At 66.0% G+C, this 54,993-nt stretch carries 54 protein-coding genes and 1 riboswitch (1 of these 55 cut by a window edge); of the genes, 33 read left to right on the forward strand and 21 right to left on the reverse strand.

The window, feature by feature from the left end; genetic code table 11:
* From G4D77_RS00200 to G4D77_RS00225, 6 genes are all read left to right on the forward strand, one after another.
* Positions 1–1,266, forward strand: partial view of an HlyD family secretion protein gene (locus G4D77_RS00200; protein WP_016453440.1) — the 3' portion only. 90 nt of this gene lie to the left of the window's left edge; the window shows 1,266 of its 1,356 coding nt (coding positions 91–1,356); the start codon falls outside the window, past its left edge; the stop codon is at positions 1,264–1,266.
* 45 nt (positions 1,267–1,311) lie between these two features.
* Complete coding sequence (locus G4D77_RS00205; RefSeq protein WP_016453441.1) at positions 1,312–2,922, forward strand: DHA2 family efflux MFS transporter permease subunit; 1,611 nt, start codon at positions 1,312–1,314, stop codon at positions 2,920–2,922.
* Between the two features lie 169 nt (positions 2,923–3,091).
* Positions 3,092–4,183, forward strand: a complete 1,092-nt coding sequence (locus tag G4D77_RS00210) for an MBL fold metallo-hydrolase (protein ID WP_047470039.1) — start codon at positions 3,092–3,094, stop codon at positions 4,181–4,183.
* Between the two features lie 123 nt (positions 4,184–4,306).
* On the forward strand, positions 4,307–4,717 hold the full coding sequence (locus tag G4D77_RS00215; protein ID WP_016453442.1) for a polyhydroxyalkanoate granule-associated phasin: 411 nt from the start codon (positions 4,307–4,309) through the stop codon (positions 4,715–4,717).
* Between the two features lie 216 nt (positions 4,718–4,933).
* Complete coding sequence (cycA, locus tag G4D77_RS00220; RefSeq protein WP_154834335.1) at positions 4,934–6,394, forward strand: D-serine/D-alanine/glycine transporter; 1,461 nt, start codon at positions 4,934–4,936, stop codon at positions 6,392–6,394.
* 311 nt (positions 6,395–6,705) lie between these two features.
* Positions 6,706–8,700, forward strand: coding sequence for a TonB-dependent receptor domain-containing protein (locus G4D77_RS00225; RefSeq protein ID WP_154834336.1), 1,995 nt, complete (start codon positions 6,706–6,708; stop codon positions 8,698–8,700).
* A gap of 95 nt (positions 8,701–8,795) precedes the next feature.
* Here the strand turns inward: G4D77_RS00225 and G4D77_RS00230 are convergent, their stop codons facing one another.
* Positions 8,796–9,287, reverse strand: coding sequence for a rod shape-determining protein (locus G4D77_RS00230; RefSeq protein WP_227741015.1), 492 nt, complete (start codon positions 9,285–9,287; stop codon positions 8,796–8,798).
* A 3-nt stretch (positions 9,288–9,290) separates the two neighbouring features.
* Positions 9,291–9,740 carry a winged helix-turn-helix transcriptional regulator gene (locus tag G4D77_RS00235; protein WP_154834337.1) on the reverse strand — a complete coding sequence of 150 codons (450 nt, stop codon included), beginning with the start codon at positions 9,738–9,740 and terminating at the stop codon, positions 9,291–9,293.
* A 76-nt stretch (positions 9,741–9,816) separates the two neighbouring features.
* Between G4D77_RS00235 and G4D77_RS00240 the strand changes: the two genes are divergently transcribed.
* A complete protein-coding gene (locus G4D77_RS00240; protein ID WP_151020440.1) occupies positions 9,817–11,028 on the forward strand; it encodes an MFS transporter in 1,212 nt (403 codons plus the stop codon).
* On the opposite strand, the gene G4D77_RS00245 is transcribed toward G4D77_RS00240, so the two are convergent.
* Positions 11,025–11,792: an AraC family transcriptional regulator gene (locus tag G4D77_RS00245; protein ID WP_017406627.1), complete on the reverse strand. Its 768-nt coding sequence runs from the start codon at positions 11,790–11,792 to the stop codon at positions 11,025–11,027. The genes G4D77_RS00240 and G4D77_RS00245 overlap by 4 nt on opposite strands.
* Before the next feature lie 128 nt (positions 11,793–11,920).
* Between G4D77_RS00245 and G4D77_RS00250 the strand changes: the two genes are divergently transcribed.
* Positions 11,921–12,727, forward strand: coding sequence for a sulfite exporter TauE/SafE family protein (locus G4D77_RS00250; RefSeq protein WP_133073343.1), 807 nt, complete (start codon positions 11,921–11,923; stop codon positions 12,725–12,727).
* 9 nt (positions 12,728–12,736) lie between these two features.
* Here G4D77_RS00250 and G4D77_RS00255 read toward each other — a convergent pair whose 3' ends face one another.
* The gene (locus G4D77_RS00255) at positions 12,737–12,928 is read right to left on the reverse strand and encodes a helix-turn-helix transcriptional regulator (protein ID WP_016453450.1); all 192 of its coding nucleotides are present in this window, start codon (positions 12,926–12,928) and stop codon (positions 12,737–12,739) included.
* A 25-nt stretch (positions 12,929–12,953) separates the two neighbouring features.
* Positions 12,954–13,343 (reverse strand): hypothetical protein, encoded by a 390-nt coding sequence (locus G4D77_RS00260; protein WP_012205557.1) that lies wholly within the window; start codon positions 13,341–13,343, stop codon positions 12,954–12,956.
* A gap of 96 nt (positions 13,344–13,439) precedes the next feature.
* Positions 13,440–13,665, forward strand: a riboswitch (cobalamin riboswitch).
* Between the two features lie 70 nt (positions 13,666–13,735).
* On the opposite strand from G4D77_RS00260, the gene G4D77_RS00265 reads away from it, so the two are divergent.
* On the forward strand, positions 13,736–15,649 hold the full coding sequence (locus G4D77_RS00265) for a TonB-dependent receptor domain-containing protein (RefSeq protein WP_154834338.1): 1,914 nt from the start codon (positions 13,736–13,738) through the stop codon (positions 15,647–15,649).
* Between the two features lie 5 nt (positions 15,650–15,654).
* Positions 15,655–16,587 (forward strand): ABC transporter substrate-binding protein, encoded by a 933-nt coding sequence (locus G4D77_RS00270; RefSeq protein ID WP_154834339.1) that lies wholly within the window; start codon positions 15,655–15,657, stop codon positions 16,585–16,587.
* A gap of 49 nt (positions 16,588–16,636) precedes the next feature.
* Here G4D77_RS00270 and G4D77_RS00275 read toward each other — a convergent pair whose 3' ends face one another.
* Positions 16,637–16,957: a heavy metal-binding domain-containing protein gene (locus G4D77_RS00275; protein WP_012205554.1), complete on the reverse strand. Its 321-nt coding sequence runs from the start codon at positions 16,955–16,957 to the stop codon at positions 16,637–16,639.
* A 155-nt stretch (positions 16,958–17,112) separates the two neighbouring features.
* Positions 17,113–17,571, reverse strand: coding sequence for a hypothetical protein (locus tag G4D77_RS00280; RefSeq protein WP_154834340.1), 459 nt, complete (start codon positions 17,569–17,571; stop codon positions 17,113–17,115).
* Positions 17,572–17,729: 158 nt separating this feature from the next.
* Between G4D77_RS00280 and G4D77_RS00285 the strand changes: the two genes are divergently transcribed.
* Complete coding sequence (locus tag G4D77_RS00285) at positions 17,730–17,993, forward strand: hypothetical protein (RefSeq protein WP_034367556.1); 264 nt, start codon at positions 17,730–17,732, stop codon at positions 17,991–17,993.
* A gap of 253 nt (positions 17,994–18,246) precedes the next feature.
* On the forward strand, positions 18,247–18,588 hold the full coding sequence (locus tag G4D77_RS00290) for an H-NS histone family protein (protein ID WP_016446025.1): 342 nt from the start codon (positions 18,247–18,249) through the stop codon (positions 18,586–18,588).
* A 212-nt stretch (positions 18,589–18,800) separates the two neighbouring features.
* On the opposite strand, the gene G4D77_RS00295 is transcribed toward G4D77_RS00290, so the two are convergent.
* The 4 genes from G4D77_RS00295 to G4D77_RS00310 all read right to left on the reverse strand — a co-directional run bounded on the left by G4D77_RS00295 (position 18,801) and on the right by G4D77_RS00310 (position 22,058).
* Positions 18,801–19,169 (reverse strand): antibiotic biosynthesis monooxygenase family protein, encoded by a 369-nt coding sequence (locus G4D77_RS00295; protein ID WP_016453456.1) that lies wholly within the window; start codon positions 19,167–19,169, stop codon positions 18,801–18,803.
* A 94-nt stretch (positions 19,170–19,263) separates the two neighbouring features.
* Positions 19,264–19,968: a glutamine amidotransferase gene (locus G4D77_RS00300; protein ID WP_034367554.1), complete on the reverse strand. Its 705-nt coding sequence runs from the start codon at positions 19,966–19,968 to the stop codon at positions 19,264–19,266.
* Positions 19,969–20,019: 51 nt separating this feature from the next.
* The gene (locus tag G4D77_RS00305; RefSeq protein ID WP_154834341.1) at positions 20,020–21,099 is read right to left on the reverse strand and encodes a 2Fe-2S iron-sulfur cluster-binding protein; all 1,080 of its coding nucleotides are present in this window, start codon (positions 21,097–21,099) and stop codon (positions 20,020–20,022) included.
* Positions 21,096–22,058 (reverse strand): AurF N-oxygenase family protein, encoded by a 963-nt coding sequence (locus G4D77_RS00310; RefSeq protein WP_012205541.1) that lies wholly within the window; start codon positions 22,056–22,058, stop codon positions 21,096–21,098. Before G4D77_RS00310 ends, G4D77_RS00305 begins: the two co-directional genes overlap by 4 nt.
* A gap of 366 nt (positions 22,059–22,424) precedes the next feature.
* On the opposite strand from G4D77_RS00310, the gene G4D77_RS00315 reads away from it, so the two are divergent.
* Complete coding sequence (locus tag G4D77_RS00315; protein WP_154834342.1) at positions 22,425–23,834, forward strand: serine hydroxymethyltransferase; 1,410 nt, start codon at positions 22,425–22,427, stop codon at positions 23,832–23,834.
* Between the two features lie 30 nt (positions 23,835–23,864).
* Here G4D77_RS00315 and pdxR read toward each other — a convergent pair whose 3' ends face one another.
* Complete coding sequence (gene pdxR / locus G4D77_RS00320) at positions 23,865–25,397, reverse strand: MocR-like pyridoxine biosynthesis transcription factor PdxR (protein ID WP_154834343.1); 1,533 nt, start codon at positions 25,395–25,397, stop codon at positions 23,865–23,867.
* Between the two features lie 191 nt (positions 25,398–25,588).
* On the opposite strand from pdxR, the gene G4D77_RS00325 reads away from it, so the two are divergent.
* The 4 genes from G4D77_RS00325 to glyA are packed head-to-tail and all read left to right on the forward strand — an operon-like array spanning position 25,589 to position 30,319.
* On the forward strand, positions 25,589–26,845 hold the full coding sequence (locus tag G4D77_RS00325; RefSeq protein ID WP_046238945.1) for a benzoate/H(+) symporter BenE family transporter: 1,257 nt from the start codon (positions 25,589–25,591) through the stop codon (positions 26,843–26,845).
* 4 nt (positions 26,846–26,849) lie between these two features.
* Positions 26,850–27,701, forward strand: coding sequence for a YggS family pyridoxal phosphate-dependent enzyme (locus G4D77_RS00330; protein ID WP_133073335.1), 852 nt, complete (start codon positions 26,850–26,852; stop codon positions 27,699–27,701).
* Positions 27,702–27,759: 58 nt separating this feature from the next.
* Entirely contained in the window at positions 27,760–28,998 is a 1,239-nt protein-coding gene (locus tag G4D77_RS00335; RefSeq protein ID WP_080945312.1) for an aspartate aminotransferase family protein, read from the forward strand.
* A 46-nt stretch (positions 28,999–29,044) separates the two neighbouring features.
* Complete coding sequence (gene glyA, locus G4D77_RS00340) at positions 29,045–30,319, forward strand: serine hydroxymethyltransferase (protein WP_154834345.1); 1,275 nt, start codon at positions 29,045–29,047, stop codon at positions 30,317–30,319.
* A gap of 21 nt (positions 30,320–30,340) precedes the next feature.
* Here glyA and G4D77_RS00345 read toward each other — a convergent pair whose 3' ends face one another.
* From G4D77_RS00345 to G4D77_RS00355, 3 genes are all read right to left on the reverse strand, one after another.
* Positions 30,341–31,399 (reverse strand): patatin-like phospholipase family protein, encoded by a 1,059-nt coding sequence (locus tag G4D77_RS00345; protein WP_154834346.1) that lies wholly within the window; start codon positions 31,397–31,399, stop codon positions 30,341–30,343.
* Between the two features lie 75 nt (positions 31,400–31,474).
* Positions 31,475–32,377 (reverse strand): LysR family transcriptional regulator, encoded by a 903-nt coding sequence (locus G4D77_RS00350; RefSeq protein ID WP_016453465.1) that lies wholly within the window; start codon positions 32,375–32,377, stop codon positions 31,475–31,477.
* A gap of 14 nt (positions 32,378–32,391) precedes the next feature.
* Positions 32,392–32,928 carry a MarR family winged helix-turn-helix transcriptional regulator gene (locus G4D77_RS00355; protein WP_034367535.1) on the reverse strand — a complete coding sequence of 179 codons (537 nt, stop codon included), beginning with the start codon at positions 32,926–32,928 and terminating at the stop codon, positions 32,392–32,394.
* A gap of 204 nt (positions 32,929–33,132) precedes the next feature.
* Here G4D77_RS00355 and G4D77_RS00360 point away from each other — a divergent pair, with 204 nt between their 5' ends.
* From G4D77_RS00360 to G4D77_RS00380, 5 genes are all read left to right on the forward strand, one after another.
* A complete protein-coding gene (locus G4D77_RS00360) occupies positions 33,133–34,341 on the forward strand; it encodes a 3-hydroxybenzoate 6-monooxygenase (protein ID WP_074922187.1) in 1,209 nt (402 codons plus the stop codon).
* Positions 34,342–34,357: 16 nt separating this feature from the next.
* Positions 34,358–35,395: a cupin domain-containing protein gene (locus G4D77_RS00365; protein ID WP_154834347.1), complete on the forward strand. Its 1,038-nt coding sequence runs from the start codon at positions 34,358–34,360 to the stop codon at positions 35,393–35,395.
* Between the two features lie 38 nt (positions 35,396–35,433).
* Positions 35,434–36,141, forward strand: coding sequence for a fumarylacetoacetate hydrolase family protein (locus G4D77_RS00370; protein WP_043783520.1), 708 nt, complete (start codon positions 35,434–35,436; stop codon positions 36,139–36,141).
* Between the two features lie 19 nt (positions 36,142–36,160).
* Positions 36,161–36,802, forward strand: a complete 642-nt coding sequence (gene maiA / locus G4D77_RS00375; protein ID WP_154834348.1) for a maleylacetoacetate isomerase — start codon at positions 36,161–36,163, stop codon at positions 36,800–36,802.
* Positions 36,803–36,918: 116 nt separating this feature from the next.
* Complete coding sequence (locus G4D77_RS00380; RefSeq protein WP_213757838.1) at positions 36,919–37,956, forward strand: Bug family tripartite tricarboxylate transporter substrate binding protein; 1,038 nt, start codon at positions 36,919–36,921, stop codon at positions 37,954–37,956.
* A gap of 413 nt (positions 37,957–38,369) precedes the next feature.
* On the opposite strand, the gene G4D77_RS00385 is transcribed toward G4D77_RS00380, so the two are convergent.
* Positions 38,370–39,608, reverse strand: coding sequence for a flavin-dependent oxidoreductase (locus G4D77_RS00385; protein ID WP_043791955.1), 1,239 nt, complete (start codon positions 39,606–39,608; stop codon positions 38,370–38,372).
* A 50-nt stretch (positions 39,609–39,658) separates the two neighbouring features.
* The gene (locus tag G4D77_RS00390; protein WP_016446007.1) at positions 39,659–40,639 is read right to left on the reverse strand and encodes a tripartite tricarboxylate transporter substrate binding protein; all 981 of its coding nucleotides are present in this window, start codon (positions 40,637–40,639) and stop codon (positions 39,659–39,661) included.
* Between the two features lie 113 nt (positions 40,640–40,752).
* Between G4D77_RS00390 and G4D77_RS00395 the strand changes: the two genes are divergently transcribed.
* The 7 genes from G4D77_RS00395 to mmsB all read left to right on the forward strand — a co-directional run bounded on the left by G4D77_RS00395 (position 40,753) and on the right by mmsB (position 46,663).
* Positions 40,753–41,301 (forward strand): MarR family winged helix-turn-helix transcriptional regulator, encoded by a 549-nt coding sequence (locus tag G4D77_RS00395; protein ID WP_016453474.1) that lies wholly within the window; start codon positions 40,753–40,755, stop codon positions 41,299–41,301.
* Between the two features lie 202 nt (positions 41,302–41,503).
* Entirely contained in the window at positions 41,504–43,027 is a 1,524-nt protein-coding gene (locus G4D77_RS00400; protein WP_012205523.1) for a CoA-acylating methylmalonate-semialdehyde dehydrogenase, read from the forward strand.
* 61 nt (positions 43,028–43,088) lie between these two features.
* Positions 43,089–43,490, forward strand: coding sequence for a lysozyme inhibitor LprI family protein (locus G4D77_RS00405; RefSeq protein WP_154834350.1), 402 nt, complete (start codon positions 43,089–43,091; stop codon positions 43,488–43,490).
* Positions 43,491–43,572: 82 nt separating this feature from the next.
* Positions 43,573–44,739, forward strand: coding sequence for an acyl-CoA dehydrogenase family protein (locus G4D77_RS00410; RefSeq protein ID WP_154834351.1), 1,167 nt, complete (start codon positions 43,573–43,575; stop codon positions 44,737–44,739).
* Positions 44,740–44,762: 23 nt separating this feature from the next.
* On the forward strand, positions 44,763–45,227 hold the full coding sequence (locus G4D77_RS00415) for a TfoX/Sxy family protein (RefSeq protein ID WP_034393410.1): 465 nt from the start codon (positions 44,763–44,765) through the stop codon (positions 45,225–45,227).
* Positions 45,228–45,249: 22 nt separating this feature from the next.
* Positions 45,250–45,729, forward strand: coding sequence for a DUF488 domain-containing protein (locus tag G4D77_RS00420; protein WP_154834352.1), 480 nt, complete (start codon positions 45,250–45,252; stop codon positions 45,727–45,729).
* Between the two features lie 37 nt (positions 45,730–45,766).
* The gene (mmsB, locus tag G4D77_RS00425; protein WP_047219002.1) at positions 45,767–46,663 is read left to right on the forward strand and encodes a 3-hydroxyisobutyrate dehydrogenase; all 897 of its coding nucleotides are present in this window, start codon (positions 45,767–45,769) and stop codon (positions 46,661–46,663) included.
* 262 nt (positions 46,664–46,925) lie between these two features.
* Here the strand turns inward: mmsB and G4D77_RS00430 are convergent, their stop codons facing one another.
* A complete protein-coding gene (locus G4D77_RS00430) occupies positions 46,926–48,113 on the reverse strand; it encodes an IS481 family transposase (RefSeq protein ID WP_154835021.1) in 1,188 nt (395 codons plus the stop codon).
* A 307-nt stretch (positions 48,114–48,420) separates the two neighbouring features.
* On the opposite strand from G4D77_RS00430, the gene trpB reads away from it, so the two are divergent.
* Both trpB and G4D77_RS00440 read left to right on the forward strand, forming a co-directional pair.
* Entirely contained in the window at positions 48,421–49,632 is a 1,212-nt protein-coding gene (trpB, locus tag G4D77_RS00435; protein WP_154834353.1) for a tryptophan synthase subunit beta, read from the forward strand.
* 142 nt (positions 49,633–49,774) lie between these two features.
* Positions 49,775–50,320: a PepSY domain-containing protein gene (locus G4D77_RS00440; RefSeq protein ID WP_154834354.1), complete on the forward strand. Its 546-nt coding sequence runs from the start codon at positions 49,775–49,777 to the stop codon at positions 50,318–50,320.
* A 109-nt stretch (positions 50,321–50,429) separates the two neighbouring features.
* On the opposite strand, the gene G4D77_RS00445 is transcribed toward G4D77_RS00440, so the two are convergent.
* Entirely contained in the window at positions 50,430–50,807 is a 378-nt protein-coding gene (locus tag G4D77_RS00445) for a hypothetical protein (RefSeq protein ID WP_154834355.1), read from the reverse strand.
* 296 nt (positions 50,808–51,103) lie between these two features.
* Positions 51,104–52,264: an IS30 family transposase gene (locus G4D77_RS00450; protein WP_016448150.1), complete on the reverse strand. Its 1,161-nt coding sequence runs from the start codon at positions 52,262–52,264 to the stop codon at positions 51,104–51,106.
* A gap of 135 nt (positions 52,265–52,399) precedes the next feature.
* On the opposite strand from G4D77_RS00450, the gene G4D77_RS00455 reads away from it, so the two are divergent.
* Positions 52,400–53,086 (forward strand): M15 family metallopeptidase, encoded by a 687-nt coding sequence (locus tag G4D77_RS00455; RefSeq protein WP_213757839.1) that lies wholly within the window; start codon positions 52,400–52,402, stop codon positions 53,084–53,086.
* A gap of 45 nt (positions 53,087–53,131) precedes the next feature.
* Entirely contained in the window at positions 53,132–53,824 is a 693-nt protein-coding gene (locus G4D77_RS00460; RefSeq protein ID WP_154834357.1) for a pentapeptide repeat-containing protein, read from the forward strand.
* A 668-nt stretch (positions 53,825–54,492) separates the two neighbouring features.
* On the opposite strand, the gene G4D77_RS00465 is transcribed toward G4D77_RS00460, so the two are convergent.
* The gene (locus tag G4D77_RS00465; protein ID WP_154834358.1) at positions 54,493–54,837 is read right to left on the reverse strand and encodes a hypothetical protein; all 345 of its coding nucleotides are present in this window, start codon (positions 54,835–54,837) and stop codon (positions 54,493–54,495) included.
* Positions 54,838–54,993 lie beyond the last annotated feature (156 nt).

The raw sequence follows: 54,993 nt of genomic DNA on the forward strand, positions 1-54,993 counted from the left end.
ATCGTGGCCGCCGCCGTCGCGGTGGCCGCCGTCGCCTGGGGCGGCTGGCACTGGATGGTGGCCCGCAACTACCAGACCACGGACAACGCCTATGTGGCGGGCAACGTGGTGCAGATCACGCCGCAGGTCGGCGGCACGGTGATCAGCATCGGCGCCGACGACACCGACTACGTCAAGCCCGGCCAGCTGCTGGTGCAGCTGGACTCGGCCGATGCCCTGGTCGCCCTGTCCCAGGCCGAGTCGCAGCTGGCCCAGACCGTGCGCCAGGTGCGCACGCTGTACGCCAACAATGCCCCCCTGGTCGCCCAGGTGGCCCAGCGCGAGGCCGATCTGGCCCGCCTGCAGGCCGATGCCGCCCGCGCCCGCGAGGATGTGGAGCGCCGCCGCCCGCTGCTGGCCACGGGCGCCGTGGGCAAGGAAGAGTTCGACCACGCCCAGTCCCTGGCCCGCACGGCCGGCAATGCCGCCTCGGCAGCCGAAGCCGCCGTGCGCGCCGCCAAGGCGCAGCTGACGGCTGCCGAAGCCCAGACCAAGGGCAGCAGCGCCGAAGAGCACCCCAGCGTGATCGCCGCCTCCGCCAAGGTGCGCGAAGCCTATCTGGCGCTGCAGCGCACGCGCCTGGTCTCGCCCGTGGAAGGCTATGTGGCCAAGCGCGGCGTGCAGCTGGGCCAGCGTGTGGCCTCGGGCGCTCCCCTGATGACGGTGGTGGGCCTGCACAACCTCTGGGTGGATGCCAACTTCAAGGAAAGCCAGCTGGCCCAGCTGCGCATAGGCCAGAAGACCGAGCTGACGGCCGATGTCTACGGCGACAAGATCAGCTACCACGGCACCGTGGTGGGCATGGGCGCAGGAACCGGCGCGGCCTTCTCGCTGCTGCCCGCGCAGAACGCCACCGGCAACTGGATCAAGGTGGTGCAGCGCGTGCCCGTGCGCATTGCGCTGGCGCCGGAAGACCTGGCACAGCACCCGCTGCGCGTGGGCCTGTCCATGGAAGTCAAGGTGGACGTGCGAGACCAGCAGGGCGAGGTGCTGGCAACGACCACGCGCAACGCACCCGTGGCCCAGACCTCCGTCTACGACATGGCGCTGCCGCAGGCCGAGGAGCGCATTGCCCACATCGTGGCGGGCCAGAACGTGGCACCGCTCAAGCAGTTGCCCGAGCTGCCGCCCGTGGCCATGGCCGAGGTGCAGGACAGGGCCCAGGGCAAGGCGCCAGCCGCCGTGGCCTCCGCGCCGGTTGACGCGCAGGCCATGCAGTCCAGGTAAGCAGGCATCGCTTCCCCGCCTTCCCAGAACCTACGCGGACTGCCTATGACTTCCTCTACCACCGCCGTGCCGGAGCCGGCGCCGCCGGTCGCCCCCTCGGCGCCGCCGGCCATGCCTGCACGGCCGGTCCCGCTCAAGGGCGCCCAGCTGGCCCTGGGCACGCTGGCCCTGTCGCTGGCCACCTTCATGAACGTGCTGGACTCGTCCATCGCCAACGTCGCCATTCCGGCGATTTCCGGCGACGTGGGCGTCAGTCCCAGCCAGGGCACCTGGGTGATCACCAGCTTTGGCGTGGCCAACGCCATCTCGGTGCCGCTCACGGGCTGGCTCACCCAGCGCTTCGGCGCCGTGCGCCTGTTCACCATGAGCGTGCTGCTGTTCGTGCTGACGTCCTGGCTGTGCGGCTTTGCCTCGTCGCTGGAGACGCTGGTGCTGTTCCGCGTGCTCCAGGGCCTGGTTGCCGGCCCCATGATCCCGCTGTCGCAGACGCTGCTGCTGTCCAGCTATCCCCCGGCCAAGGCCGGGGTGGCCCTGGCGCTGTGGGGGATGACCACCCTGGTGGCCCCCGTGGTCGGCCCGCTGCTGGGCGGCTGGATCACGGACAACATCTCCTGGCCCTGGATCTTCTATATCAACGTGCCGGTGGGCCTGCTGTCGGCCCTGATGACCTGGAGCATCTACCGCAGCCGCGAGACCCCCACGCGCAAGCTGCCCATCGACTCCGTGGGCCTGGCCCTGCTGGTGCTGTGGGTGGGCGCGCTGCAGCTGATGCTGGACAAGGGCAAGGAGCTGGACTGGTTCGCCTCGGGCGAGATCATCACGCTGTGCGTGCTGGCCATCGTGAGCTTCGTGGTCTTCCTGGTCTGGGAGCTGACCGATGCCCACCCCGTGGTAGACCTGCGCCTGTTCATGCGCCGCAATTTCGCGGCCGGCACGGTGGCGCTGTCGATTGCCTACGGCCTTTTCTTCGGCAACGTGGTGCTGCTGCCCCTGTGGCTGCAGCAGTGGATGGGCTACACCTCCACCACGGCCGGCATGGCACTGGCGCCGGTGGGCATCTTCGCCATCATCCTGACACCGCTGGTGGGCCGCAAGGTCACGCAGTGGGACCCGCGCAGGATGGCCACGGGCGCCTTCATCGTGTTCGCCCTGGTGCTGTGGATGCGCTCGCGCTTCACGGTGGAGACCGACTTCATGCACATCCTGGTGCCCACGCTGATCCAGGGCGCGGCCATGGCCTTCTTCTTCATTCCGCTGACCACGATCACGTTGTCGGGCATTTCGCCGGACCGTATCCCGGCCGCCGCCGGCCTGAGCAACTTCGTGCGGATCACGGCGGGCGCCATGGGCACCTCCATCGCCACCACGCTGTGGGAAAACCGCGCCGCGCTGCACCACGCCCATCTGACAGAAGGGCTGGTCCAGGGCCAGGGCGTGTTCGGCGTCACCCTGCAGGGGCTGCAGGCCGCAGGCCTGAGCCAGGCGCAGGCGCTGGCCCAGATCAACCGGCTGGTGGACCAGCAGGCCTACACGCGCGCCGCCGACGACATCTTCCTGGCGTCGTCCGTGCTGTTCCTGGTGCTGATCGTGCTGATCTGGATGACCAGGCGCCCCGCGGGCCATGCCGGCGGTGCCGAGGCGGCCGGCGCCCATTGATGACCAGCCTCCGGGCCATCACCACAAGGAGCTGCCTGCAGGGGCAGCTCCTTTTTTGTTTACATGACGACACGCAAGGCGCCTTGAACGGGGCCGCCAAGACCACCATCTCGACAGGGCTGCGCCATCGGTTCCATGATGGCGGCGGCCTGAACACCGACGGAGCACCGTGAAAACAATCCGCATCTTCCGCGCCCCGATTGCCGACTACTCCCAATCGCCCCAATCGTCGGCCGGGCGCTTTCGCAACATCCATCCCCGCCCGGCCAATGCCCCCCAGCCCGACGCCAAGGTGATGTGGGACTTCTTCTTCAACAAGCCAAAGGACACCGAGCCTGCGGCGCCCCTGCCCGTGCAGCGGCTCACCCCGGCCGACCTGGCCGCCGCGCCCGAGCGCAGCCTGTACCGCCTGGGCCACTCCACGCTGCTGATGAAACTGCGCGGCGGCTGGTGGATCACCGACCCGGTGTTTGCCGAGCGCGCCTCGCCCTTTTCCTTCATCGGCCCCAAGCGCTTTCATGCGCCGCCCATCGCCCTGCATGAGCTGCCCGCGCTGCGCGGCGTGGTGCTCTCGCACGACCACTACGACCATCTGGACCGTGCCACCATCCGCGCCCTGGCGCCCCGGGTCGACTTCTTCCTGTGCACGCTGGGCGTGGGCGACCGGCTCATGGCCTGGGGCGTGGCCCCCGAGAAGGTGCGCCAGTTCGACTGGTGGCAGGACGTGCAGGTGGACGGCCTGCGCTTCACGGCCACGCCGGCCCAGCATTTCTCGGGCCGGGGCCTGCGCGACGGCAACCGCACGCTGTGGGCGTCCTGGGTCATCGAGGACCTGGCAAGCGCCGACACGCTGCGTGTCTTCTTCAGCGGCGACGGCGGCTATTTCGACGGCTTTGCGGAAATCGGCCGGCGCTTCGGCCCCTTCGACCTCACGCTGATGGAGACCGGCGCCTACGACCCGCACTGGCCCTATGTCCACATGCACCCGGCCCAGACCGTGCAGGCCCACCGCGACCTGGGCGGACGCTGGCTGCTGCCCATTCACAACGGCACCTTCAGCCTGGCCATGCATGCCTGGTGGGACCCCTTCGAGCGCGTGCTGGCCCTGGGCGCCGAGCACGGCATTGCCGTGGCCACGCCCATGATGGGCGAGCGCGTGGACCTGGCCGCCCCCCATGCAGGCGAGCGCTGGTGGCGCGCCCTGGTATCTGAGGTCACGCAGGACGGAGCCGCGCCGGCACCCCGGCCCCAGCCGCGATAAACGCGTTTTTGCTGCATTGCGTCATCGGCCTACGCGGACCGGCATGCATCTGGCTAAAGTGGAACCGGCAAGTGGATCTGGCAGGTAGATCCGGCAAATGGATCCAGAGCTTCAGGAGCGCACATGGCAAACCGCAAATCTTCCAAGGCCGCTTCGGTGGCCCGTCAGGCCACCGATCTGGCCATTGCCGCGCCGCAGGTGGTGGCGCACAGGCTCACCCGCATGGCGCTGGCCGGGGCCAATCCCTCCGCACGGGACCGGCGCGAATTCACGCGCATGGTGTCCGAGAAACAGACAGCCTTCCACCAATCCTGGGCCGCCATGGGCCTGCAGTCCATGGTCGCCAGCCAGGCCCTGATGCAGGCCTGGATGCGCATGTGGTGGATGCCCTGGAGCGCCTCCACCTGGAATGGGGGCGCACTGGCATCGCAGGCCTCGCAATGGAGCAACGCCATGTGGGGCGTGGTGGGCAAGGGCATGGCCCCCGTGCACCGCACCGCAGTGGCCAACGCCCGGCGCCTGGCGCGCGGCTGATCCACCCATATCAAACCCGCTTCATTGACTGGAGCGGCACGGCGCGGCAGGGCTGATGCGGGGGCGAGGTTCGGGTATCCTCGCGGCCTTCGTTCCGTTTTGCTGCGCTGCCGCATTTCCAGGCATGGACTCCATGCAGAGACTGAAAACACGGCCGCGGCAGGCGGATTTCCCCCTTTCTGCCATCGCTTTGCCAGTCTTCCCCGGAGTTCTCTGATGACACACAAGGCCCCGCCAGCCGGCCAGGGCCTGCACGGTCAAGACGACCTGCAGCGCAATCTCACCAACCGCCACATCCAGCTCATCGCCATCGGCGGTGCCATCGGCACGGGCCTGTTCATGGGCTCGGGCAAGACCATCAGCCTGGCGGGTCCGTCCATCGTCTTCGTCTACGCCATCATCGGCGTGATGCTGTTCTTCGTGATGCGGGCCATGGGCGAGCTGCTGCTGTCCAACCTGCAGTACCGATCCTTCATCGATTTCTCGGCCGATCTGCTGGGGCCCTGGGCGGGCTTCTTCACGGGCTGGACGTACTGGTTCTGCTGGATCGTCACGGGCATTGCCGACGTGATCGCCATCTCGGCCTACTCGCAGTTCTGGTTCCCCGGCCTGCCCCAGTGGGCCCCGGCCATTGCCTGCGTGGGCCTGCTGCTGGGCCTGAACCTGCTGACGGTGAAGCTGTTCGGCGAGATCGAGTTCTGGTTCGCCATGATCAAGATCGTGGCCATCGTGGCCCTGGTGGCAACGGGGCTGTACATGGTGGGGGCCGCCTTCGTCTCGCCTGCGGGGCGTGCGGCCAGCCTGTCCAACCTCTGGAACGACGGCGGCATGTTCCCCAACGGGATGATGGGCTTTTTCGCGGGCTTCCAGATCGCCGTGTTCGCCTTCGTGGGCATCGAGCTGGTGGGCACCACGGCCGCCGAGGCCAAGGACCCCGAGCGCACGCTGCCGCGCGCCATCAATTCGATTCCCGTGCGCATCATCGTGTTCTACGTGCTGGCCCTGATCGCCATCATGGCCGTCACCCCCTGGCGCGACGTGGTGCCCGGCAAGAGCCCGTTCGTGGAGCTGTTCGTGCTGGCAGGCCTGCCGGCCGCCGCAGGCGTGATCAATTTCGTGGTGCTGACCTCGGCCGCCTCGTCGGCCAACAGCGGCGTGTTCTCCACCAGCCGCATGCTCTACGGCCTGGCGCTCAAGGGCGATGCGCCCCGGGCCTTCCACCGGCTGTCGCGCAGCAGCGTGCCCTCGCGCGGGCTGCTGTTTTCCTGCACCTGCCTGCTGGCCGGCGCGTTTCTGATGTGGGTGGTCCCCGATCTGGTGGAAGCCTTCACGCTGGTGACCACGGTATCGGCCATTCTGTTCATGTTCGTGTGGTCGCTGATCCTGCTGTCCTATATCGCCTACCGGCGCCAGCGCGCGGCCCTGCATGAGGCTTCGCGCTACAAGATGCCCGGCGGCGTGGCCATGTGCTGGGCCTGCCTGGTGTTCTTTGCCGCCATCCTGGGCCTGCTGACCCTGCAGGCCGACACGCGCCAGGCGCTGGTGGTGACGCCGGCCTGGTTTGCCCTGCTGGCCATCGCCTACCAGTTCGTGCGCCGCCGGGCATCAAGCCAACCCTCGGGCAGCTGCGCTGAGCCTTCCAGCGCCCTGCCAGGCGCCGTGGCCAAGCCGCGCTGACGTGGTTTCTGGCCGCCCCCTGCGCTCCGGGGCGGCCTTTGCACGGAGGTGCCGCACCCCGTGCTTTCTCTCAGCGCCCTGCCGACCCCCTTCATTTTTGTGCACCAGACTTGCGCACAACGCCTCAGGCGTGTCCAGCGATTAGATAACGCGTGAACAAAAAACAACTGTCTTTACGTGAAGAGAAAGATGTAGATACAAATCGTTATCATTCGCACCTTGATTTTTAACCAAACCGGAACTTTACAAAGATGGTCAGAATCTCGGTGCTCCGCCCGCTTCCTCTTTGCGCCGCCCTGGCATGCACAGCCATGGCCCATGCCCAGACGGCCGACAGCAAGGCCGACACGTCCTTGTCCACGGTGGTGGTGACCGCCTCGGGCACGGCCGTGGACATCAAGGAGGCGCCGGCCAGCATCAGCGTGATCACGCGGGAAGACATCGAGCGCAAGCCCGTCACCAGCATCGGCGAGCTGCTGTCCACCATTCCCGGCGTGACCGGCGGTCTGTCGGGCACGGGCGCCCAGTCCAAGATCAAGCTGCGCGGCCTGCCCGAGAAGTACACGCTGATCCTGGTGGACGGCAAGCGCCAGGGGAACTCGGCCGGCATCAACTACCGTGACGACCTGGGCTCGCAGGACCTGGACTGGATCTCGCCCGAGATGATCGAGCGCATCGAGGTCGTGCGCGGCCCCATGTCCTCGCTGTACGGCTCCGACGCCATGGGCGGCGTGATCAACATCATCACGCGCAAGATCGGCAAGCGCTGGAGTGGCTCGACCACGCTGAACTACAGCAAGCCCTCCGACGGCGACCGCGGCGACACGCGCCAGCTGGGCTTCAACATCAGCGGCCCGCTGTCCGACAAGTTCGGCCTGCGCCTGGGCGGCAACTACACGGACCGCGCTGCCGACGAGGGCACGGGCGGCTTCCCGGGCACCTACCAGTCCACGGCCGGCTCGCGCAAGCAAAACCTCAACGCCCTGCTCAACTGGCAGCTCACGCCCGACCAGGTGATCGGCATCGAGGCCGCGCAAGGCATCCAGCGCGCCACGGGCTCCGATCGGTTGGTGAATGGACGCCCCGTGGTATCGCAATGGGGCCTGAGCAAGCTGGAGCAGACCAAGTTCGGCCTCAGCCACGATGGCCGCTGGGGCGACATGACCTCCAAGCTCAACCTCGTGCACAACAAGTACGAGGACAAGGGCGACACCATCGGCAACAACTCCAAGGAAACCACTCTGGACGGCCGCATCGACAAGCCGTTGAAGCTGTGGGGACTGGACCAGGCCATGACGCTGGGCATGCAGTGGCGCCGCGAGTCGCTGGACAACCGCGACACCATCGGCCTGGCGCCCATCGACTACGCGGGGCGCCCGGTCTCGGGCTCGGGCCTGAGCGCCACCACCTGGGCGCTGTTCGGCGAGGACCAGATCTTCCTGCGAGAGAACCTGGCGCTGACGCTGGGCCTGCGCATGGACCACCACCAGAAATACGGCAACAACTGGAGCCCGCGCGCCTACCTGGTCTACCACCCGGCCTCGGAGTGGACGGTGCGCGGCGGCGTCTCGCGCGGCTTCCGTGCGCCCAACCTGAAGGAAAACTCGGCCAGCGCCGCCACGCAATCCGGGGGCAACGGCTGCCGCAGCCTGGCCGGCATGGGCTGGACCAGCACCAGCGTGAATGCCGACGGCACGCGCGGCTGCTACATGGCCGGCAACCCCGACCTGCAGCCCGAGACCAGCACCAACTTCGAGCTGGGCACCAGCTGGGACCGCAATGGCTGGGCGCTGGGCGCCACGTACTTCCACACCAACTTCAAGAACAAGATCGACTACCAGCCGCTGGGCTTCTACAACGGCTTCTGGTGGACCCGCATGGCCAACGCCCAGCGTGCCCGCACGCGCGGCCTGGAAGGCTTCGTGAACGTTCCCCTGGCCAAGGGCCTGACCTGGAACACCAACATCACCAAGATGTTCGAGTCCAAGAACCTGAGCACCGGCGCCTCGCTGCTGGCCGTGCCCGAGCTGTCCATCTACTCGTCGCTGCAGTGGCAGATCCGCCAGGGCTGGTCCGCCATGTTCAGCGCCCGCCACGTGGGCAAGGAAGTCGTGACCACGGGCACGGCCACCACCTTCGCCAAGGCCTACACGACGTTCGACGTGTCCATGAACTACAACGTCACCGACTCGATGACCCTGCGCGCCGGCATCATCAACCTGACCGACAAGGAAACCCGGACCATCGGCGCCAACTACGACAACGGCGGCCGTACCTACTTCGTGGGGATGACGGCCAGGTTCTGATGGCGCGGTTCTGATAGCGCGTTATCGGCCCTTGCGCTGACCCAGACAAAGCGCCCGTTGTGACGGGCGCTTTTTTCATGGCGAGGAACAGGGCCTCACTCCCAGATGCCGCCCTGCGCAGGGGGCTTGCGCGCCAGCAATTCCTCGTCTGTCAAGGGCCGGCCTGTCCAGACATTCACCTTCGAGGCCCCGGCCGCGCTGCCCAGCTCGCGCAAGGCCCTCAGCTCCACCTGGGTGAACCCGCCCTCGGGGTCGCCCAGCGGATGGATGACGATGTGCGGTGAGGCCGCCAGCCAGGCACGCCGATGCATGCGCCTGAGCTGGTACTTCAGAAGCTGCTCGGCCAGGATGAAGTCCGATATCAGCGAACGCGGGTGGGCGAAGGGATTGACGACTTCGGCAGGCTCCGATGCGGCCGCGAGCCTGGCCTGCGGGCCGGCCGCGAGAATCCGGCGCCGGGGCGGCGGACTCAGGGCCAGCTCGGGAACCTCCGACAGGGTCTGGCCCGTTTTCGGATTTGTCAGCGTCAGGCGCTCGGGAGAAATCTGTACGTAGATGAGTGGTAGGAAGGCAGAGAGCATGGACATCCATCAATCGATTTTCTGAACCACGGTCTGGCCCGGCAGCAAGGCCCGGCCATCACCGCCACGCGGCAGCATGGGCGCGACAGGCTGACCTGTCTGGCGGTCCAGCAGCAGCGAATGCGCCTCGCCCGGCGCGAACAGATGGCCTTCGCCCCATTGCCGCAACGCCACGATCACCGGGAACAGCTCAAGGCCCTGGGCCGTGAGCACGTATTCCAGGTAGGCCGAGCCTTCGGCGGCCGGGCGGGTTTCGAGGATGCCGGCCTCCACCAGCCGGCGCAGCCGGTCGGCCAGGATATTGCGGGCCACGCCCAGGCTGCGCTGGAAATCGCCAAAGCGGCTGATGCCATCGAAGGCATCGCGCACGATGAGCAGCGACCAGCGGTCGCCGATCACATCCAGGGAGCGGGCCACCGGACAGGGCTGCGGTGTGTCAGGACGGATGTCTTCTTTCATGGCGCTATTTTGGTTGCATTTCAAAACTGGTTCAACTAGCATCCAACCAGTTTTATTTTGCAACTGGATTCAACCCATGAACGCCTTCCCTGCCCCGGACACGGTCCGCATGCCGCGCAGCCTGGTGCTGCTGTTCGCCGCTGCCAGCGGCCTGAGCGTGGCCAATGTCTACTACGCCCAGCCGCTGCTGGAGGCGCTGGCGGCCGACTTCGGCATCAGCCATGCGGCCGTGGGCGGGGTGGTCACGGCCACGCAGGCCGGCTGCGCGCTGGCACTGCTGCTGCTGGTGCCGCTGGGCGACCGGCTGGAACGGCGGCGACTCATGCTTTTGCAGTTGCTGGGCCTGGTGCTGGCCCTGGCGGCCGTCAGCACCGCGCGTTCGGCCGTTCTGCTGCTGGCGGGCATGCTGGCCGTGGGCCTGCTGGGCACGGCCATGACGCAGGGGCTGATCGCCTATGCGGCCAGCGCCAGCCAGGCGCATGAGCGCGGGCGCGTGGTGGGCGCAGCCCAGGGCGGGGTTTTCATCGGCCTGCTTTTGGCGCGCGTGTTTGCCGGTGCCGTGGGTGACGTGGCTGGCTGGCGTGGCGTCTATGCCTGCTCGGCCCTGCTGATGCTGGCCCTGGCCTGGCCCCTGTGGCGGCAACTGCCCCGGCTGGCGGTGCCCTCCCCCGTGCCCGGCTACACGCAATTGCTGTCATCCATGCTCCAGTTGCTGCGCCAGGACCGCATGCTGCGCACGCGGGGCATGCTGGCCCTGCTGATGTTTGCCACCTTCAATATCTTCTGGAGCGCCCTGGTCCTGCCGCTGAGCGCACCGCCCTACAGCCTGTCGCTCACGGCCATCGGCGCCTTTGGCCTGGCCGGCGTGGTGGGCGCACTGGCCGCGGCCCGTGCCGGCCACTGGGCCGACCAGGGTTTCGCGCAGCGCACCAGCCTGGGCGCGCTGGTGATCCTGCTGCTGGCCTGGGCGCCGATTGCGCTGCTGGAACAATCGCTGTGGGCGCTGGTCGCCGGCATCGTGCTGCTGGACCTGGGCGGCCAGGCCCTGCATGTGACCAACCAGAGCCTGATCTTTCGCAGCAACCCGCAGGCCCACAGCCGGCTGGTGGGGCTGTACATGCTGTTCTATGCCGTGGGCAGCGGGCTGGGCGCGCTGATTTCCACCAACGCCTACGCGCGGTTTGGCTGGCACGGCGTCTGCGTGGCGGGGGCGGCGTTCAGCCTGGCGGCCCTGGTGTTCTGGGCCATGACGCGGGAGACGGCTGCCCAGGCCAGCGTTCCCGCCTAGACCCGGCTCACCAGCTCCGAAGGCACCCGCCCCAATGCCTTGCGGAACATGGTGGAAAACGCGCTGGGGCTGTCATATCCCAGCTCCAGCGCCACCTGGGTGACCGATGCGCCCGCAGACAGCCGCGACACCGCTGCCAGCAGGCAGGCCTGCTGGCGCCAGGCGCCAAAGGCCATGCCTGTGTGCTGCTGGAAAAACCGGCTGAAGGTGCGCAGGCTCTTGTTCAGCGCCTGTGCCCAGTCCTGCGGCGTGGCGCGGATGCTGGGCTGGGCCAGGAACTGCTTGCACAGGGCGGCCAGCTTTTCGTCGCGGGGAATGGGCGCGAACAGCGGCAGGCTGCGGGCCGAGGCCAGCTCGTGCAGCACCAGCGTGACCAGGGCGCCGTCGCGGCCCGCTTCGTCGTACAGCGCCGGCAGGTCGGCGCAGGACAGCAGCAACTGGTGCAGCAGCGGGGTGACGACCAGGGCCTCGCAATGCACACCCGGGCGGGGCGCAGCAGCCGGTTCGATGTACAGGCTGCGCGTGCTCACGCCCTGCATGCGCACGCTGTGCGGCTTGCTGGCCGGAATCCACACGCCGCTGTAGGGCGGGATGGTCCAGGCGCCGTCGTCGGTTTCCACTTCCATCAGCCCGCTCATCCCGTAGAGAAACTGGGCACGCCGGTGGCTGTGCGTGGGCAGCAGCGTGCCAGGCGTGTAGTCGGTGCCGATGGCCAGCACATCGCGCGCCACGGCGTCCACGGAATGCAGCGGGATGTTAAGCATGGGAATGTCCGGAAAACAGCCAACAGGCTTTGGCAGGAATTCAAGGATTATTGACCTATCCGCGAAAGCAGGCCAAACCGCGGCATCCTAAGGTTCAGTCCTTGCTCGTTTTTTCCAAAGGACTGTCTGTGTTCCCTCTCCTGCTGCTGGCTTTCGGTGTGCTTGCCGGCGTGACCACCGTGCTCTTCGGCTTTGGCGGCGGCTTCGTGGCCGTTCCGCTGCTTTATGCGCTGCTGACCTCCATCCACGGCGCGGACTCCGCCGTTGGCCAGGCTGCCATGCACATTGCCGTGGCCACCTCCACCTGCGTGATGATTTTTGGCGCCTCCATGGCCACGCTGCGCCAGCACCGCGCGGGCGCCCTGCCCTGGGATCAGGTGCGGCCGCTGGCCGGCTTCATCGCGGCCGGCGCCGTGGCAGGCGCGGCGGCCGCCACCTGGATCAGCGGGGAATGGGTGCGCTGGGCCTTCATCGCCTACCTGGCCCTGACCATCGCCGACGCGCTGCTGCGCCCGGGCTTCGTGCACGGCACCGCCGCCCAATTGCAGCCCATGGGCCGCAGGCCCGCCGCCACCGCAGGCTTGGCGATTGGCGCGATTGCAGCCTTCCTGGGTGTGGGCGGCAGCGTGATGACCGTGCCGCTGATGCGCCGGCGCGGCGCCAGCATGGCGGCGGCCACGGCCATGGCCAGCCCGCTGTCCCTGCCCATGGCCGTGGCGGGCACCGCTGCCTACATGCTGGCATCGCAGGGCGCGGGGCTGGGCCCCTGGCATGTGGGCTATGTGGACCTGCAGGCCTTTGCGTTGCTGACGGCCGGATCGTGGACCGGCATCAGGCTGGCGGCCCCGCTGATCGGCCGCATTCCCGATGCCCTGCATGCCAAAGCCTACCTGGCCCTGCTGGGCCTGGTGCTGCTGGTCATGATCGTGGCCTGAGCGCTGCGCTCAACCCTCCTGGAAGATCGCCTCGATCCGGGTCTCGAACACCCGGGCAATGGCGAATGCCAGCGGCAGGCTGGGGTCGTAGCGGCCCGTCTCTATGGCATTGACGGTCTGGCGCGACACGCCCAGCAGGTCCGCCAGCGCAGCCTGGCTCCAGCCGCGCTCGGCGCGCAGTTCACGGATGATGTTTTTCATGGGCGGGGCACTTTGGCGGAACAGCTCATCGGCTGCGCAGCCAGTGGGCCACCGAGGCAGCCACCCAGAGCGCACCCATCAAGGGCCACACCATGAACATGCTGAGCTTGGGAAACCCTGCCATTTCCAGGAATCCGTAGGTGAAGGTGATGCCGGCCGTGCCCGCCGCTGCAATCGCCAGCTGCTCCAGCATGGACTTGCGCAGGAACTCGTCGGTATCGCGAACCAGCCGCACGATGGCCCGCACGGCCAGCGCAAACGCCAGCATGGGGCTGAGCAGCAGGGCCGTGCGCAGGGCCCCGGCCTGCATGTCGGCGCTGAGCAAAAGCGCCCCCACAAGCAGCGCCATGTAGAGCAGCAGCGCAAATCCCAGCTCCTTCTGGTAGCGGCGGTTGGTGACCGTTGTTTGATTCATGGAAGTCTCTCGCAATGTGTAAAGGATGCTTGACATTGTGCGATGCCACCCGCGGGCATGTCAAGCAAGCTTTACATCGGCACTGAACGCCCCGCCGTACAATCGCCGCCGTTGGTGCCAGCAGCCCCAGGGGCTGCGGTTAAACGGGAAACATGGGGCGGCCAGATAAAGCCGCCCGCATGTACTGCCCCCGCAACAGTGAGTGAAACGCCGCGTGCATGGCACCGGCCCCCGCCAAACCCGTGCCACTGGGCGTACAGCCCGGGAAGGCCTTGGCGAGTGCGTCACCAGTCTGGATACCGGCCAACAGGCGGCCGGCCGCGCATGCAGCGCAGCCGGTCTTTGTGGTTTCCGTGCCGGCGGGGTCGCTGGCGCGCAACTGGCTCGCATCCATGCACACCCTCGCCCTCGCGCGCGCCCCTGGCGCCGCTCTTCGCTCGCCCTCGGCGTTCCCCGTACTGCGCACGTTGTCCGCCCTGGCTGCGGCCTCGCTGCTGGCCTGCCAGGCCCAAGCACAGGTACAACAGGCACAACAGGCGCAGCGCGCACAGGCCTCCCAGCTCGATACCGTGGTCGTCACCGCCTCGCGCAGCGAGCAGCCCCTGCGCACCGTCACGGCCGACATGACCGTGATCGACGCCGAGACCATTGCCCGCAGCGGCGCCACGGGCGTGGCCGACCTGCTGGTGCAGGTGCCGGGCGTGCAGATCAACCGCAACGGCGGGCCGGGCCAGGTCACCTCGGTCTACCTGCGCGGCACCAGCAACCAGCACACTGCCGTGTTCATCGACGGCGTGCGCTACAGCTCGCAGGAGCTGCAGGGTGGCGCGGTCTGGTCCACCCTGCCGCTGGCGCAGATCGAGCGCATCGAAGTGCTGCGCGGCCCGGCCGCCGCCATCTATGGCTCAGACGCCATGGGCGGCGTGATCCAGATCTTCACCAAGCGGGCGGACGGCCAGACCCGCGCCTATGCCGAGGCCGGCATCGGCAACCAGGGCACCAGCAAGCTGGCCACAGGATTCCAGGGCGGAGCCAACGGCTTCACCTATGGCTTGAACCTGGCGGACGAGCGCAGCGACGGCTTCGACGTCTACCCCGGCAACACCTTCTCGCCCAACCCGGACAAGGATGGCTACAGCAACACCTCGCTGGGCCTGAACGCGGGCTACAAAACGGGCATCCACCAGATCGACGCCAGCCTGCTGCACAGCCGCCTGCGCACCCACTACGACCAGAGCCCGCCGCCGTTCGACGACTACGACGTGGTCAAGAACACCACCGGCAGCCTGCGCTGGCAGGCCGGCTGGAACGCCATGTACAAAAGCGTGGTCCAGATCTCCCATACCGACAGCCAAAGCGACCGCCACACCCAGTCGCCCGAAAGCGCCAAGGGCCGCTCCACCAACTACCTGCTGCAGAACCTGTTCACGCTGGGCCAGCACCGTTTCAACATCGACCTGGAGCGCCGCGAGGACAAGCTGGACACCCAATACGCCTGGACGCAGAACACCGACAGCCGGCGCGTGCAGAACTCCCTGTCGGCCGGCTGGCGCCTGACCGAGGGCCGCCACCAGTTCGACGCCAACCTGCGTCACGACCAGGTGCGCGACCAGCAGAACAAGACCACGGGCGGCCTGGGCTACGGCCTGCAGATCGACGAGCGCTGGCGCTGGGTGGCATCGGCCGGCACGGCCTTCAGAACGCCCACGCTGTACGAGCGCTTCACGGGCCAGGCGGCGGCCGACCTCAAGCCCGAAAGCAGCACCAACGTGGAAACGGGCCTGCACTATGCGGCCGGTGCCAACCGCCTCTCGGCCGTGGTCTACCGCAACAAGTTCAAGAACCTCATCACCTACGACTGGAACAGCGCCGTTCCCTGCAACTGCTACCGCAACTGGCAAAGCGTGGAGACCACCGGCCTGACGCTGGCGGGCAGCACGCGCCTGGGCAGCGCCAACCTGGGCGCCTCGCTGGACTTCATGAACCCCGAGAACCTGGAGACCGGCAAGCTGCTGCCCTACCGCTCCAAGCGCATGCTCAAGCTCAACGCCGACACCCAGGCGGCCGGCTGGACGCTGGGCGGCGAAGCGCAGCTCTACAGCGGCCGCTATGCCGACGAGGCCAACACCTTCAAGCTGGGCGGCTACGGCGTGGTCAACCTCTACGCCCAGCGCCAGCTGACAAGGCAATGGACGCTGCTGGCCCGCGTCAACAACATCGCCGACCGCGACTACGCCCCCACGCGCGGCTATGCGAACGCAGGCCGCACCGTGTTCGTCAGCGTGCGCTGGACTCCCCTGCCCTGACCGCCATGCACCTGCTGCTTGTGCGCCTGCCCCGCCTTCTGCTGCTGATCGCCGCCCTGGCCTGCGCGGGCAGCGCCGTCGCGCAAAAGGCGGTGGATGCGGGAACGGGCGGGGCAACCACTGCCTACACCGTCACCGACATGCGCGGGCGCCAGGTGCGCCTGGAGCGGGTGCCGCAGCGCATCGTCTCGCTGCTGCCCTCGCTGACCGAATCGCTGTGCGCGCTGGACGCCTGCGAGCGCATCGTGGGCGTGGACGAATTCTCCAACCACCCGGCCCGCGTGGCCGCCCTGCCCAAGCTGGGCCACACTTTTGCCCCGCTGGTCGAGGCCACCGTGCGGCTCAGGCCCGACGTGGTGCTGATGGCGTATTCCGCACCCGTCATCGCGCAGCTGGAGCGCTTCGGCATTCCCGTGCTGGCACTGGACGCCAACGACATGGCGCAGCTGGAGCAGGTACTGCACAAGCTCGACCAGCTGCTGCAGGTGCAGCGCGCCAACGCCCTGCTGGCACGCATGCAGGCCGAGGTGGACCAGCAGGCCAAGGCGCTGGCTGCGCAAGCGCCCGCCGGGCAGAAGGTGTATTTCGAAGTGGACGCCACGCCTTACGCGGCAGGGCCGGACTCCTTCATAGGCCAACTGCTGCAGCGCCTGGGCGCGCGCAATGTGCTGCCGCCCAACCTGGGCCCTTTTCCGCGAATCACGCCCGAATACGTGCTGCGCCAGCAGCCGGAACTCATCATCCACACGCCGCAGACGCCATCGGCCAGCTTTGCCACCCGCCCCGGCTGGAGCCGCATGCCCGCCGTGCGCTCCGGCCGCATCTGCGCGCTGGACCTGGTCGAAACAGACGTGGTCTCCCGCCCCGGCCCGCGCCTGGGCGAGGCAGCGCGGGCGCTGGCCCGCTGCCTGCAGATGCCGGGCACAGCGCCGCGTTGACTTCGCTGGCCGGCTTGGCCCGCTTGGTCTGCTTGGCCGATGGCCCTGCCTACTCCAGCACCACGGCCGTGCCGCTGGCAGACACCATCAACATGCCGTTGCCCTGGCCCAGCACTTCGTAATCCAGGTCCACCCCCACCACGGCATTCGCGCCCAGTTCCTGGGCGCGTTCCTCCAGCTCCTTGAGCGCAATCTCGCGCGCCCGCTGCAGCTCGCGCTCATAGGTGGCCGACCGCCCGCCCACGATGTCGCGCAGCCCGGCAAACAAGTCCTTGAACACATTGGCGCCCAAAATCGCCTCGCCCGCGACCACGCCGCAGTAGCGGGTGATGCGGCGGCCTTCGATCTGGGGGGTGGTGGTGATGATCATTGAAGCTCCTGGGTGTTGGTGATGGGAGTGCCGAGCTTTCGCCACTCGGCCGGACTAGCTGTGAACCGTCAAGCGATTGTTTGGAGATTTGATCCTAGACACGGAGCGACTTGGCCGCTGCTGCGGTGCAGTCTGTGCCAGTTGTAATGATGCTGTCAGCTCGCCAGGGCATTGGTCCGCTCAGCCGAGTTCTGGCACGTCCATCCATCGGACTTGCCTACTATCGCTGCCCGCGTCTGTTCAAGCCCCATCACCACCCGCCCTCTTGCCTTTCCGGATTTGATCGCCACCGGCAGCCGGCTCAACCAATGCCCGTTTGGCCCCAGCGACGTGACGCGCAGGTTGGACAACTGGCGCGATGTGGGCAAGGGTTTCATGGAAAGTACACGAATGCACTCATCGAGCTGAGCCGCAGAGGAAAAACGCAGTACATGCGTCCCGAACTCCACACAGAGAACGGCAAAGCCCTTGTGGGGAATGTGAGCAGGTGCCGAGGGCAGGTAACGGCTGGCGCGGCACCAGAGCCCAACCTCTTGCTCGACATGCACCCAGTAGGCCATGGGTTCGGCACGCCAGTCCTCAACGAATTCGATCCAATGGCGGGGCGCTGGCACAGGCCGTCTCCTTCAGAGGTATTCAAGAGGCGGATTGTGTCGCAAAGTACGGCGCGATTTGCCTTGGTGCCCGCCATCACGCAGGGCCGTAGATGGCCCAAGTACGTACATTCATGGTTCCGGCACACAGTCGCCAGTATTCATGGCAGGACCATCCCATGCGCACCAATGAGTCAAAAATCCTGGCGAAAGCCATATACGAGATCCGTCTTCTCCTGAGCGGATATCTGGGAAGCAACGTGGATGCGGATCCGAGCGTACGGATCGCAGCGCACCTGGCCTATGCCCTGCACAACGATGCATTGGCCGTGCTGGAGGGAAATGGCTTCAGCGCCGACGAAGCGCTGAAGCGGGTGGCGGCCGTGGACTCGCTTCTAGGAGTCGAAGCGGGGAGTGAATTCGTCCGCAGCTTGGAAGCTTAGGGCTGCCTTGCCAGGCCGGTACAACGCGGGATATTCCATCTGGCGTGATCGCTGCGGCCGTGCCGTGCCGGGTGGTGCGGGCGCGAGCCACCGAGGATAGGGCCGTCCTTTTCATGCCTGGCGCAGCTTCCACATGACGGCAGCAGTGCCCCATGCCTTCCTCGCCTGCCTTTTGTCGCCCGGCATGACCCTGAAGACAGGCATGTCTCGCCCGAACAGCCCCATAATCTGGCTTCAAAAATTTCGCACCCCTATGACACAGTCCCTCAAAGAACTCCTTGCGGCCAAGGCCGCGCTGGACATGGAAATTGCCAAGGCCCGCACCTCGGCGGCCGACGCAGCCCTGTCCAAGGTCCAGAAGCTGGTGACCGATTTCGGATTCACCCAGCAGCAAGTGTTCCCCTACATCCCAGCAAAAACCAGCGCACCGGCGAAGTATCGCGATCCGTCTACAGGAGCAACGTGGACAGGTCGCGGCAAGCCTCCGAACTGGATCAAGGACCAGGATCGCGACGACTTCCTCATCGAACGCAAACCCGAGGCGGCCCAAGGCCCGTTCCTCGCCGAAATGGCGGCAGCAGCAGCTCGCAACTGAAAGCGCTGCACAAGGCGGCACGCAGGATGCCGTGCGGTGCGGTGGAGTTCCGATGCGAAGGATCTGTGCCTTCCGAAAAAAAGCCCTCTGAGCATTCAGCGGGCTTTTTTTCCGGCCTGGTGCCGGCAGCGTAGTCACTGCCGACATCTTTCGATGGCGTGCATCGCGCTCCGGTAGAGGTACCAGCCGGGCCTTTGCGGCACCGCCAGCCCTCAGGCGTGGCTGACGGGGCAGCTGCCTGCCTTGCCCATGATGCTGTCGGCAGGCGCCTGCGCGCGGTCAGTCAGGCCGTAGTCGCGCAGCACCTGGGTGACGCGCACGCGGTAGTCCTTGAAGATCTTGTCGCGGCCGGCGCGCTGGGCGCTGAGGTGGGCTTCCACGTTGCGCCACTGGACGACGGCTTCCTCGTCGCGCCAGGTGGTGACGGACATGACTTTCTCGGGGTTGAGCGTGCTCTGGAAGCATTCCACGGAGATGAACCCCTCCATGGGCTTGAGCATGGGGGTGAGCTTGTTGACCAGGTCCACATAGGTCTGGTTCTGGCCGGGCAAGGCCTGCAGTTCGAACAGTACGACAACCATCTTCAACTCTCCTTTTTTCGGGAACAGAGATTCCGGCGCCGCGCAGCGGCGGCTCCGGCGTGGGGGAAATGGGTGAATGGGCGGCGCCGCAGGTTCAGCGGCTGCGCTCCAGGTGGGTCAGCCAGGCGGCCAGCACATCGCGCGCGGCCAGCGCCAGCAGGCCGCCGTATTTCTGGGCATCGGCACGCAGCGTGCGCGGGTCCACCTTGGCCATGCCGAGCTCACAGGCATGGCCGACCAGCCAGCGCTCCAGCCGGGCCGCGTCGGCCTCCAGATGGAATTGCAGGCCCAGCACCTGCGAGCCGACTGCGAAGGCCTGGTTGGCGCCGATGGCGGTGCCGGCCAGGTGCACGGCGCCTTCGGGAATGTCGAACTGGTCGCCATGCCAATGGAGCACCGGCACGCCGTCCAGTTTGGCGAGGGGCGAGGCAAGGCCGGCGTCGGTGAGCGTGAGCGGCGAAAAGCCGATTTCCTTGACGCCCAGCGGATAGACCCTGGCGCCCAGCGCGCGCGCAATGAGCTGGGCGCCCAGACAGATGCCCAGCAGCGGCTTGCCGCTGTCCAGCCAGCGGCGCACGGCCGCCAGCTCCTGGGCGACGAAGGGATAAAGCGCCTCGTCATAGGCACCTATGGGGCCGCCCAGCACGACCAGCAGGTCGGCACGGCCCAGGTCCAGGGTGTCAAGCTCGCCGATGCTGGGATCGACGTACTGCACTTCGTAGCCGCGGCTGGCGAACTCGGCATGCAGGGTGCCCAGGTCTTCGAAGTGGATGTGGCGCAGCGCGATGGCTTTTTTCATGGGAGGAACTCAGGTGGATACAGGAGGGTGGCTTGGAACGTGCGGAGCCCGTCAGGCGCCGGGCTTGAGATCGACGTGGATATGGCCTGCCGAGGGGAAGGTGCAGCAGGCCAAGGCATAGCCGGCTTCCTTTTCCCTGTCGCTGAGGCAAAAGTCCGCCTCCAGCCGTGAACTGCCTCCCGTGATGCGGATGCGGCAGCTGCCGCAGATGCCGGCCCGGCACTGGCTGCGGATGGCAATGCCCACGCCTTCCAGGATTTCCAGCAGGCTTTTGCCGGACGCGGCTTCGACGATCTGCCCGCTGTGCGCGATCTGCAGCTGGCATGCCTGCGCGGTCTCGCCTGGCTGGGCGGTGGATGCGGCAGGCGGCGTGAAGGCCTCGATATGCTGTATGGCACCGGGAAAGCAGGCCCGCGCATGCTCGCGAAAGGTCTGCGCAAAGGCGTGGCCGCCACAGATGACGACGGCCTGGGGCTGGCCCAGCGCCAGCAGGGACTGCTGCGAGGGGCGGCCCGGCACGAAGGGCCCGTGGGCGGCAATGTCTTCACGCGTGATGTGGATACGCAGGTCGAACCAGGGGGCCGTTTCGCACAGCTGCTGCAGCTCCTGCAGGAACGGAATGTCGGCCATGCGCGCAAAGCACAGCAGCAGCGTGGTGCGGGGCACGCGCCGGCCCTGCTGGCGCAGCCGGTCCAGTTCGCGCAGCAGCGCCAGCGGCAGGGTCAGGCCGATGCCGCCGGCCAGCATGACCAGGGAGTCCAGGCCCAGCACCAGGTCGGCCGTGATGTCGCCGGCCACGCCGCCCAGCGGCAGCGTGGAGCCTGCGCGCAGCACCGCATGCATGTGGTCGGAGACGCTGCCCCGGCCCGAGCTTTTGACGGCAATGTCGAACTGGCCGGCGCCGTCGTGCTCGCTGCAGGGCTCGTAGCGGGTGATGGAGTACAGCCGCTGCTGCATGGTGCCACGGGCGTCGGCATGCTCGATGGCCACATGCCGGCCGGGCCGCAGGCCGCCGAGGAATTGCGCCGAAGCACCCTGCACGCGCAGGGTGTAGACCATGACGCCGCCCGCCTCTGCCCGTGCAGCGGCGCAGCGCGCGAGCATGCTGCCTGCCTGGAGGGCGGCGCTCATGCCTGCATCTCCTCAAGGACCGAGGACACCAGCGCCACGCTGCCGCCCAGGTTGCGGCCCGCCAGGCCGATGCGGTCGATCAGGCTTTGCACCGAGTCGGTGTAGACGCCGATCTCGTTGCTGTCGCCCACGTCGTGCAGGATGTCGCGCGCATGCGGCATGCCGACCATGGTGAAGACGGTGGACCAGGCGCCCAGCTCGTTGTTGGCGAACATCTGCACGGTCTTGAGGATGATGGAGCGCAGGTAGCTGCGCTCGCGGTTGCTCAGGCCCTGGACGATGTCGGTGGCCACCGAGCTGAAGACGCTGGAGTGGCTCCATTCGTCCACGGCGTGGGTGCGCGTGACCTCGTGGCAGATGGGCTGGATGCTGCGGTCCTCGGCCATGGTCTTGAGGTAGTCGGTGATCAGGGTCTCGCTGGCGCAGGCAATGGCGAAGCGGGCCAGGCGGCGCTCCCATTCCGCGCCGCACTGCGCCAGCACGCCGTTGCGCCAGCCGACGAGGTTGAAGTCCGCGTAGTCCAGCGGCGCCAGGCCGCGCATCTCGTAGATGTAGTTGCAGGCCATGATGGACATGCGGGTGTGCAGGGCCTCGTCCAGCAGGGCCTGGGACATGACGTCCTGCAGCAGCGCGCGGTTGGCGCTGGGCGGCGGGGTCTTGATGATGTCCTCGCAGGCCGGCGTGACCACGTTGCACTCGATGTAGATGGTCTTGAGGTTGTAGATGCCCCAGGCGTAGGACAGGCATTGGTCGCGCAGGTGCTGTGGCGCCTCCACCCATGCCTGGTGATCGCGAAACGGCAGCAGCGAGGCGGTGAAGTCCTGCCGGGCGGGGTCGAACGCCAAGCCGCAGTAGTCAGGCAGGTCCTGATTCACGGCCGCTCTTGACTTCCAGAGCAGGGACAGCTTTTTGAGCGCATCGCGCACGGCGTCATCTGTCCGAGAGATATCGAGATTCATTTTTCAACTCCGTGTGATTGAACTTGATTGATCTGAGTCAAATCGCCTATTCCCTCCCCCCGCTTTCTCCATCTGCCGCAATCACCAATGGCGCCGCAAATGGCACTGCAATTGACGCTGCAGATGGCATATACGTTGTCATGGATTTCTTCACTCTGTCATATTCCACCTTGAATCAATCTCCCCGAATGCAGATTGCGGATGATTCCTGGCGGTATTGGATCTCATGACTTTCAACGTCTGGCGGCGAATTCTATGGAGAGAGCATGGATTCAAACAGACCTATTTTCGCCAATGAACCAGACCGCTTTTTTCAACGGCTTACATTGGCATGCCACCTTAATTGGTCTGCTCACCCGCTGAAACATGGTCGGAATCAAGGCAGCTGCACTTTGTAGACTGCCCATTACCGATGCGCCCTGGTTTCCAAATCCTTCCATAACCCGGGCGCTGCCGATTCCCGTGCTTCAGCGCCTCCAAGACAGCCAATGCGACATGGACGATTTATCGCTCCCCAGAATCAATTCCCTGGAACTCCAACACGCGGACAGCGAGGCCTGGGACGCCATAGCGGCCGAGCGGACACGGCAGGCGCGTTCGATTGAATTGATTGCCTCTGAAAACTTCGTGAGCCGCGCGGTGATGGAGGCGCAGGGCTCGGTGCTGACCAACAAATACGCCGAGGGCTATCCCGGCGTGCGCTACTACGGCGGCTGCGCCAATGCCGATGCCGTGGAGAACCTGGCCATTGCGCGTGCCAAGGCGCTGTTCGGCTGCACGCACGCCAACGTGCAGCCGCACTCGGGCAGCCAGGCCAACCAGGGCGTGTACCTGGCGTTCCTGGAGCCCGGCGACAAGATCATGGGGCTGGACCTGCGCTCGGGCGGGCACCTGACGCACGGCTCCAGCGTGAGCGTGTCGGGCAAGTGGTTCCAGTCCATCAGCTACGAGGTGGACGCCCGCTCCCAACTCATCGACATGGACCAGGTGCGGCGCATTGCGCTGAAGGAGCGGCCCAGGCTCATCATTGCCGGAGGCTCGGCCTATTCACGGCAGATGGACTGGGCCGAGTTCCGGCGCATTGCCGACCGGGTGGGCGCCATCTTCATGGCCGACATCGCGCACGTGGCGGGGCTGGTGGCCGCGGGCGTGTTCCCCTCGCCCGTGGAGCACGCCCATGTGACCACGACCACCACGCACAAGACGCTGCGCGGGCCGCGCGGCGGCATGATCCTCTCGGCCGACGCCGAGATCGCCAGGCGCATAGACGCCGCCGTGTTTCCGGGCCTGCAGTCCGGCCCGCTGATGCATGTGGTGGCGGCCAAGGCGGTGGCGCTGGGCGAGGCGCTCAAGCCCGCCTTCCGTACCTATGCGCGGGCCGTGGTGGACAACGCCCGCGTGCTGTGCGACCGGCTGTCGCAGGGCGGACTGTCCGTGGTGTCCGCAGGCACGGACTGCCATCTGGGCGTGATCGACCTGCGCCCCTGGGAGCTGACGGGCAAGGCCGCCGAAACGGCGCTGGAGCAGATCGGCATCACGGTCAACAAGAACGCCGTGCCCGGCGACGGCGCGCGGCCGCTGGTGACCTCGGGCATCCGCGTGGGCAGCGCGGCCTGCACCACGCGCGGCATGGGCGCCGACGAGTTCCGCGAGATCGGCGACATGATTCTTGCCACGCTGGGCGGCATACGCAGCGGCACCATGAACGCGCGCACGCTCAAGTCCATCCACGAAGGCGTGTCCGACCTGACCGCGCGCTTTCCCCTGCCCTACTGAGGCATGCAGCGTCCGGCGTCTCCCAACCTGTCAGGGTTTTCGCAGCGCGTTGGCCAGGCGCAGAACGGCGGCCTCGATCTCGTAGGCCGTGAGCGAGGCGTAGCCCAGCAGCCAGCCCGGCTGCCGCTGCTCACCCGCGTACAGGCGGCTGAGCCCCTGCAGCAGCACGCCGGCTGCGGCGGCGCGGCGGATGGTGTCCTCCTCGGACCAGCCGGGCTCCAGCAGGCAGGGGACCTGCATGCCGCCCTGGGGCCGTGGCGCGGTGACGATGCCGGCCAGGTGCCTGCCTATGGATTCGAGGATGACCTCGCGCCGCCCCGCGTACAGCTTGCGCATGGCCCGCACGTGGGAGTTGTAGTGGCCGTCCTCCATGAAGCGCGCCAGCGTCAGCTGCTGGATCTGGGGCGTGTGCCCGTCCATGATGCTGCGCGCCTGGACAAAGGCGCGCACCAGCTCCTGCGGCAAGGCCATGTAGCCCATGCGCAGGCCCGGGTACAGGGTCTTGCCGAAGGTGCCGATGTAGATGGTGCGCGCGTGCTTGTCCAGGCCTTGCACGCAGGCGGTGGGCATGCCGTCGTAGTGGAATTCGCTGTCGTAGTCGTCCTCGATGATCCAGCGCCCGCGCTCGAATGCCCAGCGGATCAGGTCCAGCCGCCGCTCCAGCTGCATGGTGACGCCCGTGGGGTACTGGTGCGATGGCGTGACATACACGCAGGTGGCGCCGCTGCGGTCGGCGTGCAGCAGGTCGGTGCGAATGCCTTGCGCGTCCACGTCGATGGGCAGGACCTTGGCCTCGGCCGACTCGAAGGCCTTGCGGGCGCCGAAGTAGCCCGGGTTCTCCAGCAGGATGGGCCGGCCCGCATCCACCAGCAGCTGCGCGCACAGGAACAGCGCCTGCCGCGTGCTGCTGAGCACCAAGATCTGCCCGGCCTCCACCTTGGCGCCGCGCTCCAGGTTGAGGTAGGTGGCAATGGCCTTGCGCAGCGGCTCGGCGCCCTGCGGGTCGCCGTGCAGCAGGACGCTGGCCCGGTAGTCCTTGAGCGCCTGCCGCTGCAGCCGCTCCCAGACATCGGTGGGAAAAGTGCGCGTCTCGGGCAGGCCGGTGGCAAAGGCCCGAATGGTCTGCTGGTCGGCGATGCCGCCGCCGTCAACAATGGCCTGGCCGCGCCGGCTCAGGCCGGCACCGGCCCTTATGGCACCGGCAGCACCGGCAGCACCGGCCGCATGGGCGCTGCGCTCGTGCTCGGGCAAGCGGCCGCGCCGCGCCGCCCGGCCCCGCAGCTCGGTGCCGATGGTCTCGGAGACATAGCTGCCCGATCCCTGGCGCCGCACGATGAAGCCGTCTCGGTGCAGCTGGGTGTAGGCGTTCTCCACCGTGTCGCGGGCAATGCCCAGCGAGTCGGCCAGCGAGCGCGTGGCCGGCAGCTTCAGGCCCGGCAGCAGCGCCCCATCCAGGATCAGCGCACGCATGGCGCGCTGCACCCGCTGGTGCAGGTCCAGCTGGCGCAGGTCGGCATCTCCCATGCGGATCTTCAGGGTCTCAAGCTCGAAGGTCTTGCTCATGCGGTCTGCCGCCTTTCATCTCATTGCACCTCTTGGGCAGGCCATTGTACTGACGCAAATGCTGCGCGCCCATTGCAAAGTGGTCTGCAACAAGAGAGCGAAGTGTATGGATCATTCAGTCCACTTCGGCGCTCAAATACCCCTTTCACCAGACAGCCAGGAATCCAACCCCCAAGGAAAACGAGAAGACCATGCCTTCATCAGACACACACTCACCCCTTCGCTTCAGCGACCTCATCCACCCCGTGGTGGCCGGGCTGATCTCGGTCATCGTCAACTACGGCGGCACCTTCATCCTGGTGTTCCAGGCCGCCAAGGTGGCCGGCCTGAGCCCGGAACTCACGGCTTCGTGGGTGTGGTCGATTTCGATTGGCGTGGGCGTCACCGGGCTGGTGCTCAGCTGGCTCTCGCGCGAGCCCATCATCACGGCCTGGTCCACGCCGGCCGCCGCCTTCCTGGTGACGGCCCTGGCCACCACGCCGTATGCCGAGGCCGTGGGCGCCTATGTGGTGTCGGCCGCGGCCTTCGTGGTGCTGGGACTGTCGGGCTGGTTCGAGCGCGTGATCCGGCTGATTCCGCCCGGCGTGGCCTCGGGCCTGCTGGCGGGCATCCTGCTGCAGTTCGGCATCAAGGCCTTTGGCGGCATGAGCGTGGACCCGGTGCTGGCCGGCCTGCTGATCGTGGCCTACGTTCTGCTCAAGCGGCTCACGGCGCGCTATGCGGTGGTCGGCATCCTGGCGCTGGGCCTGGCGTTCCTGCTGGCGCAGGACCGTGTGGACCTGTCCGGGCTGCAGCTGCAATTCGCGGCGCCCGTGTTCACGCGGCCCGAGTTCACGCTCAACGCCCTGCTGAGCGTGGCCCTGCCGCTGTTCCTTATCACGCTGACCGGGCAGTACATGCCCGGCATGCTGGTGCTGCGCAACGACGGCTTCAAGACCAGCGCCAACCCCATCGTCACGCTGACGGGCCTGGGCTCGCTGCTGATGGCGCCGTTCGGCTCGCACGCCTTCAACATCGCCGCCATCACGGCCGCCATCTGCACGGGCAAGGAGGCGCATGAAGAGCCGTCCAGGCGCTGGATCGCAGGCATCGCTGCGGGCGTGTTCTACATCCTGGTGGGTGTGTTCGGCGTCACGCTGGCGGCCGTGTTCATGGCGTTCCCGGCCACCTTCATCACCACGCTGGCGGGCCTGGCGCTGCTGGGCACCATCGGCGGCAGCCTGGCCAATGCGCTGGCCGATGCCAAAACCCGCGAGGCCTCGCTGATCACCTTCCTGGCCGCCGCGGCCAACATTTCCATGCTGGGCATAGGCGGCGCCTTCTGGGGCCTGGTCATCGGCCTGGTGGCCCATGCCGTGCTCAACGGCCAGTGGCCGCGCCGGGCCGCCCGCAGCGAGGCGGGCACCGGCAACGTGCCCGCCGCCGATGCCGCCATCAAAAGGAGCTGAAACCATGCTTGCGACACAAGACACCACCGGCGGCACCGCCCGAGCCGCCGACACCCTGACGCGCCACGACCAGCACGGCCGCTACCCCCAGGCCGAGACGGTGGACGATTTCCGGCACAACCTGGCCACCGTGCAGGCGCGCATGGCCGCTGCCTGCCGCCGCGCGGGGCGCGACCCGGCCAGCGTGCGCCTGCTGCCCGTGAGCAAGACCAAGCCCGAATCCAGCCTGCGCCTGGCCCACGCGGCGGGCTGCCGCATGCTGGGCGAGAACAAGGTGCAGGAAGCCTTCGGCAAATGGGAGGCCATGCAGGACCTGGCCGATCTGCAGTGGTCCGTCATCGGCCACCTGCAGACCAACAAGGCAAAGCTCGTGGCACGCTTTGCCAGCGAGTTCCAGGCGCTGGACAACCTGCGCGTGGCCGAGGCGCTGGACCGCCGCCTGCAGGCCGAAGGCCGGGCGCTGGACGTGTTCGTGCAGGTCAACACCTCGGGCGAGGCCAGCAAGTACGGCCTGCCGCCCGACGAGGTGCAGGGATTCCTCCAGGCGCTGCCCGCCTTCAGTGCGCTGCGCGTGCGCGGCCTGATGACGCTGGCCCTGTTCTCCAGCGAGGCCGAGCGCGTGCGCCAGTGCTTCGTGCTGCTGCGCCGCCTGCGCGACCAGCTGCGCCAGAGCGCGCCGGCGGGCATCTCGCTGGATGAGCTGTCCATGGGCATGTCCGGCGACTTCGAGATCGCCATCGAGGAAGGCGCCACCGTGGTGCGCGTGGGCCAGGCCATCTTCGGCGCCCGCGCCCAGCCGGACAGCTTCTACTGGCCCGCCGGCGGCCCTGATCCCACCGCCCTGGCGCTGCCCTGAACGCGCCCCCTCGCCACCCTTTTCGATTCAACCCTGACCCCCGCTTGAGGACCTTGACATGCAAAAAGCCATGCAACCCCTTGATTCCCGCCTGATGAAGGCCTATGCCCGCCAGCCCGTGTCCTTCGTCCGTGGCCGTGGAGCCCGGCTCTGGGACGAGCACGGCACCGAATACCTGGACGCCATTGCCGGCGTGGCCGTGACCGCCCTGGGCCACGCGCACCCGGAGATCGCCGCCGTGATCGCCGAGCAGGCCGGCCTGCTGCTGCACACCTCCAACGTGTTCCGCATCGACTGGCAGGAACGCCTGGGCCAGCGCCTGTGCGCCCTGGCCGGCATGGAGACGGCATTTTTCTGCAACTCCGGCGCCGAGGCCAACGAGGCCGCGCTCAAGCTGGCGCGCCTGCACGGCCACCGCAGGCAGGTGGCGCGGCCGCAGATCCTGGTGATGGACAACGGCTTTCATGGCCGCACGCTGGCCACGCTGTCGGCCACGGGCAACCCGGCCAAGCAGCGCGGCTTCGAGCCGCTGATGCCGGGCTTCGTGCGCGTGCCCTATGACGACATCGCGGCCGTGCACCACGCCGCCGCCCAGCATGGCGACATCGTGGCCGTGCTGATCGAGCCCGTGCAGGGCGAAGGCGGCATCCGCCTGGCCAGCCCCGACTACCTGCGCCAGCTGCGCAGCCTGTGCGACCGGCATGGCTGGCTGCTGATGCTCGACGAGATCCAGACCGGCCTGGGACGCACCGGCGCCTGGTTCGGCCACCAGCACGCGGGCATCGCCCCCGATGTGATGACCCTGGCCAAGGCCCTGGGCAACGGCATTCCGATCGGCGCCTGCCTGGCACGCGGGCCTGCGGCCGACCTGATCTCGCCCGGCCAGCATGGCTCCACCTTTGGCGGCAACCCGCTGGCCTGCCGCGTGGGCTGCACGGTGCTGGACATCATGGAGACCGAGGACATCCCCGGCCGCGCCAGGCAACTGGGCCGGCGCCTGCTCAACGGCCTGCAGCAGGCGCTGCACGGCCACCCCGACGTGCTGGCCGTGCGCGGCCAGGGCCTGATGGTGGGCATCGAGCTGAACCGCAACTGCCAGGACCTGGTGGGCCGCGCGCTGGCCCAGCAGCGCCTGCTGATCACGGTGACGCGCGAATCCACCATCCGCCTGCTGCCGCCGCTGATCTGCGACGAGCGCCAGATCGACGACATCGTCGCCCGCCTGGCCTGCCTGCTGGAGTCGGCCAGCGCCGCGCAGGCAGGCGCACCCGCCGCAGGCCAGCTGGCGGCTGCATGACCATCGCTCCCTACAGCCCTTGCCCCAATACAGGAACCATTCACCCATGTACGACGCATCCCTGACCCTGGCCGACTTCGACCTGCAGCTGGCCAAGGCCATCCAGAGCGAGAAACGCCGCCAGGAAGACCATGTGGAACTCATCGCCTCCGAAAACTACGCCAGCCCGATGGTGATGGCGGTGCAGAACTCGGTCTTCACCAACAAGTACGCCGAGGGCTACCCCGGCAAGCGCTACTACAGCGGCTGCGAGAACGTGGACGTGGCCGAGCGCCTGGCCGTGGAACGCGCCATGGCGCTGTTCGACTGCGACTACGCCAACGTGCAGCCCCATGCCGGCGCCCAGGCCAATGCCGCCGTGTTCCTGGCGCTGGCCCAGCCCGGCGACACCGTCATGGGCATGAACCTGGCCCAGGGCGGCCACCTGACGCATGGCAACCCGTCCAACTTCTCGGGCCGCCACTACCGCATCGTCCCCTACGGCCTGGACCCCGCCACGGGCCTGATCGACTACGACGAGATGGAGCGCATCGCCCTGGAGCACCGGCCCCGCATGCTCATCGGCGGCTTCTCTGCCTACTCGCGCCACAAGGACTGGGCCCGCATGCGCGCCATTGCCGACAAGGTGGGTGCCGTGTTCTGGGTGGACATGGCCCATGTCGCAGGCCTGGTGGCTGCGGGCGAATACCCCAGCCCACTGCCCCACGCGCATGTGGTCACCAGCACCACGCACAAGACGCTGCGCGGCCCGCGCGGCGGCCTGATCCTGTCCAAGGGACAGGACGAAACCTTCAACCGCCGCCTGAGCTCGGCCGTGTTCCCCGGCGTGCAGGGTGGGCCGCTGATGCATGTGATCGCCGCCAAGGCCGTCGCCTTCAAGGAGGCGCTGCAGCCCGGGTTCAAGGCCTATCAGCGCCAGGTGCTGGCCAACGCCCGCGCCATGGCCGCCGTGATCCAGCAGCGCGGCTACCGCATCGTCTCGGGCGGCACGGACAACCACCTGATGCTGATCGACCTGTCCGACCGCAGCTACACCGGCAAGGACGCCGACGCCGCGCTCAGCGAGGCGCACATCACCACCAACAAGAACACCGTGCCCAACGACCCGCGCTCGCCCTTCGTGACCTCGGGCCTGCGCATAGGCACGCCCGCCGTCACCACGCGCGGCTTCGGCGAGGCGCAGTGCAAGCAGTTGGCCGGCTGGCTGTGCGATGTGCTCGATGCGCTGGACGCGCAGGAAGGCGCCCGCTTTGCCAAGGTGGCGGCGCAGGTCAGGGAGCAGGTGACGGGGCTTTGCGCCCGCTATCCGGTGTACGGATAGCCCGCGCGCAGCCGTGGTGGATCAGGGGTTGGCGTTGAGGTTGGGGTTGGCGCAGGCGCCATCCATCCCCGCCATCTCCGCCAGCTTCTGCACGCGCGAGCGCTGGTCCAGGCAGGCCTGGTGCTGGGCTTCGGCCGCCTTTTGCTGCGCCAGCTTCGCGGCCTTGGCGCGCTCGGCCTGCAACTGGGCGATGCGCTCGCGGATCTGGGGCATGGCGGCCACGGCAGCCTTTTCGCCTTCAAGAATGGCGCTGGCGCGCTGGGTGAAGTCGGCCGGGCCGATGTCCAGCACCTTGGGGCGGATGGTGATGTCGGCGCGGGCCAGCTCGGCCTGGCCCAGCTTCTGGCCCATGATGGCAATGGACTGGCCCAGGGCGCCCAGCATGTTCTCGGGCGCCTTGCCACGGGCCTTGTTGGAGATGTCCACAGCAATCACCAGATCGGCGCCCAGCTGGCGCGCGGCGTCCACGGGCACGGGGCTGGTGATGCCGCCATCGACGAAGTGGAACTTGCCGATGGCCACGGGCTGGAACACACCCGGAATGCTGCTGGAGGCACGCACCGCCTGCCCCGTATTGCCGCGCGCGAACACGGTGCGCTCGCCGTCTTCCAGCCGCGTGGACACGGCCACGAAGGGCTTGGCCAGTTGCTCGAGCGGCTTGCGGCCCACCTGTTCGTTCACATAGTCTTCCAGCTTCTGGCCCACCAGCAGGCCGCCCGAGGACAGCTGCAGGTCGCGGATTTTGGTCTCATCCAGCGCCACGGCCTTTTCCTGCAGCTCGAAGGCGTTCATGCCGCCCGCATACAGCGCCCCCACCACGCTGCCCGCGCTGGTGCCGGACACCACCGCAGGCGCAAGGCCATTGGCTTCCAGCATCTTGATGACGCCGATATGGGCAAAGCCCTTCACGGCCCCGCCGCCCAGGGCCAGACCGATCCTGATGGGGGCCACGGGTGTGCCCGGCACGGTGGGCGTGGACTCGGGCGTGGCCGCCGAGGGGCTGGGCGGGTTGCTGCCGCAAGCGGCCAGCCCCGCCAGGCTCAGGTACACCAGTGGACGCAAAAGGGCTTTCAGGCGCATGCCAGGGATCCTGCTGTCGGATGACGAGATTCGGGGCGGGCAGTATAGCGGCAGGGGCCTGACCGCCGCAGGCCCTCAGGCTCTGGGCTTCAGCAAGCCGCCCATGCCCTGCACAGCCTCCCTCAGAAACCCCCAGACCGCCTCGATGCGCTGAACCTGCCGGGCATCCGAGGGCATGCTCATCCAGAAGGTGCGGGTGAAGCAGGCCTCGGCGGGCAGCACGCGGCTGAGCACGGGGTCGCGGTCGGCGATGAAGGCGGGCAGCACGGCCAGGCCGGCGCCGGCGCGCACGGCTTCGTACTGGGCGGTGATGCTGGTGCTGCGAAAGGCAAAACGCTCGGGCTGGAACAGGGTGGACAGCAGCTGCAGCTCGCGCGTGAACAGCAGGTCGTCCACATAGTGGATGAAGCTGTGGTGGCGCAGGTCCTCGGTGCGCGCCACCAGCGGACGGCGCGCAAGGTATTCGCGCTGGCCGTAGAGGAACAGCCGGTAGTCCGTGAGCTTGGTGACCACGGCCGAGCCGCGCGTGGGGCGCTCCAGCGAGATGACGATGTCCGCCTCGCGCCGCGACAGGTGCAGCAGGCGCGGCAGGGCCAGCAGGTCGATGCTCAGCAGCGGATGGCGCTGCGTCAGCGCGGCCAGCTGCGGGGCCAGCAGCTGGGTGCCGAAACCCTCGGTGGCGCCCACGCGCACCAGGCCGGACGGGCCCTGGCTGGCGGATTCGGCCGCCAGCGGCATGCGCTCCAGCCCGGCGGCGGCGCGCTGCATGGCGTCTGCCACGCCCAGCAACTGTCGGCCGGCCTCCGTGGGCCGCCATTGGCCCGCTTCGCGCTCGAAGAGCACGGCCCCCAGCTGCTTTTCCAGAGCCTGGATGCGGCGCGACACCGTGGTGTGCTCCACGCCCAGTTGGCGCGCGGCGGCGGCCATGCTGCCGCTGCGTGCCAGCTCGCCAAAGAATCTCAGATGGTCCCAGTCCATGGGTCGAGGTCGCCTCAGTCGGCAGCGGCGCGGCGCGCGGCCAGCGTGCTGGGCGCACGCGCCAGCTCGTCGTTTTGCCGCACCAGGACGGCCATCATTTCCATGAACAGGCCCCGCTGCTCCTGCGGCAGCGGCTCCAGCATGCGCTGCTGGGCCCGCAGCACCGAGGGCTCGGCAGCGGCCAGCAGCGCAGCGCCTTCCGCGGTGACCGACAGCAGGCGCACGCGCCGGTCGGCCGGGCTGGTGTTGCGCACCATGAGGCCGCGCGCCTCCAGCCGGTCGATGACGCTGCCAATGGTGGAGGTGTCGAAACCGATCATCCGCGCCAGCGTGCGCTGGTCCACGCCGGGCTGGCGCAGCACGGCAGACAGCGCCGCGTACTGCACGGGGGTCACGCCGAATTCCTGGGTCTCTTCCATGAAGACGGCTACCGCGATCTGCTGCAGGCGGCGGATGTGGTAGCCGGGGTAGTTTTCTAGTTCTGCGGGTTGGTAGTCCATGGCCATTGCGCTCTTTTCCGGGTCCCTGCGGGCAAGCGCAGATGTTCGCATGAACCGCGCCCTCCGTTGGCGTTGGCTGGCGGACAGGTGATTCACCCGGACATGCTGTCCACCACCGTTTGGCCTGCATCCAGGGAAACCCCAGGCTGGCCTGATGCAAATCAACACTACACTCATCGTCAGCATACTGTTTAATTAGTCGCGACGCATCTGACCCCCAGGCGAGCGACACGCACCACGAAGCACAGGACATCCATGAGCACCAGCATTTCTTCCCGGGCGCTGCCCGTTCTTGTGGCAGGCGGCGGCATTGGCGGCGTGGCGGCCGCGCTGGCCCTGGCGCGCCAGGGATTCGCCGTCAAGGTGCTGGAGCAGGCGCCGCAGCTGGGCGAGATCGGCGCCGGCATACAACTGGGGCCCAACGCATTCGCGGCCTTCGACGCGCTGGGCATTGGCGAGCTGGCCCGTGGCCGCGCGGTCTATACCGACGAGATGGTGATGCACGACGCGCTCGATGAGCGGCTGGTCGGCCGCATTCCCACGGGCGAGGCGTTTCGCGCCCGCTTCGGCAACCCGTATGCGGTGATCCACCGCGCCGACATCCACACCTCGCTGCTCGAAGGCGCGCGCACCCACGGTCAAATCGAGACGCTGACGGGCACGCGCATCGAAGCCGTGCAGCAGGAGGGTGACACCGTCACCGTGCGCGACCAGCACGGCCAGGTCCATGTGGGCCAGGCCCTGATCGGCGCCGATGGCGTGAAGTCCGTGGTGCGCCAGCAGTACGTGGGCGATGCGGCGCGTGTCTCCGGCCACGTGGTGTACCGCGCCGTGGTGGAGAAGAACGACTTCCCCGAAGACCTGCGCTGGAACGCGGCCAGCATCTGGGTCGGCCCCAACTACCACCTGGTGCACTACCCGCTGCGTGGCGGCGAGCAGTACAACGTGGTCGTCACCTTCCACAGCCGCGAGCAGGAGGAATGGGGCGTGCGCGAAGGCAGCCGCCAAGAGGTGCAAAGCTACTACAGCGACTGCTGCCCGCGCGCCCGCCAGCTCATAGACCTGCCCAAAAGCTGGAAGCGCTGGGCCACGGCCGACCGCGAGCCCATTGGCCAGTGGAGCTTCGGCCGCGCCACGCTGCTGGGCGATGCCGCACACCCCACGCTGCAATACATCGCCCAGGGCGCCTGCATGGCGCTGGAAGACGCGGTGACGCTGGGCCAGGCGCTCAAGCGCTGCGGCAACGACTGGCCGCAGGCGCTGCGGCTGTACGAGCGCTCGCGCATCGCCCGCACGGCGCGCGTGGTGCTGTCCGCGCGCGAGATGGGCCGCATCTTCCACGCCAGCGGCGTGGAGCGCCTGGTGCGCAACGACCTCTGGAAGGGCCGCACGCCCCAGCGTTTCTACGACGCCATGGAATGGCTGTACGGCTGGAAGGCCGAAACCTGCCTCGCCGAAGACTGAACACAAGGAGACCGCCATGCAAGAACTTGGCCGCCTGGAAGACCTGCCCCAGGACTACCGCGACGAACTCGCGCGCAACAACCTGGTGCCGCTGTGGCCCAGCCTGCGCAACGTGATGCCGCCGCACACGCCGCGCCCGCGCACCCAGCCGATTGCCTGGCCCTACCAGGCCATCCGTCCGCTGCTGATGCAGGCGGGCGAGCTGACGCCCATCGAAAAGGCCGAGCGCCGCGTGCTGGTGCTGGCCAACCCCGGCCATGGGCTGGAGAAGATGCAGGCCAGCTCCTCCATCTACCTGGGCATGCAGCTGCTGCTGCCCGGCGAGTGGGCGCCCTCGCACCGCCACACGCCCAATGCCGTGCGCATGGTGGTGGAAGGCCAGGGCGCCTGGAGCCTGGTCGACGGCGAGAAATGCCCCATGGAGCGCGGCGACCTGATCCTCACGCCCACGGGCCTGTGGCACGAGCATGGCCATGACGGCGACGAGCCCGTGGTCTGGCTCGATGTGCTGGACCTGCCCCTGGCCTACTACCTGGAAGTCACCTACCACGTGGACGGCCCGCGCCAGCCCACCCTGCCCGGCCGTGGCGACCGGGCGTATGCGCGCGGCGGCCTGGCACCCACGCAGGTGTTCGCCCGCAGCGCCAAGGCCTACCCCATGCTGCGCTACCCATGGAAGGATGCGCGTGCCGCGCTGCTGGAGCTGGCCGCCGACCGCCCCGATCTGGACTGCGTGCAGCTGGCCTACACCAACCCCGAAACCGGGGCCGACTGCGAAAACATCCTGGGCTTCTACGCGCTGATGCTGCGCCCGGGCCAGACGCTGCAGCTGCCCGCCCGCTCGCCGGCCTGCGTGTTCCATGTCATCGAGGGCGGCGCCAGCGTGGCCGCCGTGGACCGCCATTTCGACCTGGCCCCGGCCGACACCTGCTGCGTGCCCGGCTGGGCGCCGGCCACGCTGGCCAATGCCAGCGCCAGCGAGCCCGCCTTCCTCTTCCTGGCCGACGAGGCTCCTTTGCACCGAAAGCTGGGCCTCTACGAAGTCCGGCCTTGAATCCTCCGATGTCTCTTTACTCCCCCATCGCCAATACCATGACCGCCCCCCAATACCTCTGGACCCCGCCCCCCGTCCAATCCCTGCCCGTGCGCGGCAGCACGCAGCGCCTGCCTGTGAACCGCCTGTTCTTCGTGGGCCGCAACTACCACGCCCATGCCGTCGAGATGGGCCGCCCGGTGGACAAGGGCGTGGAGCGCCCCTTCTACTTCACCAAGGCGCCGTCCACGCTGACCGAATCGGGTGCCACCGTGGCCTACCCGCCCGAGACGAACAACTACCACTTCGAGATGGAGCTGGTGGTGGCCATCGGCAAGGCGGGCTTTCGCATTGCGGCGGACCAGGCGCATGAACACATCTACGGCTACGCCTGCGGCCTGGACATGACGCGCCGCGACCTGCAGCTGGTGGCGCGCGACAAGGGCCGGCCCTGGGACCTGGGCAAGGATGTGGAGCAGTCCTCGGTGGCCAGCGAGATCGTGCCCATGCCGGGCCAGGTGATCGAATCCGGCGCCATTGCACTGGCCGTCAATGGCGAGACCAGGCAGCAGTCCGACGTGGACAAGCTGATCTGGAACATCCGCGAAATCATTGCCGACCTCTCGCTGTTCTATCACCTGCAGCCCGGCGACCTCATCTACACGGGCACGCCCGAAGGCGTGGGTGCCGTGCTGCCGGGCGACCGCATCACCGGCCATGTGCAGGGCGTGGGCGAGATCGCGCTCACCGTGGGCCAGCCTGAATAAGACCGGGGAGACCACCACCATGAAGCTCTACAGCTTTTTCCGCAGCGGCACCTCGCACCGCCTGCGCATCGCGCTCCACCTCAAGGGCCTGCGCGCTGACTACTTCCCCGTGGACCTGCGCGTGGACGAGCAGGCCCAGGCGCCGTTCAAGCAGGTCAACCCGCAGGGCCTGGTGCCGGCGCTGACGCTGGACGATGGCCGCACGCTGATCCAGTCGCCGGCCATCATCGAATGGCTGGAAGAGCGCCACCCCGAGCCGCCGCTGCTGCCCGCCGACCCCGAGGACCGCGCCCAGGTGCGCGCGCTGGCCGCCATCGTGGGCTGCGACGTGCATCCCATCAACAACCGCCGCATCCTGCAGACCCTGCGTCGCCAGTTCGGTGCGGACGAAGCCGCCATCAATGCCTGGTGCGCCACCTGGATTGCCGACGGCTTCGACGCCATCGAAGCCCTGCTGGCCCGCGACACGCGGCGCGGCGACTTCTGCTTCGGCCACGCACCCACGCTGGCCGATGTCTACCTGGTGCCCCAGATCGAAAGCGCACGCCGCTTTGGCGTGGACCTGAACCGCTGGCCGCTGATCAGCGCTGTGGACAGGGCCTGCGCGGCCCTGCCCGCCTTTGCACAGGCCGCGCCCCTGGCCCAGCCTGACGCCGGCTGAACCTCGCCTGAACCCCGCCGCACCTTTGCCGGCAGCCCTAACCCGCCCCGAATCCTCGCCAGAAGGACCGGGGCATTGCAAGCAGTGAAAAAAGCAGATCCAACAGGAGACAGACTGTGAAAGCATCCCCATCCAGCCGCCTCGGCACAACCCCCTCCCGCCGCAAGGCCCTTGCAGGCGCAGCCCTGCTGCTGGCCTCCATCGCCCCGCTGCATTGCGCCTGGGCGCAGGCAGGCTCCAGCAGCGCCGCCAGCTTTCCCACGCGCCCCGTCACCGTGATCACGGCCTTTGCCGTGGGCAGCGGCCCTGACGCCGTGCTGCGCATCGTGGGCGAAAAACTGGCCGCGCGCTGGAAGCAGGGCGTGACCGTGGACAACCGCCCAGGCGGCGGCGGCTTTGTCGCCATCGAAGCCGCACGCCGCGCCAAGCCCGACGGCTACACCCTGCTGCAGCTCGACAGCGAACATGTCTCCGCCCTGCCCTACCTATACAAGCAGCGCAACTTCCATCCGCTGCAGCACTTCGACCCGGTGGCGCCGCTGTTCCTCACGCCCTTCTTCGTGGCTGTGCCCACGAACTCGCAGTGGAAGAGCATGGGCGACCTGATCAAGGCGGCCAAGTCCGAGCCCGGCAAGGTCAGCTACGGCTCCTGGGGCGTGGGCAGCCCCGGCCATCTGGGCGGTGAATGGCTGGACTTCCTGACCGGCAGCAAGATGACCCATGTGCCCTACCGCGAGGTCAGCCAGCTCTACACCTCGGTGGCCAATGGCGATCCGGCCTGGAGCTTTGCCAGCCTCCCCTCCAGCCAGGGCATCTACAAATCCGGCAAGATCCGCTACCTGGCCGTGGCCGCGCCCCAGCGCATCGCCCAGGTGCCCGACGTGCCCACCGTGGCCGAATCGGGCGGCCCCGCCGAACTGATCGTGAACTCCTTCGTCTCCCTGCTGGCACCCAAGGGCGTGGACACCGTCCTGCGCGACAAGATCCACGCCGACGTGGTCGCTGTGCTGCAGGACCCGCAGGTGCGCGAGAAATTCGCCACCTTCGCCTTCCAGCCCATCACCTGGGAAGTGCCGGAGATGGAGAAATTCGCCAGGACCAAGGCGGACCAGTACAAGCTGCTGATCCAGAAGGCGAATATCAGCCTGGATTGAGAGCACCGAATAGACAAGGCAACGGGGCGTAGCGCCCTGTCGCCCCCGTACCCCGGCCCCTCCTCCCCATATGCCCGTGCCTGCGTCGTGGCGGTTGCGGGGTTGCAGTCCTGCCGAAGGACAGGACTGCTTCGTCAACTGACTGGCCGTGATTGTCTGAACGTAGCGCGCAGCGCGAAGTGAGTTTCACGGCGAACCCCGCGACCGCCACGACGCAGGTCGCCCCTTAGCGAAGCGAAGGGGACGCGGGCATTTGGGCGCGTTTCTTTGCCTCCTTTCTTGTCGCGCGACAAGAAAGGAGGTCGGCCGCCGGGCCGAAACCCGGCCTCGAAAAACGACCGCCGGGCAGGGACCCAAAAAGAGTCGGGATGCAATACTGAATACCTGCCAAGCCAGCTCATTGCCCAACCACTTCACCCTTGCGACTGCGGATTCGCAAACCCCGCCACCTGCTCGTAATGGCGGGCAATGGCGCGCAGCTCGTCCTGGCTGATCAGCTCGTCGATATGGCCGAAGGGCTGGCCGCCGCTGAGCTCGTCGGCCTTCATGATGATGAAGTCGGGCGGCGTGGAGCGGTTGGTCAGCACCACCTGGCTGGTGGCGGGCAGGCGGCTGGCCTCATAGGCGGCCAGCAGCGCCAGCGGGTCGCCCTGCGGATCGGCGGCCAGCAGGTCGGCCAGCACGCGCGCATCGCGCATGGCCTGGGCAGAGCCGTTGGAGCCGCGCGGATACATGGGGTGGGCGGCATCGCCCAGCAGGGTCACGCGGCCGAAGCTCCACTGGTCCACGGGGTCCTTGTCCACCATGGGGTACTCGAAGATGGTCTCGGCCGAGCGGATCAGGGCCGGCACATCCAGCCAGTCGAAGGTCCAGCCGCCGAAAATCTCCAGCACATCCTCCATGCGCCCGGCGCGATTCCAGTCGTTCATGCGCATCTGCGGGTCGCGGATCTCGGCCACCCAGTTGATGCGCTGCATGCCCTGGCCATCGACGTTGTCCTCGATGGGATAGATCACCATCTTGCCGGTATCGACCGAGCCGATGCGCAGATAGCTCTTGCCCGTGAGGATGGGCTTGAAGCGCGAGACGCCGCGCCAGGTGTTGATGCCGCCGAAGGCCAGCTCCTCCTGCGGATAGAACTGGCGCCGCACGGCGGAGTTGACGCCATCGCAGGCCACGACGATGTCGGCCGTGGCCGACGGCGGCACATGGCCCTGGGCATCCGGCGCGAAATGCACGGTGGCGCCATGGGCCGACTGGTCCACACGCACGCAGCGGTGGCCCGTGTGCACTGCGCCCGGGCCCAGGCGCTGCACGGCAGCCTCGAAGAGAACGCGGTGCAGGCGGCCACGGTGGATGCCCAGCTCCGGCAGCTCATAGCCGGCATGGCGGCCGCGCGGCTCGCGGTAGACGAACTGGCCGTAGCGGTTGAAGAACACGCTCTCCAGGTTCTCGATCGCCAGCGCCTCCAGCTGCGGCTGCAGGCCCAGGTCGCTGAGTTCGCGCATGGCATGCGGCAGCAGGGTAATGCCCGCGCCGATCTCGCGGACCTCGGGCACGGCCTCGAAGACTTCGCAGGCAATGCCTCTTTGATGTAGGGCCAATGCCAGGCACAGGCCTCCGATGCCGCCCCCCACGATCGCTACTTTCATCCGCTGACTCTCCATGCTTTCTCCAGGGGCGCTGTTGGCGCCCGCCCCGCCTACTCGGCGGTAATCCCCCGCGCCTTGACCAGATCGGCCCAGCGCCGGGCGTCCTTTTGCACCAGGGCCTTGAACTCGGCCGGCGTGCTGCCGGCCGGATCCATGCCCTGGGGCGCGAAGGCATGCCGGACTTCCTCCGACGCCAAAATCGCGCGGATCTCGCGATTGAGGGCATCGACCTGGTCCGCCGGCATGCCGGCCGGCGCAAACACGCCGTACCACATATCCACGTTCACATCGCCCGCCTTGGCCTCCTTGAGCGTGGGCACATCGGGCAGCAGCGGGTGGCGCCGCTGGCTGCCAATGCCCAGCGCGCGCAGCTTGCCGGCCTTCACATGCGTCAATGCCACATGAATGGGCAGGAACATGCATTCCACCTGGCCGCCCAGCAGGTCCGTCAGCGCCGGGCCTGTTCCGCGATAAGGGATGTGCGTGATCGATACGCCCGCCGTGCTCTTGAAAAGCTCCATCGCCATATGGTGCGGAGTGCCCACTCCCGGCGATGCGTAATTGATGCGACCCGGCGAGGCCTTGGCGGCCTTCACCAGATCGGCCGCCGTCTGATAGGCGGAGGCCGTGGGCGTCACCAAAATCAGCTGTCCCCAGCTGGTCAACGTTACAGGCTCGAGGTCCGTCAGCGGATTGAATGGCAATTTGGGATACAGCGATGCGTTCATCACCAGGGTATTCACTGTCACCAAAAGCGTCTGGCCATTGGCGGGCGAGCGCACAACGGCCTCGGTTCCGATATTTCCAGAGGCGCCCGGCTTGTTCTCCACCACCACGGGCCGGCCCTGGCGCTTGGCCAGCAAAGGCCCGATCGTTCGCGCAATCGTGTCGATTCCAGTCCCCGGAGTGAAAGGCACAATCAATTTCAGAGGCACACTCTCGGTGCTGGCGATGGCGCCTGCTACGGGTAAACCCAATACTCCCAATCCGCTTGTCTTCAAAAATTGCCGTCTGCCAACAAAATTTCGCATGTAGACCTCTTTTGTAGTTAGCATGCAAACGCATGGTAATCATGCACCAGAATGGGCACAATTGGTGGAAATCGAATGAATACTGGACATCTCTGCAAGAATACTAGACGCATATGGACACGATGACGCCTGCACCACTGCCGCTATATCAGCGCCCTGGCTTTTTGCTGCGGCGCGCCCACCAGATTTCGGTCGGCATTTTTGAAGAGCAATGCCGCCCCCTGGGACTGACGCCGCCCCAGTACGGCGCCCTGGTGCTAATCGACGCCTCCCCCGGCTCCGACCAAAGCTCCCTGGCGCGCGCCATGGGCTTCGACAAGGTGACCACGCTGCGCCTGGTGCGCGGGCTGGAAGAGCGCGAGTACGTGCACCGCGCGCTGAGCACGCGTGACCGCCGCCAGCACCAGCTCACGCTCACCGAAAAGGGCCGGGCCCTGCTGGCCGCCAGCGTGCCGCTGGTGGACCAGGCCTATCACCGCCTGGTCTCTCCGCTGGAAGACGAGGAACTGCAGGAGCTTTTGCGCCTGCTGACCAAGCTGGAGTCCGGCCTGGGTGCCAGCGCCCGCGTGAAGCTGGAGCCGCTGCACAAGCCCGCCGCCCGCGCCGTACACCACTCCAGTCCCGCTGCAGACGACCGCCTGCCGGCCACCGGTACGGACTGAGCCTTCAAGCCCTGAACCCGCATGGCCTGCGAACACCGCAGGCCATGTTTTTTGGCGTGGCCGACTTGGCATGCCGATGTGCAAAAACGCACATGCATACTGCAAACATCTCCATTGCTTGCGAAAAACCGCACAGCTACCATGCAATGAACGCCCGGCGCACGGCATGCCGGGCCGACACCACCGCAACAGGAGACAAGCCATGAATGCATCCACGTCCGCCAAGGTTTTGGCGCCCACGGTCAAGCTGCTGATCAACGGCAAGCTGGTCGAATCCCAAAGCACCCAATGGCGCGATGTGGTCAACCCGGCCACGCAGGAAGTGCTGGCCCGCGTGCCCTTTGCCACGCCCGACGAGGTCAACGCCGCCGTCGCCAATGCCAAGGAAGCCTTCAAGACCTGGCGCAAGACGCCCATCGGCCAGCGCGCCCGCATCTTCCTGAAGCTGCAGCAGCTGATCCGCGAGAACATGAAGGAGCTGGCCGCCCTGCTCACGGCTGAACAGGGCAAGACCCTGCCTGACGCGGAGGGCGATGTCTTCCGCGGCCTGGAAGTGGTGGAGCATGCGGCCAACATCGGCTCGCTGCAGCTGGGCGAGCTGGCCAACAACGTGGCCAACGGCGTGGACACCTATTCCGTGCTGCAGCCCCTGGGCGTGTGCGCGGGCATCACCCCCTTCAACTTCCCGGCCATGATTCCGCTGTGGATGTTCCCCATGGCCATTGCCACGGGCAACACCTTCGTGCTCAAGCCCTCCGAGCAGGACCCCATGGTCACCATGCGCCTGTGCGAGCTGGCCCTGGAAGCCGGCATTCCGCCCGGCGTGCTCAACGTGGTGCACGGCGGCGAGGACGTGGTCAACGCCATCTGCGACCACCCCGACATCAAGGCCATCAGCTTCGTGGGCTCCACCAAGGTCGGCACCCATGTCTACAACCGCGCCAGCCTGGCCGGCAAGCGCGTGCAATGCATGATGGGCGCCAAGAACCACGCCATCGTCATGCCTGACGCCAACAAGGAGCAAACGCTCAACGCCCTGCTGGGCGCAGCTTTCGGTGCGGCAGGCCAGCGCTGCATGGCGCTGTCGGTGGCCGTGCTGGTGGGCGATGCGCAGAAGTGGATTCCCGAGCTGGTGGAAAAGTCCAAGACCCTCAAGGTCAGCGGCGGCACCGAGCCCGGCACCGACGTGGGCCCGCTGGTGTCCTGCGCGGCGCTGTCGCGTGTGGAAAGCCTGATCGAACGCGGCCTGGCCGACGGCGCCAAGCTGGAACTGGACGGCCGCAAGCCCCAGGTGGCAGGCTACGACAAGGGCAACTTCGTCGGCCCCACCGTGTTCAGCGGCGTCAAGCCCGGCATGAGCGTGTATGACCAGGAAATCTTCGGCCCCGTGCTGTGCCTGGCGGCTGCCGACAGCCTGGACGAGGCCATCGAGTTCATCAACGCCAACCCCAACGGCAACGGCACGGCCATCTTCACGCAGTCGGGCGCTGCGGCGCGCAAGTTCCAGGAAGACATCGACGTGGGCCAGGTCGGCATCAACGTGCCGATTCCCGTGCCGGTTCCTCTGTTCTCCTTCACGGGCAGCCGCGCCTCCAAGCTGGGCGACCTGGGCCCCTACGGCAAGCAGGTCGTGCTGTTCTACACGCAGACCAAGACCGTCACGGCGCGCTGGTTCGACGACAGCACCACCAGCCAGGGCGTGAACACCACCATCAGCCTGCGCTGATGCACGGGTGGGCGGGCCTGGACTGATCCGGGGCAGGCCCCGGCTCTGGGATGATGGCGGCATGCGTTTTCCAATGACCGCCTCCCTCTCCCGGGGCCTGGGTGCCGCCTTGCTGACCGCCCTGGCCACCCTGCCCCTGACCCTTCACGCGCAGGCCGGTGCAGCCTGCGACCCGGCCTCCACCGCCGCCGCCAGCCGCAATGCCTGCGCGGTCCAGGCCTTCCAGGAGGCCGACACCGCGCTCAACATCCGCTACCTGGACGTCATGCAGCAACTGCCCCAGGGCAAGCGCACGGGCCTGCGCCACGACCAGAACGGCTGGATCAAGGGCCGCACGGCACGCTGCAAGGCCGCCACGCGCGACAGCGAAACCCAGCCTGAAGGCCCGCGCCTGTACCACGAATGCCTCACGGCCGCGACACAGGAGCGCATGCAGGCGCTGGAGCGTTGGCTGCAGCACTGACCGCCGCACGCCCCCCACAGCCACCGACAGCCCCCCCAGAACAACAAGGGCCCCAGAGCCCAACGCAGGAGACAAGCCAGCCATGGACTTCGAACTCAACGACGACCAGCGCGCCTTTGCCGAATCGGCCCGCGCCTTTGCCCAGGCCGAACTCGCGCCCCATGCCGCGCACTGGGACCGTGAATCCATCTTCCCGCGCGAGGCCATCGCCAAGGCGGGCGAACTGGGCTTTTGCGGCCTGTACGCGCCCGAGAACGCAGGCGGCCTGCAGCTGCCGCGCCTGGACGCCACCATGGTCTTCGAGGAACTGGCCGCCGTCGATCCCTCCACCACCGCCTTCATCACCATCCACAACATGGCCACCTGGATGCTGGGCACCTGGGCCACCGACGCCGTGCGCGCCGAATGGGGCGAGTCCCTGACCAGCGGCCGCAAGCTGGCCAGCTACTGCCTGACCGAGCCCGGCGCGGGCTCGGACGCCGGCTCGCTCAAGACCCGGGCCGAACTGGCGGGGCATGAATACATCATCAACGGCGCCAAGGCCTTCATCAGCGGCGCGGGCAGCACCGACATGCTGGTGCTGATGGCCAGAACGGGCGACGCAGGCTCGGGCGCCAGCGGCATCTCCGCCTTTGCCGTGCCCGCCGACCTGCCCGGCATCAGCTACGGCAAGAAAGAAGAGAAGATGGGCTGGAACAGCCAGCCCACGCGCGTCATCAGCTTCGACAACGTGCGCATCCCGGCCCAGAACCTGCTGGGCCGCGAGGGCGAAGGCTTCAAGATCGCCATGAAGGGCCTGGACGGCGGGCGCATCAACATCGCCACCTGCTCCGTGGGCGCCGCCCAGGGCGCGCTCACCCAGGCCCAGCAGTACATGCACGAGCGCAAGCAGTTCGGCAAGCCCATTGCCAGCTTCCAGGCCCTGCAGTTCAAGCTGGCCGACATGGCCACCGAACTCGTGGCCGCGCGCCAGATGGTGCGCCTGGCCGCCTCCAAGCTCGATGCCGGCGCGCGCGACGCTTCCACCTACTGCGCCATGGCCAAGCGCTTTGCCACCGATGCCGGCTTCATGGTCTGCAACGAGGCCCTGCAACTGCACGGTGGCTACGGCTACATCCGCGAATACCCGCTGGAACGCCTCATGCGCGATGCCCGCGTGCACCAGATCCTCGAAGGCACGAACGAAATCATGCGCGTCATCATCGCGCGGCGCATGCTGGAAGGCGATGCGCCGGACATGATCCGCTGATTCATCCACATCCAGCCCGCGCCATGCCCGCCCGCCCGCTCTCCGACACCACGCTGCACCTCATAGACGCCGTGCGCGAAGCCCTGGCCGGCTGCGACGACGTGCAGGAAAAGCGCATGTTCGGCTGCCATGTCTTCATGGTCAACGGCAAGCTGTGCCTGGGCGTGGAGGACGACGAACTGCTGGTGCGCCTGCCGCCCTCGCAGCACGCCGCCGTGGCCGAGACGCCGGGCCTGCGCCCGCTCTCGTCCAAAGGCCAGATGGACGGCTACTTCTTCATTGGCCCCGCCGCCTACGCCACGCGCCAGCAGTGGCAGCACTGGATTGCCCAGGCCCTGGCCTTCAACCCCCACGCCAAGGCCACGCCCCCGAAAAAGCGCAAGGCCCAGGCCAGCGAACCCGCGCCCGCCGACGCAAAGACACCGCCGGCGCCCCCCGCCCCGGCCGGGCGCCGCACACGCAAGCACCCCATCTTCGGCGACGAATAAGCCCCCTTTGCAGGAGAGCCCCATGCCCATCCGCATCGTCCAGCTAGGCAGCCCCCGCCACACCGATGAAGGCCTGCGCATAGGCACCGTGCGCCGCCCGCCGCGCGGCGTGCCCAAGGCCGAATTCGCCAGCCGCGACTACTACGACGTCTGGTACCCCGAACTCTCGCCCCAGCCCGACACCATGCACACCGCGCTCGAATCGCACCGCCTGCAGGACCACGGCCAGCAGGCCGAGGCCGACAAGCTCTGGCAGCAATTCGTGCGCAAATTCCGCAAGGAAATGGCCGAACCCGCCGCCAGCCGCACCCTGGACCTGCTGGCCGCCCTCTCGCAGCACAGCGCCTTCGCCATCGGCTGCTACTGCGAGCAGGAGGCGCGCTGCCATCGCGGCATCCTGCGCTCCCTGCTCAAGGAACGCGGCGCCGACATTGCGAACGGTGACAAGGACACCGGCGACATGGACCCCGGCGAAAAGTACACCGGCGACACCGGCCACTGAGACACACCACAAGCTTCACAACACAGGAGACAAGCACATGCAGATCGCATTCATCGGACTCGGCAACATGGGCGGCCCCATGGCCATCAACCTGCACAAGGCCGGCCACACGGTCAAGGCCTTCGACCTCTCCAAAGACGCCTGCGCCAAGGTCGCTGCAGAGGGCGTGAGCATTGCCGCCAGCGCCGAAGACGCCGTGCAGGGCGCAGAAGCCGTGGTCTCCATGCTGCCCGCCAGCCAGCATGTGGAAGGCCTCTTTCTCGGCCGTGACGGCGCGGCCGGCCTGCTGCAGCGCATTGCCAAGGGCGCCCTCATCATCGACAGCTCCACCATCGCCGCCGCGACCAGCCAAAAGGTCGCCAAGGCCGCACAGGCCGCAGGCATCGCCTTCATCGACGCACCCGTCTCCGGCGGCACGGGCGGCGCCATTGCTGGCACCCTCACCTTCATGGTCGGCGGCAGCGACGCCGACCTGGAGCGCGCCCGCCCCCTGCTCGAAAAAATGGGCGCCAACATCTTCCACGCCGGCGCCGTGGGCGCGGGCCAGACCGCCAAGATCTGCAACAACATGCTGCTGGGCATCCTCATGATCGGCACCAGCGAAGCCATCGCCCTGGGCGTGGCCAACGGCCTGGACCCCAAGGTCCTCAGCGAAATCATGCGCCGCAGCTCGGGCGGCAACTGGGCCCTGGAAAAATACAACCCCTTCCCCGGCGTCCACGAAAACGCCCCCGCCTCCAAGAACTACGCAGGCGGCTTCGGCACCGACCTCATGCTCAAGGACCTGGGCCTGGCCCAGGAAAACGCCATGGCCGTCAAGGCCTCCACGCCCCTGGGCGGCATGGCCCGCGCCATGTACGCCATGCACTCCATCGCAGGCAACGGCGCCCTGGACTTCTCCAGCGTCATCCGCTCCCTGCAAAAGAACGGCTGACGCCCCCGGCCCCGCCCCATCTCCCCGCCCCCAATCCCGTATGCCCGCGCCTGCGTCGGGCCGTCTGCGGGGTTGCAGTCCTGCCGCAGGACAGGACTGCTTCGTCAACTGACTCGCCGTGATGTTTGAGTGAAGCGCGCAGCGCGCAACGAGTTTCACGGCGAACCCCGCAGGCGGCCCGACGCAGGTTGCCCCGCAGCGCAGCGAAGGGGTCGCGGGCATTCGGGTCTGTACGTGTCAAGGACATGGGTAACAACTCAGCTCACAGACATGGGTAACACTTCAAGCTCACATAGTCCTTCTGAGGTCCTCGCACATCCTCTTCGTTGAAGCAGCCCAGTCGCACCGGCCCCAGATACACATCCCACTGGCCAGCGGCCACCTCCTGCATCCCGATCCACTGCCCCGCCAGCAGGTAGCCTATGTAGACCCGCAGCGCTCGCCAGTAAATCAAGCCGTTGTGGCTGACCCGAACTCGTTCCCAATGCTTCGGGTACTGCAGCTCGGGTAGCTTTGAGGGATATGGCCTGGCCGAGTCGCTGTAGTGCTGGGCCGGCATGCTTTGCTGCAAGGCCTCATGCGGGCGATGCTGGTTGTAGTGCTCCACAAAGGCATCGAGCTGCATCTGCAATGCCGCTTTGTCCGCCGCAGGCTCTTTGCCCAGGGCATGCTTGAGCGTGCGGTGCATCCGCTCGTGGCGACCGTTTTGCTGTGGCTTGCCCCTCTCGATGCGCTCCGGCCTGATGCCCAGCCTTATCCACCATATCGCCAGGCGTGACAGGCCCGCCACGCCAGTAGTGGCGAACGGCGGACCGTTGTCACTGCGTATGCGCTCGGGCAGTCCGTATTGCCGAAACACCTGTTCGAAGCTGCGTTTGGCATCCTCGTAGTTGGGGCTGTCGTAGACATGCACGGCCAGCAAATAGCGGCTGGCGTGGTCCATGATGGTCAATGGATAGCACCAGTGACCATCGGCTGTCTTGAACTGGCCTTTGTAGTCTGCACTCCACACCCCATTGGGCTGCTTGCTCGTTCGCAAGGGCTGGGCCGTAGGCACCGAGCGTCTGCGTACACGCCTGCTGCAAACAAGCCCCTCTGCCTTCAGTACGTTGTAGATGGTGGTTTTGCTGGGTGTCTCCTGTGGGCCCCAACGCTGCAGGAGCAAGGCGTGCAGCTTCTTGGGCCCCATCTGTGACCTTTGCTGCGTGCGCAGCTCAATGATGGCCCGGCGCTGTGCATAGCTGATCGCCTGATTGTTCCCGTGGGGCCTGCGACTGCGTTCTTGCAATCCATCCATGCCCAGTTGGCGGTAACGCTCAACCCACTTGTAGGCCGTCTTGCGGCTGATGCCGTAGCGCCTGCACAGCTCGCTCAGCGGCGCACCACCGCGCAGGTGGTCGGCTATGAAGAGCAGTTTCTCGTCCATGGGTGCGCACTCCTTCCAGGGCATGGTGATCGCTCCTTGGCTGCTGTTGGCTCCAGCTGCCAAGCTTGGATCTGTTACCCATGTCCTTGTACTGATGTGTCACCTATGAGTGTGAGTCGTACCGGTCGTCTTTCTTTGGCCTACGTTTCTTTGACGAATCAAAGAAAGGTAGGTCGGCCGCCGGGCCGAAACCCGGCCTCGAAAAACAACCACCCGGCAGGGTCAAAAACAAGAAACCCCGACCGGGGTTTTCTCTCTTCAGACCCATGGCAGCCCTACGTAAGCTGCCACCGCCAACATCCGCCATTCCACAGAACACCCGCCAGCAACCATGACCCCTACACCCCCCACCTTCTCCCCCATGCCCACCGAGGAAGGCTACTTCGGCCCCTACGGCGGCCAGTTGGTCCCGCCCCACCTCAAGCAGGCCATGGACGACATCAACACCGCCTACGCCGAAATCACCAAACGCCAAGACTTCCAGCAGGAACTGGCCCAACTCTTCGCCGACTACGTGGGCCGCCCCAGCCCCATCTTCCACGCGCGGCGCCTGTCGGAGCAGCTCGGCGGCGCACAGATCCACCTCAAGCGCGAAGACCTTAACCACACCGGCGCCCACAAGATCAACCACTGCCTGGGCGAGGCCCTGCTGGCCAAGTTCATGGGCAAGAAGAAGGTCATCGCAGAAACCGGCGCCGGCCAGCACGGCGTGGCCCTGGCCACGGCCTGCGCGCTGGTGGGCATTCCCTGCGAGATCCACATGGGCCAGGTGGACATCGAGAAGGAACATCCCAACGTCACCAAGATGCGCATCCTGGGCTGCAAGCTCGTGCCCGTCACGCGCGGCGCGGCCACGCTCAAGGAGGCCGTGGACAGCGCCTTCGAGGAATACCTCACCAACCCCACCGACTACATCTACGCCATCGGCTCCGTGGTCGGCCCCCACCCGTTCCCGATGATGGTGCGCGACTTCCAGAGCATCATCGGCCGCGAGGCGCGCGAGCAATTCCAGGCCAAACACGGCAAGCTGCCCGACCACGTGGCCGCCTGCGTGGGCGGCGGCTCCAACGCCATGGGCATCTTCACGGCCTTCCTGGGCGATGCCTCGGTCAAGCTCGTCGGCGTGGAGCCCTCGGGCGAAGGCACGGACAAGCCCGGCCGCCATGCGGCCACGCTCAGCATGGGCAAGCCCGGTGAAATCCACGGCATGAAATGCTACGTGCTGGAAAACGCAGACGGCACGCCGGCTGCCGTTCACAGCATTGCCTCGGGCCTGGACTATCCGGGCGTGGGCCCGCAGCACAGCTACCTCAAGGACCTGGGCCGCGTGCAGTACGAATCCGTCACCGACAAGGAATGCCTGGACGCCTTCATGCAGCTGTCGCGCGTCGAAGGCATCATCCCCGCGCTGGAAAGCGCTCACGCCGTGGCCTGGGCCATGCGCGTGGCGCCCGGCCTGCCCAAGGACCAGCACATCCTCATCAACCTCTCGGGCCGGGGCGACAAAGACGCCGACTACGTGGCCAAGGTGCTGGGCCTCTGAACGCAGAGCTTGCGCTGAATCAAACCGCAGCACGCCGGAGAGGGCAAAGGGCGCCCTCTCCGACAACCGCTCTCCGGGACGGTAGAGACAATGGCCCCGACCGTTGTCTTGTCCAACCCCATTCCCGGAAGGAGCCACACCCATGAAGCCTGCCCCATTCGCACGCACCGCCGCCCTCTCCATCACCCTGGCCCTGACCTGCGCCACCGCCGCCCTGCCCGCCGCCGCCAAATCGGTGGCCGAATGGCAGACCATCACCAGCCAGGCCAAGATCCCGCTGGAGCAGGCCATCACCCGCGCCACCCAGGCCGTACCCGGCAAGGCCATCGAAGCCCAGCTGGACGACGGCGACGGCACGGGCCCGCGCTACGAAATCGAAGTCATCACCCCGGCCGGCGACAGCGTGGAAGTCTGGGTCAACGCCATCACCGGCCAGGCCGCCCAGCACAAGAATGACGGCGCCGCCAAGCGCAAGGACCGCCAGCGCCTGGAAAAGGCCAAGTCCACCATCGAGCAAGCCATCCAGGCCGCCACCCGCCACACACCGGGCACGCCCGTCAGCGCGGAACTGGACTCCCACTGGGGCCAGACCAGTTACCAGGTCGAAGTGCTGCAGACCAACGGCACGCTCATGGAAGTCAAGATCGACGCCGTGGGCGGCGAAGTCATCCGGGCCAAGAAGGACTGACCCACGGCCCCAACCCAGCAGCGCGCTTCAGCATGGGGCGCGCTTTTTTTCGCCCATTTTTTGCCTCGCTCCCGCCATGTCCGCAGGCCATCCGCGCCTGCCGCACTCTTCAGGCCAACGCCACCGACACCCCCTCATCCGCAAACCGCTTCGCAGCCCTGAGCAGATAGCTCACGGCATAAAGAATGGGGTCGTCGGCCTCATCGCCATTGAGATGCTCCACCACCTCGATGGCATAGCCCAGGTTCACCGCAGTGTCGTGCAACAGTCCCACCAGTTCCCTGTCTTCCGGCTCCAGCGACTGCGCCTGGTCGGCCTTCACGTAGTAGATGCGCAGCAGATCGCGGCACACGCAATTGATGGCCGTGACCTTGTGGCGAGCGTGCAGGTCCAGCACATCCAGCGCGGCGCCCATGTGCAGGACGGCGTCTATGGCGAAGTCTTCGAGTTTGGGTGGGGGTGTGGTGGCGGAAGTTGGCTGGGGCATTGGGGTTCCTGTCGAGAGGGTCCCGGTCCCAGAGCCACTGCACGCAGTGGAAGCAAGAGAACCGGACAGCAAAGCTTCCGGCTTTACCAAGTCTCTGTCTGCCACCTGTAGTTGGAACTTTGTAAAGAGTCAGAGAGGACTCTCCACAGAAGGTGATGCGAAGCCAAGCCTTCGGCTTGCCTTCAAGCTGTGCAAGGTGTTGGGGGTTGCGCCGGGGGATGTAGTGGGTGAAGTGGACAAGCGAGTGGAAAAGCGTGAAAGTGGTACCTAGTGAAGGACTGCTGCCGGCGGTGGATTCAACCGGTCAACGCAACACACTCATCAAACATTTCAGCAGGTGTTCTGAACCCCAGCGTCTTCCTGGGACGCTGGTTCAACTGCCTTGCAATCGCATCCAAGCTCTCCTGTGAGTAGCCCGACAGATCCAGGCCTTTGGGAAGGTACTGCCTGAGTAACCCGTTCGTGTTCTCGTTGGTGCCCCGTTGCCATGGATGGTGCGGGTCGCAGAAGTAGACCTGGATGTCGGTCGCCAACGTGAAGCGCTTGTGCCCCGCCATTTCCGAGCCGCGATCCCAGGTCAAGGAGCGGTAGAGCTCATGCGGCAGGCTCCTGGCATGTCTGGCTAGGGCCGCAGCCACGGTGTACGAGTCTTTGTCCACCAGCTTGACCAGCATCACATAGCGCGTGTGTCGCTCCACCAAGGTCGCGATCTGGCTATGAGCATCGCCGAACAGCAAGTCTCCTTCCCAATGCCCTGGCACGGCCCGATCTTCTATACAGGCCGGACGTTCGCTGATGGGGACGGCACCGACGATTCGGCCATGGATACTGGTCTTTTGCGTGTAGTGCCGTGAACGACGCATGCCTCTGGTGCGCCGCAAATGCTCCAGAAGCTCCTTCTTCAAAGCGCCCCGCGTCTGGACAAAGAGCGTGCGATAGATGGCTTCGTGGGACACCTGCATGCTCCTTTGCTCTGGGTAGGTCCGTTTGAGCCAACCGGCGATCTGCTCAGGCGACCATCGATGCTGCAGTTTGCCAGCCACGATCTGCGCCAGGGCTGGATTGCTCGCCAGCTTGCAAGGCTTGGGGCGGTGCGCACGCTCCCAGGCTGCTTCATCGGCGCGCGCAGCCCTGTAGCAACTCTTGCCACCGTTGCGGTGAAGCTCACGGCTGACAGTGGATGCAGCTCGCCCCAAGCGCGCGGCAACGCAGTGGATGGATTCGCCCGCAGCCAATGCCCGCGAGATCTCCTCGCGCTCAGCGAGAGTCAGTGCCAATCGTGATCGATGGCGCGCTGGCGGGCGGATTCCGCCGGTTGCGGCCAGGATGTTCTGAATGGAGGTATGTGGCCGATCGAACAGCTTGCCGATCTGGTGCAGGGTATCGCCCTTGCTCCAGCGATCCCACATCATCGCCTTCTGTGCTTCGGTGTAGTAGATCCGAGGTCGTTGCTTCATGGCCAGCACTCCTTGCGCCAGGTGCAGTCATTGTGTTGCATCGACCGGTTGAATTCACAGCCAGAAGCGGCCGCACACATTACACTGCTTACGGCAAAACAAGAGCAAATGACTCCAAAATAAAATGAAAGACATATGCTAAATGACCTAGAGCTTACTGGCAGATCACGCACTCATGTCACCCAGTTTGATGAACCCCGATTCGCGGCCCAACTAGATGCAGGACAAGCATTTCTTGCAATGCGCAACGACGCCAAAAAATCAGGGATAGATCTACTGCCTTTCAGTTCGTTTAGAGATTTTCGGACTCAACTGAGAATTTGGAACGGGAAATTTTCCGGGAAAAAACCTCTGTATGACATCAATGGTGTTCCTCGTGACAAGGCAAATTTAGATGACGCTCAGGTCATTGACTGCATTCTCAACTGGTCTGCTCTACTTGGAGGAAGCCGCCATCAGTGGGGCACAGAAATCGATGTAGTTGATGGCGCCGCGATGCCTGTAGGCTATGAACCTAAGCTACTTCCGGAAGAGACCGTGAAAGGTGGAGTATTTCACCCACTGCATCTTTGGCTCGATGAAAACATTGCCAAGTACGGATTTTTCCGACCCTACAAATTTTTTAAAGGTGGGATGTATCCTGAGCCTTGGCATCTTAGTTACGCACCGTTGTCAACAAAGGCCCTGAAGCAGGTCTCTCCAGAATTATTAAGGGATGCTGTTATAGATGCGGAAATTTTAGGGAAAACGCTTGTCCTGAAGCGAATCTCTGAAATCTATGAACAGCACATTCTGAATATTGTTTCACCAGATGAGCAGTAACTGGTTGAAGCTGCTGGTGGGGGCACGAAGGACTGCTCAGGTCATTTGGCAGCAGTCGCCAAGGTGCACCTGTTATGTAAGGCCTGCGAGGCATCGCGGAACTCCACGCCAGCTGCTGAACACAGCAAACGAAAATTCATAACACGCTCTAATCAAAATAGTGCTACAGAAGCAAAATCAATGCAAAAGAATAGCTCCCTATTCATTGAACCAAAACCAGGTCATTGTCTTGAGGACGGCATAGTTGATTTTTTTAATAAAATTAACGACAACAGCCTGATTGAAGTAGTTTCAATGAAATTAAAACATGCCAATGTCTCCGATGTTAAATTCCCCGAATTTAATGCATTGGAGTTCATGACATTTGATGTAATGTTTCAAGGGTGTAATTTCGAGAGCTACGATATTGGTGGCTCTTGGATAAAAAATTGCGTTTTCATTGAATGCAACTTCATCAATGCTGGACTGGTAAAGGCAAATATATCTGACAGCGAAATAATTAATTCAAATTTAAATAAATCGAATTTGGCCAACGCGGAGATTTTCAATACCGTATTCAAAAACGTCTACTTTGAAGAGGCCAATTTGCAAGGCACAGTCTTTTTTGATTGTAATTTACGAGGCATCGATTTTAAAAAGACAAAATTAGGCTACACACGGTTTGTGAGGTGTCTATTGGATGAGCATGTAAAATGCTTGCCTGGTGTTGAGCTAGCGACCTACCCCGGTGTTCAATAGTTCTATTCTTTATGTGACGATCTATCAAAAAACCCAGCTTCGTGTATCGGCGATTTTAGCCTGCCTTAATACATACCGACTCACACAAGCTTTAGCCTATTTTAAACCATTGATTTGAAAGTAAATCACATGCTAATACCAGACCTTTTTGCAGATATTGTTCCAGGAGTCTCTGCTGCGGGATTTTTTCCACCAGAGTTCAAATGATTTCGATGAAGTAATCGCCAAAGCCAGCTGTCGGAATAGATCCATACTTCAGCTCGGTCAGGCTGTCGATACTGTAGAGGATAGAATCTTTATTTCAAGGCCCTAGCAACTAGATGACCAAAATCGCACTTGGATGCGGATTCAATAACAAGGTCGAACATCTAAAATGGGGAGCTTGCCAGCAGCGAGCAATAAGCACAGACCGGTGATCATGCGCCTCCTACGCCCTATATCACTCGCTCCATCCACCTCAACTTCCCAGAAAACGACTCCAAAGCCGCGCGAAGTCCCGACATTGCCCCCCCGACGAGCGAGGTGGTCCGTACCAGCCCTTGCCACAACCTAGGGCTTATCCAGTGGCACTGCGCCACAACGACAGCGCTGCTGAGCGGCATCAGCGCCTCTTGGAATCATCCTTCGTTTGCGCGGTAGCCAATCATCCTGACGCATAGAATTTCACTCTAATTCTTGTGTGTGGCTGACGCTGCAATTGGCACCAGAACACGCCAACCCTTTTTGTCGTGCAATGTCGATCTGCAGGCAACTTGAACTCTTTTTCCTAGAACTCCACTGTCTGAAGATGCCCAGTCCGATTCAAGTGGAACAGCGCACTGTTCGACTATTATTTTTGGATTGATTCGAACAGCAGTGAATTGGGTTCTCTTCTGCCTGTTTTCCTTCATCAAGAATTCATCTGCAGATCTCTTTACTTCTTTTAAATCTTGGATTGGTGGTGAATTTTTCTCACCAGCAGACGTGGTACCAGAAATCATGATCGCCACCAACATAAAGAAGATTCTTGTCATTGTCTTTGCACAGTTGATTTACGGTGGTGTCAAATATGAAGTGCAACATCTGAGATCCAGGTAACTTGCACGGATGACTTCACCCTACAAGCACTGGCAACCCAAGAATTGCCTGGCCTTGGCATCCCTGGTGCGTCTGAGCCTGCGTGCAGCGTT

The organism is Delftia sp. WY8 (assembly GCF_018437695.1).
GTDB classification, from domain to species: domain Bacteria; phylum Pseudomonadota; class Gammaproteobacteria; order Burkholderiales; family Burkholderiaceae_C; genus Comamonas; species Comamonas tsuruhatensis.

What these genes read in the sequence shown, in the direction of transcription:
- G4D77_RS00205 (WP_016453441.1), top strand. Translation starts at nt 1,312, where the DNA reads ATGACTTCCTCTACCACCGCCGTGCCGGAGCCGGCGCCGCCGGTCGCC.
- G4D77_RS00215 (WP_016453442.1), top strand. Translation starts at nt 4,307, where the DNA reads ATGGCAAACCGCAAATCTTCCAAGGCCGCTTCGGTGGCCCGTCAGGCC.
- cycA (WP_154834335.1), top strand. Translation starts at nt 4,934, where the DNA reads ATGACACACAAGGCCCCGCCAGCCGGCCAGGGCCTGCACGGTCAAGAC.
- G4D77_RS00225 (WP_154834336.1), top strand. Translation starts at nt 6,706, where the DNA reads ATGGCCCATGCCCAGACGGCCGACAGCAAGGCCGACACGTCCTTGTCC.
- G4D77_RS00230 (WP_227741015.1), bottom strand. Translation starts at nt 9,287, where the DNA reads ATGTCCATGCTCTCTGCCTTCCTACCACTCATCTACGTACAGATTTCT.
- G4D77_RS00235 (WP_154834337.1), bottom strand. Translation starts at nt 9,740, where the DNA reads ATGAAAGAAGACATCCGTCCTGACACACCGCAGCCCTGTCCGGTGGCC.
- G4D77_RS00240 (WP_151020440.1), top strand. Translation starts at nt 9,817, where the DNA reads ATGAACGCCTTCCCTGCCCCGGACACGGTCCGCATGCCGCGCAGCCTG.
- G4D77_RS00245 (WP_017406627.1), bottom strand. Translation starts at nt 11,792, where the DNA reads ATGCTTAACATCCCGCTGCATTCCGTGGACGCCGTGGCGCGCGATGTG.
- G4D77_RS00255 (WP_016453450.1), bottom strand. Translation starts at nt 12,928, where the DNA reads ATGAAAAACATCATCCGTGAACTGCGCGCCGAGCGCGGCTGGAGCCAG.
- G4D77_RS00260 (WP_012205557.1), bottom strand. Translation starts at nt 13,343, where the DNA reads ATGAATCAAACAACGGTCACCAACCGCCGCTACCAGAAGGAGCTGGGA.
- G4D77_RS00265 (WP_154834338.1), top strand. Translation starts at nt 13,736, where the DNA reads ATGCACACCCTCGCCCTCGCGCGCGCCCCTGGCGCCGCTCTTCGCTCG.
- G4D77_RS00270 (WP_154834339.1), top strand. Translation starts at nt 15,655, where the DNA reads ATGCACCTGCTGCTTGTGCGCCTGCCCCGCCTTCTGCTGCTGATCGCC.
- G4D77_RS00275 (WP_012205554.1), bottom strand. Translation starts at nt 16,957, where the DNA reads ATGATCATCACCACCACCCCCCAGATCGAAGGCCGCCGCATCACCCGC.
- G4D77_RS00285 (WP_034367556.1), top strand. Translation starts at nt 17,730, where the DNA reads ATGCGCACCAATGAGTCAAAAATCCTGGCGAAAGCCATATACGAGATC.
- G4D77_RS00290 (WP_016446025.1), top strand. Translation starts at nt 18,247, where the DNA reads ATGACACAGTCCCTCAAAGAACTCCTTGCGGCCAAGGCCGCGCTGGAC.
- G4D77_RS00295 (WP_016453456.1), bottom strand. Translation starts at nt 19,169, where the DNA reads ATGGTTGTCGTACTGTTCGAACTGCAGGCCTTGCCCGGCCAGAACCAG.
- G4D77_RS00300 (WP_034367554.1), bottom strand. Translation starts at nt 19,968, where the DNA reads ATGAAAAAAGCCATCGCGCTGCGCCACATCCACTTCGAAGACCTGGGC.
- G4D77_RS00305 (WP_154834341.1), bottom strand. Translation starts at nt 21,099, where the DNA reads ATGAGCGCCGCCCTCCAGGCAGGCAGCATGCTCGCGCGCTGCGCCGCT.
- G4D77_RS00310 (WP_012205541.1), bottom strand. Translation starts at nt 22,058, where the DNA reads ATGAATCTCGATATCTCTCGGACAGATGACGCCGTGCGCGATGCGCTC.
- G4D77_RS00315 (WP_154834342.1), top strand. Translation starts at nt 22,425, where the DNA reads ATGGTCGGAATCAAGGCAGCTGCACTTTGTAGACTGCCCATTACCGAT.
- pdxR (WP_154834343.1), bottom strand. Translation starts at nt 25,397, where the DNA reads ATGAGCAAGACCTTCGAGCTTGAGACCCTGAAGATCCGCATGGGAGAT.
- G4D77_RS00325 (WP_046238945.1), top strand. Translation starts at nt 25,589, where the DNA reads ATGCCTTCATCAGACACACACTCACCCCTTCGCTTCAGCGACCTCATC.
- G4D77_RS00330 (WP_133073335.1), top strand. Translation starts at nt 26,850, where the DNA reads ATGCTTGCGACACAAGACACCACCGGCGGCACCGCCCGAGCCGCCGAC.
- G4D77_RS00335 (WP_080945312.1), top strand. Translation starts at nt 27,760, where the DNA reads ATGCAAAAAGCCATGCAACCCCTTGATTCCCGCCTGATGAAGGCCTAT.
- glyA (WP_154834345.1), top strand. Translation starts at nt 29,045, where the DNA reads ATGTACGACGCATCCCTGACCCTGGCCGACTTCGACCTGCAGCTGGCC.
- G4D77_RS00345 (WP_154834346.1), bottom strand. Translation starts at nt 31,399, where the DNA reads ATGCGCCTGAAAGCCCTTTTGCGTCCACTGGTGTACCTGAGCCTGGCG.
- G4D77_RS00350 (WP_016453465.1), bottom strand. Translation starts at nt 32,377, where the DNA reads ATGGACTGGGACCATCTGAGATTCTTTGGCGAGCTGGCACGCAGCGGC.
- G4D77_RS00355 (WP_034367535.1), bottom strand. Translation starts at nt 32,928, where the DNA reads ATGCGAACATCTGCGCTTGCCCGCAGGGACCCGGAAAAGAGCGCAATG.
- G4D77_RS00360 (WP_074922187.1), top strand. Translation starts at nt 33,133, where the DNA reads ATGAGCACCAGCATTTCTTCCCGGGCGCTGCCCGTTCTTGTGGCAGGC.
- G4D77_RS00365 (WP_154834347.1), top strand. Translation starts at nt 34,358, where the DNA reads ATGCAAGAACTTGGCCGCCTGGAAGACCTGCCCCAGGACTACCGCGAC.
- G4D77_RS00370 (WP_043783520.1), top strand. Translation starts at nt 35,434, where the DNA reads ATGACCGCCCCCCAATACCTCTGGACCCCGCCCCCCGTCCAATCCCTG.
- maiA (WP_154834348.1), top strand. Translation starts at nt 36,161, where the DNA reads ATGAAGCTCTACAGCTTTTTCCGCAGCGGCACCTCGCACCGCCTGCGC.
- G4D77_RS00385 (WP_043791955.1), bottom strand. Translation starts at nt 39,608, where the DNA reads ATGAAAGTAGCGATCGTGGGGGGCGGCATCGGAGGCCTGTGCCTGGCA.
- G4D77_RS00390 (WP_016446007.1), bottom strand. Translation starts at nt 40,639, where the DNA reads ATGCGAAATTTTGTTGGCAGACGGCAATTTTTGAAGACAAGCGGATTG.
- G4D77_RS00395 (WP_016453474.1), top strand. Translation starts at nt 40,753, where the DNA reads ATGGACACGATGACGCCTGCACCACTGCCGCTATATCAGCGCCCTGGC.
- G4D77_RS00400 (WP_012205523.1), top strand. Translation starts at nt 41,504, where the DNA reads ATGAATGCATCCACGTCCGCCAAGGTTTTGGCGCCCACGGTCAAGCTG.
- G4D77_RS00405 (WP_154834350.1), top strand. Translation starts at nt 43,089, where the DNA reads ATGCGTTTTCCAATGACCGCCTCCCTCTCCCGGGGCCTGGGTGCCGCC.
- G4D77_RS00410 (WP_154834351.1), top strand. Translation starts at nt 43,573, where the DNA reads ATGGACTTCGAACTCAACGACGACCAGCGCGCCTTTGCCGAATCGGCC.
- G4D77_RS00415 (WP_034393410.1), top strand. Translation starts at nt 44,763, where the DNA reads ATGCCCGCCCGCCCGCTCTCCGACACCACGCTGCACCTCATAGACGCC.
- G4D77_RS00420 (WP_154834352.1), top strand. Translation starts at nt 45,250, where the DNA reads ATGCCCATCCGCATCGTCCAGCTAGGCAGCCCCCGCCACACCGATGAA.
- mmsB (WP_047219002.1), top strand. Translation starts at nt 45,767, where the DNA reads ATGCAGATCGCATTCATCGGACTCGGCAACATGGGCGGCCCCATGGCC.
- G4D77_RS00430 (WP_154835021.1), bottom strand. Translation starts at nt 48,113, where the DNA reads ATGCCCTGGAAGGAGTGCGCACCCATGGACGAGAAACTGCTCTTCATA.
- trpB (WP_154834353.1), top strand. Translation starts at nt 48,421, where the DNA reads ATGACCCCTACACCCCCCACCTTCTCCCCCATGCCCACCGAGGAAGGC.
- G4D77_RS00440 (WP_154834354.1), top strand. Translation starts at nt 49,775, where the DNA reads ATGAAGCCTGCCCCATTCGCACGCACCGCCGCCCTCTCCATCACCCTG.
- G4D77_RS00445 (WP_154834355.1), bottom strand. Translation starts at nt 50,807, where the DNA reads ATGCCCCAGCCAACTTCCGCCACCACACCCCCACCCAAACTCGAAGAC.
- G4D77_RS00450 (WP_016448150.1), bottom strand. Translation starts at nt 52,264, where the DNA reads ATGAAGCAACGACCTCGGATCTACTACACCGAAGCACAGAAGGCGATG.
- G4D77_RS00455 (WP_213757839.1), top strand. Translation starts at nt 52,400, where the DNA reads ATGCTAAATGACCTAGAGCTTACTGGCAGATCACGCACTCATGTCACC.
- G4D77_RS00465 (WP_154834358.1), bottom strand. Translation starts at nt 54,837, where the DNA reads ATGACAAGAATCTTCTTTATGTTGGTGGCGATCATGATTTCTGGTACC.